A 57216-nucleotide genomic window follows, 5' to 3' on the forward strand; every position below is an offset into this window, starting at 1 on the left:
GGGTCTGCTTCGCGTAGTTGCTGTGGGGCGAGGCGTAGTGCTCGCCGTCGGGGGTCTCGATGTCGCCGTAGTACGCCTCGATCTTCGTCTTCACCTGGTCGAGGTTGGGGATCTCCTTGTCGGTCCTGGGCACGGCGTGCTCGGCCGTGGCCTGGCCGACGCCGAAGAAGGCCGTACCCGCGACGGCGGCGACGGCCACGAGCGGCAGAACGGAACGGAGAGGTCGGGGCATTGCACGGCTCCTCGCGGCGAGTTGGCAGGGGCATGAGAACTCGGGGAACGTAGCAGTGCGCCCGGCCCCTCATCTACGCGCGAAGATTCAATGCTTCGCAAAAACCTGCCGCGGCACCGGCGCAGCAGCCCGGCAGCGGACCGCTCCGGCGAGGGCGCCGGTCCGGGCCCGCGAGGCACTATGGTCGGGGTCGAACCGCACAGCCCGGTCCGGCGTACCGGGCGTCCCCGCAGTCCGGGGGCAGCGGCAACACTCGACGGGCATCGACGGGCATCGACGGGGAAGGCACGGTGAGCACGGTGAGCACGCGCGGGAGCCCCGGGGCCGGTCCGCCCCTGCCCGGCCGGCCGGGACGCGGCCTCGTCCACCCGGTCCATCCGGTCCGTCCGCACCCCTCGCACGGGCACCCCCGGCAGCCGCACCGCGCCGCCCTCTCCCGTCCGCTCTTCGACCCGCTGGCGGCCGTCCGCCCGTCCGACGCACCGCGCTGGGACGTCTATCTGACGGGCACCGTCTTCCTGGACATCATCTTCACCGGGCTCGACTCCGCGCCGGTGCGCGGCACCGAATCCTGGGCCCGCGGCATGGGCTCCTCCCCCGGCGGCATCGCCAACATGGCGACCGCGCTCGCCCGGCTGGGGCTGCGCACCTCGCTGGCCGCCGCGTTCGGCGACGACATGTACGGCGACTACTGCCGCGAAGAACTGGAGGCGGGCGAGGGCATCGACCTGTCGCTGTCGCACACCGTCCCCGGCTGGCACTCGCCCGTCACCGTCTCGATGGCGTACGAGGGCGAGCGCACGATGATCTCGCACGGCCACGAGGCACCGCCGAAGAACGCCGCGACCGCCTACGATCCGGACGCGCCCGAGTGCCCGCCCCCGGCCACCGCGTGCGTCTCCTCGCTGGTGCCGGGCCGCCCCCAGGAGTGGATCGGGACCGCCGCGCGGCGCGGCAGCCGCATCTTCGCCGATGTCGGCTGGGACGAGACCGGCCGCTGGGACCCGGCGGCGCTGGCCGAACTGCCCGACTGCGAGGCGTTCCTGCCCAACGCGGCCGAGGCGATGCGCTACACCCGCACCGAGACCCCGCAGGCCGCCGCGCACGCCCTGGCCGAGTACGTGCCGGTGGCCGTGGTGACCATGGGGGCGGACGGCGCCTACGCGGTGGACGCGCGCAGCGGAGAGACGGCGACGGTGCCGGCGATCACCGTGGAGGCACTGGACACCACCGGCGCCGGAGACGTGTTCGTCGCCGGGTTCGTCACCGGCAGCCTCGCCGGCTGGCCGCTGGCCGACCGGCTTGCCTTCGCCGGGCTGACCGCGGCGCTGTCCGTCCAGGAGTTCGGCGGCTCGCTGTCGGCACCCGGCTGGCCCGAGATCGCCGCGTGGTGGCGCAGGGTGGGCTGCCAGGAGGCCGACTGCGGCCACTACGCCTTCCTGGACCGCATCCTCACCGACTGTGCGGCCTCGGCGCCTCCCCGGCGTGCCGTCCCCACCCTCGGATTCCGCCGCACCGGCGACGACGACTGAGACCGCCCCCGGCACACCGACGGGGCGGCGCCTGCGGCATGTCGCCGGTGGGCGCCGCCCCGGGTGGGACGCGGTGCGGAATGTTCGGAGGGTGGCGCGCGGCTGCACGCCGGCTACTTGGGGTCCCGCCTGAAGGCCGAGGTCGACCAGCGGTAGCCGAGTGCGCCGAGCACCAGGCACCAGGCGAGCGCCAGCCACCCGTTGTGGCCGATCTCGGTGCCGAGCAGCAGTCCGCGCAGCGTTTCGATGGCCGGGGTGAAGGGCTGGTACTCGGCGATCGGCTGGAACCAGCCCGGCATCGCGTCGATCGGTGTGAAGGCGCTGGAGATGAGCGGCAGCAGGAACAGCGGCACCGCCATGTTGCTGGCGGCCTCGGCGTTCGGGCTGGCCGTTCCCATCCCGACCGCGATCCAGGTGACGGCCGCGGCGAAGAGCGTCAGGAAGCCGAACGCGGCCAGCCATTCCAGGACGGTGGCGTCCGTGGAGCGGAAGCCGATGGCCACGCCGACGGCACCGACGAGCACGACGCTGGCGACCGACTGGATCACGCTGCCGACGACGTGCCCGATGAGCACGGATCCGCGGTGGATGGCCATGGTGCGGAAGCGGGCCATGATGCCCTCGGACATGTCGGTGGCCACGGAGACCGCGGCGCCGACGACGGTGCTGCCGATGGTCATCAGCAGGATGCCCGGGACGACATAGGCGAGGTAGGCGGAGCGGTCCGCTCCGCCGCCCGCGATCCCCGCGCTCATCGTGTCCCCGAAGATGTAGACGAACAGGAGCAGCAGCATCACCGGGGTGAGCAGCAGGTTCAGCGTCAGCGACGGGTAGCGGCGCACGTGCAGCAGGTTGCGGCGCAGCATCGTGGACGAGTCGCGTACGGCGAGGGTGAGTGCGCTCATCGCGCGGCCTCCTCGGTCTGGTGGTGCTGGGCGGGCACGGTGGTGGAGCCGGTCAGGGCGAAGAACACGTCGTCGAGGTCGGGGGTGTGCACGGTCAGCTCGTCGGCCTCGACACCGGCGGAGTCCAGCCAGTCGAGGAGGGAGCGCAGTTCGCGCTGGCTGCCGTCGCTGGGGATCTGCAGCGCCAGCGCCTCGTCGTCCCGGACCGTCTCGCGCAGCGCGGAGGCCGCCGAGCGGTAGGCCGCCGGGTCGGAGAAGCGGAGCCGGACGTGTCCGCCGGGAATGAGCCGCTTGAGTTCCTCCGCGCTCCCTTCGGCGGCGAGCGTGCCGTTGTCGAGCACCGCGATCCGGTCGGCGAGTTCGTCGGCCTCCTCCAGGTACTGGGTGGTGAGGAAGACGGTCACCCCGTCGGAGACGAGTTCGCGGATGATCTGCCACATGGTGTGGCGGCTGCGCGGGTCGAGGCCGGTGGTCGGCTCGTCGAGGAAGATGATGCGCGGGCCGCCCACGAGTGTCATGGCGATGTCCAGCCGGCGCTTCATACCGCCCGAATAGCCGGCCGCGGGCTTCTTCGCGGCCTCCACCAGGTCGAACCGCTCCAGCAGCGCCGCGACGGTGCGGCGGCCCTCGCGCTTGGGGAGGCGGTGCAGGTCCGCCATCAGGAGCATGTTCTCCTCGCCGGTGATCAGCCCGTCGACCGCGGAGAACTGCCCGGTGACCCCGATCGCGGCCCGTACCGCCTGCGGTTCGGCGGCCAGGTCGTGGCCGCCGACGCGCAGGTCACCGCCGTCGGGAGCGACGAGGGTGGAGAGGATCTTGACGGCGGTGGTCTTGCCGGCGCCGTTCGGGCCGAGCAGGGAGAAGATCGTTCCGGCGGGCACCGACAGGTCGATGCCGTCGAGCACGACCTTGTCGCCGTAGGACTTGCGCAGCCCCTTCGCCGCGATGGCCAAGCTGGTCATGACAGGTGCTCCTTCGAAGCTGCGGGTCAGAGGCTGCGGGCGGTGATGTCGCCCTTGGTGGTGGCCGCGTGGATGTCGAGTTCGGTGGTGCCGTCGTTCTTGAGGGAGTTGCTGACACTGCCCCAGGAGGTGGCCTCCAGCGCGGCCGAGACGCCGGTGGCGGCGCCGACCGAGATGTCGCCCTGCTGGGTGCGGAGCACGACCGTGCCGCGCACGGCCTCGGCGATCCGGATGTCGCCTCTGGCGGTGCTGATCTCCGCGGAGCCGCCCAGCCGGCCGATCTCGACGTCGCCGTCGACCGCGGTGAGGCGGACCGCCGCCGCTTCGTCGACCTTGATCCGGCGGTACGCGCCGTCGAAGTCGATGTCGCCCAGCCGGCCGACGGCGCGGAACTCGGTGCTCGCCGCCTTCGCCTGGACACGGGATCCGGCGGGCAGTCGGACGGTCACCTCGACGGATCCGGAGGGGCCGAGGTGCTTCTTCCCGTCCGGGAGCCCGATCCGCAGGACGCCGTCGGCGTACCCGGTCGTGGCCCGCTCCGCGGCCTGCACGTCGCGGGTCTTCGAGGCGTTCGAGGGGCGGATCTCGACCACGGTGTCGACGCGGTCGGCGGCGATGATCTGGACGCGGCCGGCGGGGATGTCCAGGACGGCGGCGATCGGGGCGGGGGTGTCGAAGGTCTGCATCGTGTTCTCCTTGGTGGACCGCTGTTTCGAACAATGGAAAAGCTACGTTGCGTTCATGGAACGCGCAACGCTCTTTTCTTTCAGAAAACACGAATTAGCAGCTCAGAGGCGGTAAATCGTTGCGCCGAGCATGAACGGTAACGCAACGAGCACCAGGAGAGCGTTGCAATGAATTGAAGGTGAACGCTATCCTGGGAGCCGCGGACGACGAACACGGAGGAGACAGCGATGCCAGGAGGCAGGCTCACCCGCAAGGACCGCCAGCAGATCGCGCAGGGACTGGCCGACGGCCTCCCCTACGCCGAGATCGCCCGGCAGCTCGAGCGCCCGACCTCGACGATCACGCGGGAGGTGCTGCGCAACGGCGGCCCCTCGGACTACCGCGCGGAGCCCGCGCACCGGGCCACCGAGCGCCGCGCCCAGCGGCGCAGGACCGGCACCTCCCGGCAGCCGGAACCGGTGGCCCTGCCGCACGGGCGCGATCCCGAGGCCGTGGCCGCGTACGAGGAGCAGTTCACCGACGTCCTGATGCAGTCGGGGCTGTCCAACCGGATGATGGCGCGGACCCTGGTCTGCCTCCTGACCGCCGATTCCGGCAGCATGACCGCGGCCGAGCTCGTCCGGCGCCTCCAGGTCAGCCCGGCCTCCGTCTCCAAGTCCATCGCCTTCCTGGAGAGCCAGTCCCTGATCCGCAGGGAGCGCGACGAGCGCCGCCGCGAGCGCTACATCGTCGACGAGAGCCTCTGGTACCAGTCGATGGCCGCCAGCGTCCGGGCCCTGGACCAGCAGGTCGAGATCTCACGGCGGGGCGTCGACGTCCTGGGCCCCGGCACCCCGGCCGCCGCCCGCCTGGAGAACACCGCCCGCTTCCTCGACTTCGTCTCCGAGAGCCTCGCCCGCGCCATGGAGCAGGCCCGCGACGTGCTGCACACGGACACCGCGCCCGCGGATCCCGCATCGCACCCGGCCCCCTCCCCCGAGGGCGCCGCCGAGCGGCCCGCGGCCCGCGGTTAGGGTCGGGCGCCGGGTCCTGCCCGGGCCCGCGGCACCCGGCCGGGCCCGCGGGCTCCGCGGACCGCGCCGGAGGGCTCCGGCGCCGCCGCACACGGGGGGCTCTCACCTGCGCGCGGGAAAACCGGCCGCCCCCGCCCGCGGGGGCGTCGTACCCTGGAGCCGTAGTGGAAGAACGCCGCAGCGAGGGAGATGAGCAGGCCCAGAGGCCGCCCATGACGCAGACAACCCCATCCCAGGCCGGACCCGGGCAGGAGACAGCCCGCTTCACCGTGCCGCCCACGCACCCCATGGTGACGGTGCTGGGTTCAGGCGATTCCCTGCTGCGCGTGATCGAGAACGCGTTCCCCGGTACGGACATCCACGTCCGGGGCAACGAGATCAGCGCGACCGGCAATGCCGCGGAGGTCGCCCTTGTCCAGCGCCTTTTCGACGAGATGATGCTGGTGCTGCGCACCGGTCAGCCGATGACGGAGGACGCCGTGGAGCGCTCGATCTCCATGCTGCGCGCGCAGGAGAACGGCACAGGTGCCGTCGACGAGACACCCGCCGAGGTGCTCACCCAGAACATCCTCTCCAACCGGGGCCGCACGATCCGTCCCAAGACGCTCAACCAGAAGCGCTACGTGGACGCCATCGACTCGCACACCGTCGTCTTCGGCATCGGCCCGGCCGGCACCGGCAAGACCTATCTGGCCATGGCCAAGGCGGTGCAGGCGCTCCAGGCCAAGCAGGTCACCCGGATCATCCTGACCCGGCCCGCGGTCGAGGCGGGCGAGCGGCTCGGCTTCCTGCCCGGCACGCTCTACGAGAAGATCGACCCGTATCTGCGGCCGCTCTACGACGCGCTGCACGACATGCTCGACCCCGACTCGATCCCCCGCCTGATGGCGGCCGGGACGATCGAGGTGGCGCCGCTGGCGTACATGCGGGGTAGAACGCTGAACGACGCGTTCATCATTCTGGACGAGGCGCAGAACACCAACCCCGAGCAGATGAAGATGTTCCTCACCCGGCTCGGCTTCGACTCGAAGATCGTGATCACGGGTGACGTCACCCAGATCGACCTGCCCGGCGGGACCCGGAGCGGGCTGCGCCAGGTGCGGGACATCCTGCAGGGCGTCGAAGACGTCCACTTCTCACAGTTGACCAGCACCGACGTGGTCCGGCACAAGCTGGTGGGCCGTATCGTCGACGCGTACGAGCGCTACGACGACGCCCAGCAGCGGGCCGGTCAGGCCCCGGCAGAGGGCGACACCGCGGCCCCGCAGCCGAACGCGAACCGCGGCCACCGCAAGAGGAAGTAACCGGCACCCACCATGTCGATCGACGTCAACAACGAGTCCGGCCGCCGGGTCGACGAGGAGGCGGTGCTCGACATCGCCCGCTACGCCCTGACCCGGATGCGCATCCATCCGCTCTCGGAACTGTCGGTGATCGCCGTCGACGCGGGCACCATCGAGCAGTTGCACCGGCAGTGGATGGACCTGCCGGGGCCCACGGACGTGATGTCCTTCCCGATGGACGAGCTGCGTCCGCCCGCCCGGGACGAGGAGGAACCCCCGCAGGGCCTCCTCGGCGACATCGTGCTGTGCCCGGAGGTCGCCGAGAAGCAGGGCGCCGACGCGCCGACGCGGCACTCCATGGACGAGGAGCTGCAACTGCTCACCGTCCACGGGGTGCTGCACCTGCTGGGCTACGACCACGAGGAGCCCGGGGAGCGGGCCGAGATGTTCGGCCTGCAGTCCGCGATCGTCGACGGCTGGCGCGCCGAGCGCGGCCTGTCCGGGCCCTCACCGGCCCCGACGACGACCTCGTGAGCACGCCCCTGGTCGCCGCCGCCGTCCTGCTGGTCGTCGTGGCCTGGCTGGCGGCGTGCGCCGAAGCGGGACTGGCCCGTACCACCAGCTACCGGGCCGAGGAGGCGGTGCGCCAGGGCAGGCGCGGCGGCGCGAAGCTGGCCGCGGTGGCCGCCGACCCGACGCGCTACCTCAACCTGGCCCTGCTGCTGCGGGTGGCCTGCGAGGTGGCCGCCGGCGCCCTGGTGACCTACGCGTGCCTGCAGGCCGTCGAGGGGACCTGGCAGGCGCTGGCCGTCGCCATCGGGGTGATGGTCTTCGTCAGCTACGTCGCCATCGGCGTCTCGCCGCGCACCATCGGCCGCCAGCATCCGCTGAACACGGCGACGGCCGCGTCGTATGTGCTGCTGCCGCTCGCGCGCATCCTGGGCCCGGTACCGCAGTTGCTGATCGTGCTGGGCAACGCGCTCACCCCGGGCAAGGGCTTCCGCAAGGGGCCGTTCGCCAGCGAGGCGGAGCTGCGCGCGATGGTGGACCTCGCCGAGCAGGAGTCGCTGATCGAGGCCGAGGAGCGGAAGATGGTGCACTCCGTCTTCCAGCTCGGCGACCGGCTGGTGCGCGAGGTGATGGTGCCGCGCACCGACCTGATCACGATCGAGCGGTTCAAGACCATCCGGCAGGCGCTCACCCTGGCGCTGCGTTCGGGCTTCTCGCGGATCCCGGTGGTCGGCGAGAGCGAGGACGACGTGGTGGGCATCGTCTACCTCAAGGACCTGGCGCGGAAGGTGCACATCAGCCGGGACGCGGAGACCGAACTGGTCTCCACGGCGATGCGGCCCGCGACCTTCGTCCCCGACACCAAGAACGCGGGCGATCTGCTGCGGGAGATGCAGCAGGACCGGATCCACGTCTCCGTGGTGATCGACGAGTACGGCGGCACGGCCGGGATCGTCACCATCGAGGACATCCTGGAGGAGATCGTCGGGGAGATCGCCGACGAGTACGACCGCGAACTGCCGCCGGTCGAGGAGCTGGGCGAGGGCCGCTACCGGGTCACCGCCCGGCTGGACATCGGTGACCTGGGGGAACTGTACGGGCTGACGGGCCTGGACGACGAGGACGTGGAGACGGTGGGCGGGCTGCTGGCCAAGTCGCTGGGCCGGGTGCCGATCGCCGGTGCGGCCAGCACGGTCGACGTCACCGAGGACCACTCCGACCCCACCCTGACGGGCCTTCGGCTGACGGCAGAGTCCCCGGCCGGACGCCGCAACAAGATCGTGACGGTGCTCGTGGAGCCGGTCCGCGAACCGGTGCACACGGACGCCGAGGAGAGCACCGCGCTCAGCGAGGGCTGACGGCCGCACCCGGGCGGCGCGCCCCCGCGCCGCAGTCATGACGCCTACGCTGAGCACATGACGCCGGACCAGCTCAGAGCCTGCTGCCTGGAGCAGAACGGGGCATGGGAGGACCGCCCCTTCCCCGCGAACCCGGGCCTGTCCGCCTTCAAGGTCGGCGCGAAGGTCTTCGCCTTCAGCGGGCTGGACGAGCTCCCGCTCCGGGTGAGCCTCAAGTGCGAGCCGGAGATCGCGGTGCGGCTGCGCGCCTCCACTCCGGCGGTTCGGCCGGGCGTGCACCTCGACAAGCGGCACTGGAACACCGTCGAGCTGGACGGGAGCCTGCCGGACCGGACCGTGCGGGAGATGGTCGAGGACTCCTACGACCTGGTGGTGGCCGGACTCCCGCGCCGGGAGCGGCTGCGGCTGGGCCGGGACTGACGCGCCCCGGAGGCAGGCCCGCGGTCACCTGTTCGGCGGCCGCCGGATCGCGGCCGGGGGCCGGTACTGGTGGTTTGGAGGGCAGGCCGTCCCGAAAGGCGCTCCCATGCCCGCTGCCCGCTGCTCACGCCTCGCCGCCACCGCCGTCGTCGTCGCCGTGCTGTCCCTGGCGGGCTGCGGCGAGGACGGCGCGGAGTCGGCCGAGACCTCCTCGCCCTCGCCGCCGCCGTCGAAGTCCGGCGCCACCCCGACCGGTTCGCCCTCGGAGGTGGCCGGGCCGCTCAGCGAGCAGCAGGCCCGTGCCGCGCTGCTGGCCGAGGGCAACCTGCCCGCCGGTTGGCGGCACGCGGACCTGGCCGACGCCGCACCCGCGGGAGCCGCCCCCGAGGAGCTGCGGACCGACGACCGCGACTGCCGGCGGCTGTTCGACGTGCTGCGCGGCGACGCGGACGAGCACGAGGCGCGGACCGCCGCGTCCCGCGGCTACCGCGGGGGCGCGGACGGCCCGTACCTCTCCAGCCAGGTCGCCTCCTACGACAGCGAGGACGGCGACGGTTCGAAGCGGGCGCTGAGCACCTTCCGGAGTGTGCGCGCGAACTGCCGGACGTTCACCGCCGAGAACGGCGCGGTGACCGTCGCCTTCACCGTCTCCCGGCTGAAGGCCGGGCCGGGCGGCGACAGCGCGTGCGCCCGGCTGCGCGGCACCGCCCGGGGCGGCCCGGCCGACGGGGAGCAGCTCACCCTGGACCTGGTGCTGTCGCGGGTGCGGCAGTCCACGACCGGCGTGGCCCTGCTCTCCGTCGGCGACGGCGACACCGGGCTCGCCCGCCGCGCTGCCGAGGCGGCCGCCGAGCGGCTGACGGAGGTGACGGCCGGGCGCACGCCCAGCCCGACCGTCCCGCCCGAGCAGGGCGACTGAGCGTTCACAGCGGGCAGGCACGGTCAGGCCGTCTCCCGCCCGGCGCGCGAGGCCCGTGTGCGGCCCAGCACGAGAGCCACCAGTGCTCCCACGGCCAGCAGGACGGCGGCGTCGGCGGCGAGGCCCAGCTTGATGCCGCCCAGCGCGGCCTCGGCAGCGGGCGTACCCGCGTCCCGCAGCACCGCGGCCCGGCCGACCGACAGCGCGCTCAGCAGCGGGATACCGAGTGCCAGCCCGAGCTGCATGGCGCTGGTGACCAGGGAGGTGGCCCGGCCCTGGTCCGCGTCGTCGAGGCCCGAGGTGGCGGTGACGCCGTAGGTGACGACGGCCACCAGATGCAGTCCGCTGGCCAGCGAGATGGCGACCACCACCAGCCACAGCCCGCCCTCGGTGCCCAGGCCCAGCAGCGCGGCCGTCAGCACGCCCTGGCCGAGCAGCCCGAGCGCGAGGGTGCGCGGCGCGCCGAGCCGGCGGGCCAGCCGGGGCGCGAGCGCGCCGCCCGCGACGGAGGCGAGGCCCTGCACGCCGAAGACGAGCCCGGACACCAGCGGAGAGACGTCCAGCAGCTCCTGCAGGTAGAGCGTCATCAGGAAGACCACGGCGGTCATCATGGACACGGTGGCGAGCCCGGCCAGGTTGCCGAAGGCGACTGTGGGACGCCGCAGCAGCGACAGCGGCAGCAGCGGCTCGGCGCTGCGCGCCTCCACCCGGACGAACAGCACGAGCAGCAGCAGTCCGGCGACGATCGCGCCCAGCACGTCCGGTCGGCCGAAGCCCTCCTCGGCGGCGGTGGAGAGCCCGTAGACGACGCCGAACAGCCCGCCGGTCACGGTCAGCGCACCGGGCACGTCCAGCCGGGTGCGCGCCCCCCGGCTCTCGGTCAGCAGCCGGGGCGCCACCAGCAGCACCAGGAGGCCGCCGACGCCGAGCAGGCCCATGGTGGAGCGCCAGCCGAGGGTGTCGGTCAGCACACCGCCGACGACCATGCCGACGGTGAAGCCCAGCGCCATCAGCGAACCGTTGATGCTCAGCGCCTTGGTGCGCTTGGGCCCCTCGGCGAACGAGGTGGTGATCAGCGCCATCCCGGTGGGGACCAGCGCGGCGGCGCCGAGCCCCTGCAGCGCGCGGCCCGCCAGGAACAGCGGCGCGGCGGGCGCGAGGGCCGCCAGCACCGAGGCCCCGGTGAAGAGCACCAGGCCGGTCAGGAAGGTCCGGCGGCGGCCGAGCTGGTCGCCCAGCCGCCCGAAGAGCAGCAGGAAGCTGCCGGTGGGCAGCGCGAAAGCGGTCACGGCCCACTGCAGTCCCGCCTCCCCCAGCCCCAGGTCGGGCCCGAGGACGGGCAGGGCGACGTTCAGGACGGAGAAGTCGAGCGCGACGAGGAACTGCGAGGCGCACAGCACCACCAGCAGCATGATCTCGCGCGGGGTGAAGCGGTGGGCGGAGGGGGAGACCGGTGCGGACGCGGGTGCGGCCGTCTCCGGTGCAGAAGCGGTCGTTGGCATGATCACAGCCTGCTGGCGCGGAACAGACCGTGGGGAGCTGCTGTTTATGGTGGTGCCCGCACCACCACTCAGGGAGGGGAACAGGTGGCCAGTGCTGGAGAGAGCCGGCCGGAGAGACACCGGCGCGGACAGGAGCTGCGCACGTTCCTGCGCTCGCGCAGGGCACGGGTCTCGCCCGCCGAGTCGGGGCTGCCCGACGGCGGTGCCCGGCGCCGGACACCGGGACTGCGCCGGGAGGAGGTGGCGGTGCTCGCCGGGGTGGGCGCCTCCTGGTACCAGTGGCTGGAGCAGGGCCGGGACATCACCGTCTCGCCGCAGGTCCTCGACGCGGTGGCGCGGGTGCTGCGGATGAGCTCCGCCGAGCGGCGGCACCTGTACGTGCTGGCCGGACTCAACCCGCCGCTGCCCGAGTCGGAGTACGACCCCGACTACCTGTGCGCCGGGATGCAGCGGCTGATGGACAGCTGGATGCCCTACCCCGCGCACATCATGGACCCCTACTTCAGCGCAGTCGGGCTCAACGCGTCGGCGCAACTGGTGATGGGCATGAACGCGCAGGAGAACTGCATCATCAACTTCTTCTGCGACGAGCGGTACCGGGCCCGCGCGGTGAGCTGGGAGCAGAACGCGCCGGGTGTGGTGGCCGAACTGCGCGCCTCGCTGGCGGAGTGGCCCGCGGACGAGGGCTTCCAACTGCTGCTGGAGGATCTGCTGGCGGGCAGCGCGGAGTTCCGCGAGCTGTGGGAGCTGGGCGATGTGTGCCGGCCCGGTCAGCGGGTCAAGGAGCTGGACCATCCGGTCGTGGGCGCGCTGCACTTCGAGTCGACGACGCTCCAGGTGCCGGCCCGCCCCGACCTGCGGCTCATCCTGCACAACCCGATCCCCGGCACCGGCACGGCCGAGAAGCTGCAGCGGCTGGCCGAGCCGGAGGCCCGCCGCGCGGCCCTCCGGCAGGTCGCCGGATGAGGCGGCCGTCGGGGCACCGCGGGCAGCGCATATGCTCGCCGTCATGAGCGACCAGAGCACCGCGGGGCCGAACCCGGAGGACCGCAAGATCGTCACCCTGGCGCGCAGCGCCCGCGCCCGCAACGCCGTCCCGGAGGGTGCCGCCGTCCGGGACGAGACGGGCCGCACCTACGTCGCCGGGTCGGTGGCGCTGCCCTCGCTGCGGCTGTCGGCACTGCGTACTGCCGTGGCCATGGCGGTGGCCTCGGGCGCCACGTCCCTGGAGGCCGCGGCCGTGGTCTCGGAGGCCGCGCAGGTCCCGGCCGAGGACCTGGCGACCGTGCGCGACCTGGGCGGACCGGCCACCCCGGTGCTGCTCGCGGGCCCCGACGGCGAGGTGCACTCGACGGTACCGGCGGGCTGAGCCGCCGGACGGCCCCCGCTGCCGCCGGTCCCGGGACGGGACCTCGGCGGCCGGGGCCACCCCGTCCATCAGGGACAATGGTCGTCATGAACGCATCCTCCGCCACCACCGGCGCCCCCGAAGGCCGCACCCAGGGCGAGGCGCCGCACCGCTCGGGCTTCGCCTGCTTCGTCGGCCGCCCGAACGCGGGCAAGTCGACGCTGACCAACGCGCTGGTGGGCACGAAGGTCGCGATCACCTCCACCCGCCCGCAGACGACCCGGCACACAGTGCGCGGCATCGTGCACCGCCCGGAGGCACAGCTCGTCCTGGTGGACACCCCCGGCCTGCACAAGCCCCGCACCCTGCTCGGCGAGCGGCTGAACGACGTGGTGCGCACCACCTGGGCGGAGGTCGACGTCATCGGCTTCTGCGTACCGGCCGACCAGAAGATCGGCCCCGGCGACCGGTTCATCGCGGGCGAGCTGGCCGAGCTGAAGAAGCGCACCCCGAAGGTCGCGGTGGTCACCAAGACCGACCTGGTCTCCCCGGAGGCACTCGCCCAGCAGCTTCTCGCCGTGGACCGGCTCGGACAGGAGCTGGGCATCGAGTGGGCGGAGATCGTCCCGGTCTCCGGCACCGAGGGCTCCCAGGTGGACCTGCTGGCCGACCTGCTGGTGCCGCTGCTGCCCGAGGGACCGCCGCTCTACCCGGACGGCGACCTGACGGACGAACCCGAGCAGGTCATGGTCGCCGAGCTGATCCGGGAGGCGGCGCTGGAGGGGGTGCGGGACGAGCTGCCGCACTCGATCGCGGTGGTGGTCGAGGAGATGGTGCCGCGCGAGGACCGGCCCGCCGACCGGCCGCTGCTGGACGTCCACGCCAACATCTTCCTGGAGCGCCCCAGCCAGAAGGGCATCGTCATCGGCCCCAAGGGCAAGCGCCTCAAGGAGGTCGGCAGCGCCTCGCGCCGGCACATCGAGGCCCTGCTGGGCACGCCCGTCTACCTCGATCTGCACGTCAAGGTCGCCAAGGACTGGCAGCGCGACCCCAAGCAACTGCGCCGGCTCGGCTTCTGACACCGCGCTTCCGACACCGCTTCCGGCATCGGCTCCGACACCGCGTCGCCATCCCCCCGGCACCGCCCCGGCCCGGGGCCGCGGCGCCCGCGCTTCTCAGCCGCGCGGGGGCACGGGGATGCGCATCAGGTCCCGCGCCGCGGTCAGTTCGCCCCGGAACCCGGCGTCGCGGGCCTCGGCGGCGAAGAGCGCGGTGTCCTGGTAGCGCTGCGAGAAGTGCGTGAGCACCAGGTGGCGTACGCCCGCCTCGGCCGCCACCCGGCCCGCCTGGAAGGCCGTCAGATGGCCGGAGACCTCGGCCAGTTCCGTCTCGGCCCGCAGGAAGGTCGACTCGATGACGAGCAGGTCGCAGCCCTCGGCCAGTTCCTGCACCCCGTCGCAGAGCCGGGTGTCCATGACGAAGGCGAAGCGCTGCCCGCGGCGCGGCGCGCTGACCTCCTCCAGCCGCACCCCCCGCAGCTCCCCCTCCCGCTGGAGGCGGCCCACGTCCGGGCCGCGGATCCCCCGCTCGGCCAGCCGCTCGGGCAGCATCCGGCGCGTGTCGGGCTCCGTCAGCCGGTAGCCGAAGGTCTCGATGCGGTGCGAGAGCAGGTGCGCCTCCAGGGTGAAGGGCGCCTCCGGCCGCTGCGCGCCGCCCTCTTCCGGGATCCGCTCCCGGCCTGCGGTGGTCAGATGCGTCCCGGAAGCCGCCACCAGGACCCCGGGCTCCTCCACGGGTGCCTCCCGCAGCCGGAGGGTGTCGTGGAACGGAGTGGCGTGCCGCAGCCGCTCGAAGTACCGCTGCCCGCTCGCCGGGTAATGGGCCGTCACCTCGTGCGGCACCCCGTCGAGACTCATGTGCTGGATGACGCCGGGCAGGCCGAGGGTGTGGTCGCCGTGGAAGTGCGTCAGGCAGATCCGGGTCAGATCGTGCGCCGCGACGCTGGTGTGCAGCATCTGCCGCTGGGTGCCCTCACCCGGGTCGAACAGGATGCCCTCGCCGTCCCACAGCAGGACGTACCCGTTGTGGTTGCGCTGCCGGGTGGGAACCTGGCTGGCGGTGCCCAGGACGACCAGTTCGCGCGCCGACACCGCGCCTCAGCACCTCATCCGGGGGGCCATTCGAGACCGCGGCCGCCGAGGACGTGCGCATGCGCGTGGAAGACCGTCTGACCGGCGCCGGACCCGGTGTTGAAGACCACCCGGTACCCGGTGCCGGGCCCGCCGTCCGGCACGGCGATCCGCTCCAGCGCCGCCACTTCGCCGGCCTCCCGCACCACGTCGGCGATCAGCTCGGGAGAGGCTGCCGCGAGGGACGCCGCGTCCGGATAGTGCGCCTTCGGGATCACCAGCACATGGGTGGGCGCCTGGGGGTTGATGTCGCGGAAGGCGACGGTCGTGTCGGTCTCCCGCACCAGCGTCGCGGGCACCTCACCCGCGACGATCTTGCAGAACAGGCAGTCCTGCTGCGGTTCTCCGTTGGAAGCCATGCCGGGATGCTACCCGAGGGACAGCGCTGCCCCGGGTGTCCGGACGGGGGCCCTCACCCCCAGCGCCCGCTCCGGGCGAGCAGCACGGCGGTGGCCGCCGTACCGGCCGTGGAGGTCCGCAGCACGCTCGGCCCGAGCCGCAGCGGCGCGGCCCCGGCCCGCGCGAAGAGCTCCAGCTCCTCCGGCGCGACCCCGCCCTCGGGGCCGACGACCAGCACGATCTCCCCCGTCTCCGGCAGGGCCGCCGAGGCCAGCGGGGTGCTGCCCTCCTCGTGCAGCACGGCGGCGAAGTCGGCGGACTCCAGCAGCGCGGCGACCTCCCGGGTGGCAGCGAGCTCGGCCACCTCGGGGAACCGCAGCCGCCTGGCCTGCTTACCCGCCTCCCGCGCCGTGCTCCGCCACTTGGCGAGCGACTTGGCCGCCCGCTCCCCCTTCCACCGGGTCACCGCGCGGGACGCCGCCCACGGCACCACGGCGTCCACGCCCGTCTCCGTCATCGTCTCCACGGCCAGCTCCCCGCGGTCCCCCTTGGGCAGCGCCTGGACGACGGTGATCCGGGGGCGGGGCGCGGGCTCGGTGCGCACCTCGCGGACGGCGACCTCCAGCCGGTCCTTGCCCTCGGCCGCGGTCACGCTCCCGTACGCGCCGGTGCCCGCACCGTCCGTGAGGACGACCTCCTCGCCCGGCCGCAGCCGGCGGACCGAGACGGCATGCCGCCCCTCCGGACCGTCCAGCACCACCGTGCCGGGCCGCAGCAGCCCGGCCTCGGCCAGGAACACCGGCGCGCTCACGATCCCGCCTCCCGCAGCTCGGCACGTGCCGCGTCGCACTCCGCCACCAGCACCTCCACGAGCTGCCCGGCGGGCAACTCCCGGGCCAGCCGGTGCCCCTGGCCCGCCCACAGCGCCATCGCCTGCGCGTCGCCCGCCTTCGCCGCCGCCCGGCGCAGCCCGGCCGTCAGATAGTGGAGCTGCGGATAGGCGGTGGGCGCGTACGGGCCGTGCTCGCGCACGAAGCGGTTGACCAGCCCCCGGGCCGGGCGCCCCGAGAAGGCGCGGGTCAGCTCGGTGCGGGTGAAGAGCGGGTCGGTCAGCGCCCGCTTGTGCAGCGGGTGGGCGCCGGACTCCTCGGTGGCCAGGAACGCGGTGCCCAACTGGGCCGCGACGGCACCCGCCGCGCGCACGGCGGCGATCTGCCGGCCGCGCATCAGCCCGCCCGCGGCCACGAGGGGAAGCTGCACCGCTTCCCTGACCTGCGCGATCAAGGACAGCAGCCCGATGCCGGCACTCCCCCGGTCCCCCTGCGGATCGTCCCGGTGCGTGCCCTGGTGGCCGCCCGCCTCGATGCCCTGCACGCACACGGCCTGTGCACCGGCCGCCTGCGCCACCCGCGCCTCGGCGACGGAGGTCGCGGTGACGACCGTGCAGGTGCCCAGCGCCGCGAACCGCTCCAGCACCCGGCGGGCGGGGCAGCCGAAGTGGAAGGAGACGACCGGCACCGGATCGTCGTGGAGGATCGCGAGCTTCGCCTCGTAGGCGTCGTCCGTCTTGCCTTCCGGGTCGCCCAGCTCCGTCTCGTACCAGGCGGCCTCGCCCGCGAGCTGCTCGCGGTAGACATCGACCGCGGCGGGATCGGCGGTGCGGGGCTGCGGCATGAACAGGTTGACGCCGAAGGGGCGCCCGGTGAGCTGCCGGAGCTGCCGGATCTCCTCGTACATCGCCTCCGGCGTCTTGTACCCGGCGGCCAGGAAGCCCAGCCCCCCGGCCTCGCACACCGCCGCCACCAGCTCGGGGCGGGAGACCCCGCCCGCCATCGGCGCCTGGACGAGGGGATGCGCAGTCAGCTCCGAGAGCGAAGGCGGCGAGGTGGACATGAACACATCCTGTCACGTCCCCTGTACGGCCCCGGCACACCGTCCCCGGTCCCCCGGCCCGGGGGACCCGCGGTCCGGCGCACCGGCCCGCCGCGCGCGCTCAGCGGCCGTTGAAGGCGTCCTTCAGGCGTGAGAAGAGCCCCTGCTGCCCCGGCTGGAACTGCCCGGTGGGCCGCTCCTCGCCGCGGAGCTTGGCCAGCCGCCGCAGCAGCTCCTCCTCCTCCGCCTCCAGCTTGGTCGGGGTCGTCACCTCGACGTGCACGATGAGCTGGCCCCGGCCCCCGCCGCGCAGATGGGTGACGCCGCGCTCGTGCAGCGGGACCGACTGGCCGGACTGGGTACCGGGACGGATGTCGATCTCCTCCATGCCGTCCAGCGTCTCCAGCGGCACCTTCGTGCCCAGCGCCGCCGCCGTCATCGGGATGGTGACGGTGCAGTGCAGATCGTCGCCGCGGCGCTGGAAGGTCGGGTGGGAGTTCTCGTGGATCTCCACATACAGGTCGCCGGCCGGGCCGCCGCCCGGGCCGACCTCGCCCTCGCCCGCGAGCTGGATGCGGGTGCCGTTGTCGACACCGGCGGGGATCTTCACGGTGAGGCTGCGCCGCGAGCGCACCCGGCCGTCCCCGGCGCACTCCGGGCACGGGGTGGGCACCACGGTGCCGAAGCCCTGGCACTGCGGACACGGCCTGGACGTCATGACCTGGCCCAGGAAGGACCGGGTGACCTGGGAGACCTCGCCCCGGCCGCGGCACATGTCACAGGTCTGCGCCGAGGTGCCGGGCGCGGCACCGTCGCCGCTGCAGGAGTTGCAGACGACGGCCGTGTCGACCTGGATCTCCTTGGTGGTGCCGAACGTCGCCTCATCCAGGTCGATGTCCAGCCGGATCATGGCGTCCTGGCCCCGGCGGGTGCGGGAGCGCGGGCCGCGCTGCGCCGCCGTGCCGAAGAAGGCGTCCATGATGTCGCTGAAGTTGCCGAAGCCCCCGCCGAACCCGCCGGCTCCGCCGCCCGCGGCGCCCGAGGCCGGGTCCCCGCCCAGGTCGTAGACCTGCTTCTTCTGCGGGTCCGAGAGCACCTCGTAAGCGGTGTTGATCTCCTTGAACCGCTCCTGGGTCTTCGGATCCGGGTTGACGTCCGGGTGCAGCTCGCGCGCGAGCCTGCGGAACGCCTTCTTGATCTCGTCCTGCGAGGCGTCGCGCTGCACGCCGAGGACCGCGTAGTAGTCCGTCGCCACCTTATGACTCCGCCAGGATCTGTCCGACGTACCGTGCCACTGCGCGTACAGCTCCCATCGTTCCGGGGTAGTCCATGCGGGTCGGTCCGACCACGCCGAGTTTGGCGACTGCTTCGTCGCCCGAACCGTAACCGACCGAGACGACCGATGTGGAACTCAGCCCCTCGTGCTGGTTCTCATGCCCGATTCGTACGGTCATACCCGGATCCTTGGCCTCTCCGAGCAACTTCAGCAGCACGACCTGCTCCTCCAGCGCCTCCAGAACGGGCCGGATGGTGAGCGGGAAGTCGTGCCCGAAGCGGGTGAGATTGGCGGTTCCGCCGATCATCAGCCGCTCCTCGGTCTCCTCGACCAGGGTCTCCAGCAGGGTGGCCAGCACGGTCTGGATCGTGCCCCTGTCGTCGGCGTCGAACGCCTCCGGCAGGTCCTGCACCAGGGAGGGGACCTCGGTGAACCGCTCGCCGACCACCCGGCTGTTGAGCCGGGCACGCAGGTCGGCCAGCACCGCCTCGCCGATCGGCGCCGGGCAGTCGATCAGCCGCTGCTCGACCCGGCCGGTGTCGGTGATCAGCACCAGCATCAGCCGCGCGGGAGCCAGCCCGAGCAGCTCCACGTGCCGCACCGTCGACCGGGTCAGCGAGGGGTACTGCACCACGGCCACCTGCCGGGTGAGCTGCGCCAGCAGCCGCACCGTGCGGCCGACGACGTCGTCGAGGTCGACGGCGCCCTCCAGGAAGTTCTGGATGGCCCGGCGCTCGGGCGAGGAGAGCGGCTTGACCCCGGCGAGCTTGTCGACGAAGAGGCGGTACCCCTTGTCGGTGGGGATGCGGCCCGCGCTGGTGTGCGGCTGGGCGATGAACCCGTCGTCCTCCAGCGCCGCCATGTCGTTGCGGACCGTGGCCGGGGACACCTTGAGATTGTGCCGCTCGGTCAGGGCCTTGGAGCCGACCGGCTCCTCCGTGCCGACGTAGTCCTGGACGATGGCGCGGAGCACTTCAAGTCGACGCTCGCTGAGCACGGCGCACACCTCCCGTCCGGCCGCTGGTCCGAGGTCCCGATTCCGGCGGCTGATCCTCTGGCACTCTTCGTGCCGGAGTGCCAAGCCCCTGGGCCAGTGTACGGCCGGTCACCACAGCCGGGGCAAGGGCCGCCTGCCCGCGGGCCCGACGGTACCCCGCACCCGCTCCCGGCCGCGGCTTCCGGAGCGGCCGAGAGCGCCGCGCCCGGGCTGCGGTTAGCGTCGTCCCATGCAGCCGTTCGCAGAAGACGCCAGGCAGGACCCGTCGGCCGCCGACAGCCGCTGGGAGCAGCTCGCCCCCGGGGTGCTGCGGCGCAGGCTGCCGCAGTGGGACGCGACGGTCGGCGCCGTCGCCGGGGACAGCGGCGCACTGCTCGTCGACACCGGGTCCAGCCTGCGGGAGGGCGCCGCGATCCGCGCGGACGTGGCCGCACTGCTGGGGTGCCGGGTGACGCGGATCGTCCTCACCCACCCGCACTTCGACCACGTCTTCGGCACCGCCGTCTTCTCCGGCGCCCAGGTGTACGCGGCCGTCGGCGTCCGCGAGCTGCTGGCCCGCAGTACCGACGTGCTCCGGGACGACGCCGTCGCGCACGGCCTGCTGGAGGACGAGGCGGGCGAGGCGGCCGACGTGCTGGTGCGCCCGCACCATCCGGTCAGCGGGCAGCTCACCCTCGACCTGGGCGGACGGGAGGCCGTGCTGGTGAACGTCGGCCCCGCGCACACCGAACACGACCTGGCCGTCCTGGTGCCCGGCTCCCCCGACGTCGTCTTCTGCGGCGACCTGGTGGAGGAGTCCGGTGCGCCGCAGGCCGGCACGGACGCCCACCTCGCCCGCTGGCCCGCCGCGCTGGACCGGCTGCTGGCCCTGGGCGGCGAGGACGCGGTGTACGTGCCGGGGCACGGAGCGCTGGTCGACGCGGCGTTCGTACGGACGCAGCGGGACGAGCTGGCGCGCCGCTCCGCGCCGTAGAGCGGGCCGCGGGCCGCGGGGCACGTAGCAGAATGAGCGGCATGCGCAGCCGTTACGACAATCCGGACCTGACCCCTCCGTGGAAGCGGCCCCGAGCCGTGCCGGAGGTGGCCGCCGAGCCGGACCTGGTGGTGGAGGAGGTCAGCACCGGGTTCTGCGGGGCGGTCGTGCGGTGCGAGAAGACCGCCGAGGGCCCGACCGTCACGCTCGAGGACCGCTTCGGCAAGCACCGGGTCTTCCCGATGGCGGTGGCGGGCTTCCTGCTGGAGGGGCGGACGGTGACGCTGGTGCGGCCGGCGCCCGGTGGCGGGCGGGGCCCGGGCACCCCGGCCGGGCGGCCGCGGACGGCCTCCGGCTCGCTGGCCGTACCGGGGGCGCGGGCCCGGGTGGCACGCGCCGGGCGGATCTACGTCGAAGGGCGGCACGACGCCGAACTGGTCGAGCAGGTGTGGGGCGACGACCTGCGCATCGAGGGGGTGGTCGTGGAGTACCTGGAGGGCGTCGACGACCTGCCCGCCGTCGTGGAGGCGTTCTCGCCCGGCCCCGGAGCCCGCCTCGGAGTGCTGGTGGACCACCTGGTGCCCGGCTCGAAGGAGTCCAGGATCGCGGCGGAGGTCTGCGGAGACCATGTGCTGGTGGTGGGGCACCCGTACATCGACATCTGGGAGGCCGTGAAGCCCGCGTCGGCCGGCATCCGGGCCTGGCCGCGCGTTCCGCACGGCCAGGACTGGAAGACCGGGGTCTGCCGCGCCCTCGGCTGGCCGGAGCACACCGGTGCCGCCTGGCAGCAGCTCCTGGGCCGGGTGCGCAGCTACAAGGACCTGGAGCCGGCGCTGCTGGGCCGCGTGGAGGAACTGATCGACTTCGTGACGGCCCCGGACGGCGCCTGACCGGTCCGGACAGCACCTGCCCGGTCCGGACCGGGCCCGGGTCGGTCAGGACCGGGTCCGGGTCGGTCAGGGCCGGGTCCGGGTCGGTCAGGACCGGGTCCGGGTCCGGGTCGGTCCGGGGCGGCGGAGGTGCGGGCGCCCGGGCTCCGGCCGCCCGTGCGGGGCTCCGGACCGGCGGCTGTCCGGTCCGGACGCGGACCGGGGACAATGGACGGATGCCCTCCGCACTGCCCGACGGCGAGCCCGTGCCGCACGACGGTTCGCTCCCCCCGCACACGCTGACCCGCGGCGCCGACGGCGCCCGCCCGCTCGGCGTCTACATCCACGTCCCGTACTGCGCCACCCGCTGCGGCTACTGCGACTTCAACACCTACACCGCCACCGAGCTGCGCGGCGCCGACGGCGCGGTGGCCGCCTCCCAGGAGAACTACGCGCACAGCCTCATCGAGGAGATCCGGCTGGCCCGCCGGGTGCTGGGCGAGGATCCGCGCCGGGTCGGGACGGTGTTCGTCGGCGGCGGCACCCCCACCCTGCTGCCCGCCGCCGACCTGGCCCGCATGCTGGCGGCCGTCCGGGAGGAGTTCGGACTGGCCGAGGACGCCGAGATCACCACCGAGGCGAACCCGGACTCGGTGGACCCGGGCTACCTGGCCGAGCTGCGGGAGGCGGGGTTCAACCGGATCTCCTTCGGCATGCAGAGCGCACGCGAGCACGTGCTGCGGGTGCTGGAGCGCACCCACACGCCCGGCCGGCCGGAGGAGTGCGTCGCGGAGGCCCGCAAGGCGGGCTTCGCGCACGTGAACCTGGATCTGATCTACGGGACGCCGGGCGAGACGGACGAGGACTGGCGCGCCTCCCTGGACGCCGCGCTGGCCGCGGGCCCGGACCACATCTCGGCGTACGCGCTCATCGTGGAGGAGGGCACCCGGCTCGCCCGGCGTGTGCGGCGCGGGGAGGTGCCGATGACCGACGACGACGTGCACGCCGACCGCTATCTGATCGCCGAGGAGCGGCTGACCGCCGCAGGTATGGAGTGGTACGAGGTCTCCAACTGGGCGGTGGCGGGCGATCCGGCCGCCCGGTGCCGGCACAACGAGCTGTACTGGACGGGCGCCGACTGGTGGGGCGCGGGGCCGGGCGCCCACAGCCATGTCGGCGGGGTGCGCTGGTGGAACGTCAAGCATCCGGCAGGCTACGCGCGGGCGCTGGCCGAGGGCCGCTCACCCGGTGCGGGCCGGGAGCTGCTCGGCGACGAGGACCGGCGGGTCGAGCGGATCCTGCTGGAGCTGCGGCTCCGCCGGGGCTGCCCCCTCTCGCTGCTGGCCCCCGAAGGCGCCCGGGCGGCCGCCCGGGCCCGCGCCGACGGACTGCTGGAACCGGGCCCGTACGAGGCGGGCCGGGCCGTGCTCACGCTGCGCGGACGCCTGCTGGCCGACGCGGTCGTCCGGGACCTGGTGGACTGAGCCGACGCGCCGCGTGCCGTGCGAGGCGGCGCCGCGCGCACGGGATGGGCGGCACCGCAGTGCGTGCGCTGCGCTGCCCGGCCGCGCCGTGCCCGGCCTCGCCATGCGGTGTCGGCCTCGCCATGCGGTGTCGGCCTCGCCATGCGGTGCGGTCGGTCAGCCGGTACGCGCGACGGCGGCGGCGCCGGTGGTCTCCGGCAGCCGCAGCACCAGCATCGCCAGATCGTCGGCGGGCAGATCCGGCGCGAAGGCGTACACGGCCCGGCGCAGCCGCTCGGCCGTCTCGCCCGCGTCCAGCCCCGCGGAGTCGGCGAAGCAGGCCGCCAGTCCGTCGCTGTCGTCGAACAACCGGCGGCCGCAGCGCCGTTCGGTCACCCCGTCGGTGACGCACAGCAGCGTGTCGCCGGGGTGCAGCGTGAAGGACTGGCACTCGTAGCTGACCTGCTGGGCGACCCCGAGGAGTAACTGGGGCAGCGCGGCGGTCCGCACCTGCCCCGCGGCATCCCGGACGAGCGGCAGCGGATGCCCCGCGCAGGTGAGCGTGCAGTCCACCAGGCCGTCGCGGAAAGCGAGTTCCCCGTAGACGACGGACAGGAACCGGGCCTGCTCACCGACCTCCCGGTTGAGCCGGTCCAGGGTCTCGGGCACGGAGTGGCCCTCGCGGGCCAGCAGCCGCAGCACCGGGCGGGCCAGTCCGGTGACCACAGCGGCCTCGGGGCCGTTGCCGCAGACGTCACCGAGTGCGAACCGCCAGCGGCCGTCGGGCAACCGCAGCAGGTCGTAGAAGTCGCCGCCCGCCCAAGTGCCCTCACCGACCGGTTCGTAGACCAGCGCGGTGTCCAGGCCGGGGACGTGCATCTCCTCGCTGGGCAGCAGCCCGCGCTGGAGGATCCGGCTGATGTTCTCCTGGAGCGCGTAGCGGCGGGCCGAGAGCACCGCGAGCGCCACCCGGCGGGCGAAATCCTCCACCAGGCCCAGCACTTCGTCCGGTATCCGCAGCAGCCCGGCGCGCCCGATCACCAGCGTGCCGACCGGGCGGCCGCCGACGACCAGATCGCACCGGGCCGAGGCGCCGCTGCCGCCGCCCGCCGCGGCGCCCGCCGGCCAGCGCCACGGGGTCGCCTGTCCCGGCAGCACACGGAGTGCGGGGACGGGCGGTTCATCGGCGAGCCGGGCGCGCAACTGCTCGATCCGGCCCTCCTGCGCGTGCCAGACCCGGGCCAGCCGGGGCAGCCGGGAGCGTTCGTCGTCCCGCAGCCACACGGCGCACCAGTCGGCGAAGCGGGGCACCATCAACTGCCCGGCGAGCGAGGCGACCTTGTCCTCGTCCGTGTGCCCGGCCAGCAGGTCGGACGCCTCGGCGAGGAAGGAGAGCGCGCCGTTGCACATCCAGTCCCGGTGCGGGAGCCGGGGTGCCGGGCACTGCGCGGCGGGCGCGGCGCCGCCCGGCCCCTCAGGGCCCGGGTGCGGGCACGAGTGCGGACTCCGCGACAGGCTGTCGCCGGACGCCTCGCGCGGACCGTCCCGTACGGCGTCCTTCCGCGGTGCGGCGCCCGGATTCCTCACGGCGTCCGCGACCGCTGGCGTGTCCGTGTCCGTGTCCGTGTCCGTGTCCGTGTCCGTGTCCGCCTGAGCGTCAGTGTCAGTGTCCGCGTCTGGGTCGGCGTCGGCGTCGGTGTCGGCGTCTGGAGGGTGGACGGCCGTGCCGAGCTGGAACCACACCGACTTGCGGTCCCTGCGGTAGCTGAAACCCCACTCCTTGGCGAGCGCGCCGACCAGCCGCAGGCCATGCCCCTCCTCACCGTGCGCGGCCACCCGGCGGGCGGGGTGAAGGTCGGCCACCTCCGCGTAGACGACCCCCGCCGCATAGCGGCACTCCAGGCCGACCGATGTGCCCGCGTGCACCACCGCGTTGGTCACCAGTTCGCTGACCAACAGCACCGTGTCGTCCGCCGGGGTGCCGTGCACCCCCCAGCGGTCCAGTGCCACCCGGGCGAAGCGGCGGGCCGCACCGGCGGCGAGCGTGTTCCCCGGCAGTTCCGTCCGCACGGCATGCGGCATCCCGCCCCCACCGCGTGCCGCGACCGGTGGCCCCGCGACCGCCGTGTCCGCCCCCGCGCTGCCCTTCGTCTCCACCATCTGCGCCATCCGCGCCTCGTCCACGCTCTTCATCGCACACCCTCCCCGGGCCTTTCCCGGGCACACACCCCCCGGCCGTTCCCTCACCGCGCTCGGCGCGGTAGAGCAAGGGTGACAGAAGGGGCCCGCTCATATGCGCCGAGTCACGGAAATGGTGGCCGAAGACCGCCGCTCGCGCCCGTGTGCGGTTGACATCGCCCGGCCGCCGGATACTCTGCTTCTTCTCCGCGCTCGGCCGTTGGCGCTCAGCGCTCAGCGCTCAGCGCTCGGCCCGCGACCGGCCGGAACCACGACAGCCGACAGGGCAGCGAGGACCACATCGACGGGCGCTGCTGCGGCAGGAGTTCGCGCCGGCGCTGCTGGACGCGGTGACGCCCGGGGTGGACGGTTTCGAGACAGCACACAGCGCATCAGGCGCGGCGAGCACACCGGTCACGCCCCGAGCTTCTTGCCGACCGGGCCCGGGACCACGGCACGGGCCCGGGATACGCCGGCCGCCCGGTGCGCGGCGGGGGCGGCGGATTGTGTGCCCGAACCGTTCGGCGCCTGGGTGGCACGCGCCACGGTGTCCGTGATGTCCCTCTTCCGCGATCCGCACCGCGAAGGCGGCCGGTCGCACCGCTTCCCTGACGGCTTCACCGGCCGACTGCCGACGGTGGGGCTCCGTCCGGCGGCAGGCGGATGCGCCCACAGCACGCGGCCGGCCCGGCCCACAGCACGCGGCCGGCCCGCGACGTGGCCGCCCCGGCCGCGTCCTCGTACGGGGGACGCGGATCCTGACGGCCACCGCTCCGCGGACCCGGCCGCTGCCGAGGGGCGGGCGGCTGCCGCGCCGCCCGGCGGGCTGCGGGGCGCGGCATGCGGCCCGGGGGGCCTCAGCGTTCGCGCGTGCCCTCGTACATCTCCTCGATCAGCTCGCCGTACTCCCGCTCCACCACCGGGCGCTTCATCTTCAGGCTGGGCGTCAGCTCACCGTGCTCGATGTCCAGGTCGCGCGGCAGGACCCGGAACTTCTTGACCGTCTGCCAGCGCTGGAGTCCTGCGTTGAGCTGCTCGACATAGCCGTCCACCAGGGCGCGCACCTGCTCGGAGGCGACCACCTCGGCGTAGGGCTTGCCCTTGAGGTCCTCGTGGTCCGCCGCCCACGCCGTGATCGCCGGTTCGTCCAGTGTGATCAGGGCGGTGCAGTAGTTCCGGCCCGCGCCGTGCACCAGGATGTTGGAGACGTACGGGCAGATCGCCTTGAACTGGCCCTCCACCTCGGCGGGCGCGATGTACTTGCCCCCGGAGGTCTTGATCAGGTCCTTCTTGCGGTCGGTGATCCGCAGGTAGCCGTCGTCCGACAGCTCGCCGATGTCGCCGGTGTGGAACCAGCCGTCCTCCTCCAGCACTTCGGCGGTCTTGTCCGCCAGCCCGTGGTACCCCTGCATGATGCCGGGGCCGCGCAGCAGGATCTCGCCGTCGTCCGCGATCCGCACCTCGGTGCCGGGCATCGGCTTGCCGACGGTGCCGGTGCGGAAGTTGTCGGTGCGGTTGCAGAAGCTGGCGGCGGACGACTCGGTGAGCCCGTAGCCCTCCAGGACCGGGATGCCCGCACCCGCGAAGAAGTAGCCCAGGTCGGGTGCGAGCGCGGCCGAACCGGAGACGCAGCCGACCATCCGGCCGCCGAACGCGTCCCGCAGCTTGCTGTAGACGAGCCGGTCGGCCAGCGCGTGCTTGACCTTGAGCCCGGTCGGCGCGTCCGGCACCCCGGTGCGGCGCTGGTTGTCCTGCGTCGTCCGCGCGTACTCGCGGGCCACCTCGGCCGCCCACTGGAAGATCTTGTACTTGGCGCCGCCGCCGGCCCGCGCCTTCTGCGCGACGCCGTTGTAGACCTTCTCGAAGATCCGCGGCACCGCGCACATCTTCGTCGGCTGGACGACCGGCAGATTGTCGATGATCTTGTCGACCCGGCCGTCCACCGCGATGACGTGTCCGGAGTCGATCTGCACGGAGATCAGCATCTTGCCGAACACGTGCGCCAGCGGCAGCCACAGGTACTGCACGTCGTCACTGTTCAGCAGGCCCGTCTGCGGCACCGCGCGGGCCATGTACGACCAGGCGTCCTGCGCCAGCCGGACGCCCTTCGGCTTTCCGGTCGTACCGGAGGTGTAGATGAGGGTGGCCAACTGGTCCGAGCGCAGTCCCTGCACCGTCTCGGTGATGGCGTCGGGGTGCTTCTCCCGGTAGGCGGCGCCCCGCCGCTCCAGCTCCGCGAAGCTCAGCGCCCAGTCCCCCGCCGCGTCCTCCGCCCCGGGCTCGCCGTCGACGAGCACCACATGCGCCAGGTTCGGCAACTCGTCCCGGTGCGCACGGACCTTGGCGAGCTGGTCGGCGTCCTCGGCGATCAGCACCTTGCTGTCGGAGTCGGCGAGGATGTAGGCCGTCTCGGAGTCGTTGGTGCTGGGGTAGACGGTGGTGGTGGCGGCGCCCGCGCACAGGATGCCCAGGTCGGAGAGGATCCACTCGATCCGGGTGCTGGAGGCGATGCCGACCCGTTCCTCGGGGCGCACCCCCAGGTCCATGAGCCCCGCCGCGATCGAGAACACCCGCTCGGCCGCCTCGCGCCAACTGTAGGAGCGCCACTCGTCCGGGCCCTCGCCGTCGCCCGCGGGCCGGATCACCGGATAACGGTACGCCTCCGCGTCGGGTGTGGCCTCGACCCGCTCCAGGAAGAGCGTGGCCACGGAAGGCGGCCGGTTCTCGATCAGGGACTGTGTGTCGCTCACGACATCCTCCGGGACCCGCGTCCTGCTTCGTCGTCCTGCTTCTCGTCCTGCTGCGTGTCGGCTCGCGCTTATTGACTCACGAGTAACTACTGAGCAGTGATCAGAGTAAAGGCAGCAGCCCCCTTACGTAAGGGGTCTACCGCTACGTAAGGGGGCTGCTGCGGAGCGCACACGGACACCGCCGACCGAGCCGCCGACAGGACCGTCGGCGGGGCTCTCGACGGGGCCCCTCGGCGAGGCTCTCGGCGGCAGTGCGGCGGGCCCGAGGCGGCCGGTGTGCGGACCGGCCGCCTCCGCCCGCCGTCTCCGCCCGCCGGGCTACTTCTTGGCCTTGGCCTTGGCGTCGCCGCCGGAGTCGTCGCTGGAGAGCGCCGCGATGAACGCCTCCTGCGGCACCTCCACCCGCCCGACGACCTTCATCCGCTTCTTGCCTTCCTTCTGCTTCTCCAGCAGCTTCCGCTTCCGCGAGATGTCACCGCCGTAGCACTTGGCCAGGACGTCCTTGCGGATCGCGCGGATCGTCTCGCGGGCGATGATGCGGGCGCCGACAGCCGCCTGGATGGGCACCTCGAACTGCTGCCGGGGAATCAGCTCCCGCAGCTTGTTCGCCATCCGGGTGCCGTAGGAGTACGCCTTCTCCTTGTGCACGATCGCGGAGAACGCGTCCACCTTGTCGCCCTGGAGGAGGATGTCGACCTTGACCAGGTCGGCTGTCTGCTCGCCGGTCGGCTCGTAGTCCAGCGAGGCGTAGCCGCGGGTCTTGGACTTCAGGGCGTCGAAGAAGTCGAAGACGATCTCCGCGAGCGGCAGCGTGTACCGCAGCTCCACCCGGTCCTCGGACAGGTAGTCCATGCCCTGCAGGGAGCCGCGCCGCGACTGGCACAGCTCCATGATCGCGCCGATGAACTCGCTGGGCGCGATGAGCGTCGCCCGCACCACCGGCTCGTGCACCGTGGCGGTCTTCCCGGTGGGGAACTCGCTGGGGTTGGTCACCACGTGCTCGGTGCCGTCCTCCATCTCCACGCGGTAGATCACGTTGGGCGCCGTGGCGATCAGATCGAGGCCGAACTCCCGCTCCAGCCGCTCCCGGATCACCTCCAGGTGCAGCAGCCCCAGGAAGCCCACCCGGAAGCCGAAGCCCAGCGCCGCGGACGTCTCCGGCTCGTAGGTCAGCGCGGCGTCGTTGAGCAGCAGCTTGTCCAGGGCGTCGCGCAGCTCGGGGTAGTCGGAGCCGTCCAGCGGGTACAGCCCCGAGAACACCATCGGCTTGGGGTCCTTGTAGCCGGGCAGCGGCTCCTCGGCGCCCTTGGCCAGCAGCGTGACGGTGTCCCCCACCTTGGACTGGCGGACATCCTTCACGCCGGTGATCAGATAGCCGACCTCGCCCACGCCCAGCCCGTCGGCAGGCGTCATCTCCGGCGAGTTCGCGCCGATCTCCAGCAGCTCGTGAGTGGCCCCGGTGGACATCATCCGGATCCGCTCGCGCCTGCCGAGCATCCCGTCGACGACCTTGATGTAGGTGACCACACCGCGGTACGCGTCGTAGACCGAGTCGAAGATCATCGCGCGGGCCGGCGCTTGCGCGTTCCCGGTCGGCGGGGTGACCTGGCGCACGACCTGGTCCAGCAGCTCCTCGACGCCCTCGCCGGTCTTGGCCGAGACGCGCAGCACGTCAGTGGGCTCGCAGCCGATGAGGTGCGCCAGCTCGGCGGCGAACTTCTCCGGCTGCGCCGCGGGCAGGTCGATCTTGTTCAGCACGGGGATGATCGTGAGGTCGTGCTCCATCGCCAGGTAGAGGTTGGCGAGGGTCTGCGCCTCGATCCCCTGCGCGGCGTCCACCAGCAGGATGCACCCCTCGCAGGCCGCGAGCGAGCGGGAGACCTCGTAGGTGAAGTCCACGTGCCCGGGGGTGTCGATCATGTTCAGGACGTGCGGGGTGGACGCGTCGTGCGTCGGGGCCCAGGGCATCCGCACGGCCTGGGACTTGATCGTGATGCCCCGCTCGCGCTCGATGTCCATACGGTCGAGGTACTGCGCACGCATCTGCCTCTTGTCCACGACGCCGGTGAGCTGGAGCATCCGGTCGGCAAGCGTGGACTTGCCGTGGTCGATGTGCGCGATGATGCAGAAGTTACGGATCAGCGCCGGGTCGGTACGGCTCGGCTCCGGCGCGTTCGTTGGGGTCGCGGGCACGCAGTGTCCTGTCGGTTCTGGCCTGTCGGTTTCGGGCTGTCGGAATCTTTCGGCGAGGTCTCGAACACCTTCGGCGGCCCGGTGCGGGCCCGTCGAGACGGATGTGTCGCATCCCATGGTCCCATGCGCACGGGGCACGGACCGGATTGGGAGGGGTGCTGCCCCGGCTGGTAGCCTGACCGACTGTGCCTTGTGGCACTGAAGGGTGCCTGCTCGGCACCAGCGTTTGAAAACTCCGAACCGCAAAGGCTCATTCGTGGCGAACATCAAGTCCCAGATCAAGCGGATCAAGACCAACGAGAAGGCCCGGCAGCGCAACAAGGCCGTGAAGTCCGAGCTGAAGACCGCGATCCGTCGCACCCGCGAGGCCGTCTCCGCCGGTGACGCCGCCAAGGCGGCCGAGGCGCAGCAGGTCGCCGCCCGGAAGCTCGACAAGGCCGCCAGCAAGGGTGTCCTGCACAAGAACAACGCGGCCAACAAGAAGGCCGCGCTGGCCAAGCACGTGGCCACCCTGAAGGGCTGACCGCCCTCTCGCAGCACTCTGCAGCTCGTCGGTCTCCCTGACCGCTCGGACTGACCGCTCGGACGACATGTGGCGGGCCCTCTCATCCGCCGTCCGCCCGAGCAACCGCTTGAGACAGGGCGCCGCACGCGGCCTGCGTTCGCCACGCGGGTGCGGCGCACCGGACAGACAGCGAAGGCCCCGCCCCAGCCCCTCCCCAGGGCTCGGGCGGGGCCTTTGTCCTGTCGGCTGTCCTGTCGGCCTTCGCGGTGTGCGGACGACGGCACATGCCGGATCCGGGCCGCCCGTCCCGTAGCGCCGGGAGGTGCAGGGCGGACGCGCGCAAGCCCTCGGGAACGGCGACGACGGACCCCGGGTGCGGTTCAGCGGGAGCGGGCGGCGCTCGCGATGGTGACGACGGCCTTCTCCAGCGCGTACTCCGGATCCATCCCGCCGCCCTTGACGGCCGCGTCCGCCGCGGCGACGGCGCGCAGCGCGGCGGCCACGCCGTCCGGCGTCCAGCCTCGGGTCTGCTGACGCACCCGGTCGATCTTCCACGGAGGCATGCCCAGCTCCCGCGCGAGGTCGCCCGGCCGCGCCCCGCGCGGCGCCCCGGCCAGCTTGCCGATGGCCCGCACCCCCTGTGCCAGCGCGCTGGTGATCAGCACCGGTGCCACTCCCGTGGCGACCGCCCAGCGCAACGTCTCCAGTGCCTCGGCGGCCCTCCCCTCGACCGCCCGGTCGGCGACGGTGAAACTGGACGCCTCGGCCCGGCCGGTGTAGTAGCGGCCGACCACCGCCTCGTCGACGGTGCCCTCGACATCGGCGGTGAGCTGCCGGCAGGCCGAGGCCAGCTCACGCAGATCGCTGCCGATGGCGTCCACCAGCGCCTGGCACGCCTCGGACGTCGCCGACCGCCCCAGGGCACGGAACTCGCCCCGGACGAACGCGAGCCGGTCCGCGGGCTTGGTCATCTTCGGGCACTCGACCTCGCGCGCACCCGCCTTCCGCGCCGCGTCCAGCAGCCCCTTGCCCTTGGCACCGCCCGGGTGCACCAACACCAGGGTGATCTCCTCCACCGGCGCCGTCAGATACGCCTTCACGTCCTTGACCGTCTCCGCGGCGAGGTCCTGCGCAGCGCGCACCACGACGACCTTCCGCTCGGCGAAGAGCGAGGGGCTGGTCAGCTCGGCCAGCGTGCCGGGCTGGAGCTCGCCGGGCGCCAGATCCCGCACGTCCGTGTCCGCGTCCGCGGCCCGTGCGGCATCGATCACCGCCCGCACGGCTCGCTCGATGAGCAGCTCTTCCTGCCCCACCGCCACGGTCACGGGCGCGAGCGGATCGTCCGAGGTCTTCTTACGCGTACCAGCCATCGCGGACAGCATCCCACGCCGCACCGACACAACGGCCCGAAGATCCCCCACCGTCCACTTCTCCGACCCGGTGCACGCGCGCCTCCGGGGACAGCGGGGCCCGCCTGGCGGTGGCCGGACAGCCGGGGCCTGGAACCGGCGCCACCGGCTCACGGGAACGCGGCTCCGAGCCCGGGACCGGGACATCCGCGACCCGGATCCGGGTCGCGGATGCGGATGCGGATGCGGATGCGAGCGGGACCGGTACAGGGCCCGGGAAGCCGGAGCGCCGGTGGCGGACCGAAGGCGACCGAAGGCGACCGAAGGCCGGGACAGTGCCGAAGAAGGGACCGGGACCGGGGGCGTACCGGGTCCTGGAGACGGATCAGGCATCGGAAAACCGACTCGGAGAACGGGTGCCGGGGCCGGAGGACGGGGGACGGTGGACGGCAGGCGGAGTCTGCGGTCGGCTGCCAGGGCGGGGCCGGAGCCGACCGTCGGGCACGGTTGAGAGAATGCCCCGGTGAACGACGTACGGCATGTGCTGGTGCTGCCCGACCGGGAGGCGGCCGAAGAGGTCGCCGCGACGCTGGAGGAGCGCCTCGGACTCGCCGAGGAGCCCGAACTCGTCCGCGACGCCCTCGCCGGAGAGGACGACGCCGAGGACGCCCAGTGGCTGGTGGTGCTCGAAGATCCGCCCGCCGTCTGCGATCCCGCCCTGCTGGAAGAGGTCGCGGCAGCGCACGAGGGCTGGCTGGAGCGGGACTGACCCGCCCGCCGGGGGCCGCCGCAGGACGCCCGGGGGCATCGGCGGAGCCCGGGGTGCCCCGCCGGGTCACCACGGCGGGAGTGCCGTCCGGGCGCCGGGTCAGCGCCAGCGCCCCGTGCCGGTCCGTGCGCGCCACGAGGGCACCCGCGGCGGACAGTGCGGCCAGCGTCTCGGGCGCGGGGTGCCCGTACGGGTTCTCCCGGCCCGCCGAGACCAGCGCCACCCGGGGACGGAGCCGCCGCAGCAAGGCCGGGGCCTGGAAGCGCGAACCGTGGTGTGCGACCTTGAGCACGTCCACCCGCGGCAGATCGGGCCGCGCGGCCAGCAGCGCCTGCTGCGCCTCGGGTTCGAGGTCGCCGGGGAGGAAGAGGCGGAGGCCCGCCGTGCGGACGAGCAGGGTGACGCTGGCGTCGTTGGCCCCGTCCCCATCGGTTCCGCCGCCACCGGCAGCGCTTCCGGCAGCACCCCCGTCCGCGGGGTCCGGCGGAGGCCACACCACCTCCCACCGCAGGTCTCCGGCACGCTGCCGCTCCCCGGCGTGCGAGAGGCGTACCGGCACTCCCGCACCCCGGGCGACGCCGCGCACGAACGCCGCCTGGCCGGGCGGCTCCGCCAGCGCGGTCGTGCGGATCTCCCCGACGCTCCGCCCGCGCAGCACTCCGGGGAGCCCGGCCACATGGTCGGCATGGAAGTGGGTCAGGACGACCAGCGGAACGCTGCGCACCCCGAGAGCACGCAAGCACCGGTCCACAGCGGCGGGTTCGGGCCCCGCGTCCACCACGACCGCCCCACCGGTGCCGCCCCGCTCGCCGTCCAGCGCGAGCACCAGCGCGTCTCCCTGTCCGACATCGCAGGCCACCATCCGCCAGCCCGTCGGGGGCCACCCGGTGAACGGCCGCACCAGCGGAACCGGCCGCAGCACCGCCACCAGCACCCCCAGCACGCAGGCGACCCCGAGCCAGGGGCGGCACGCGGCGGAGATGCGCAGCACCGCCAGCGCCCCGGCCAGCACGGCCGCCAGCCCCAGCGCGCCCGTCCAGCTTCCCGGCCAGCCGATCTCCGCGCCCGGCAGGCCGGCGCCCGTGCGCGCGACACCGGCGACGGCACTCGCCGGCCACCCCGCCAGCCAGGCGAGCCCCTCCGCCGCGGGCATGGCCACCGGGGCCGCCGCGAGCGCGGCGAATCCCAGCACCGTGGCCGGTGCGACCGCGAACTCGGCCAGCAGATTGCACGGCACCGCGACCAGACTCACATGCGCCGCCAGCACCACCACCACGGGCGCGCAGGCGGCCTGCGCCGCGGCCGCGGCGGCCAGTGCCTCCGCCGCCCTGCCGGGCCAGCCGCGCCGCCGCAGCGCCGCCGACCAGCGCGGCGCCACCGTCAGCAGGGACGCCGTGGCCAGCACGGAGAGCAGGAACCCGAAGTCCCGGGCCAGCCAAGGGTCGTAGCACACCAGCAGCAGTACGGCCGCTGCCAGTGCGGGCAGCAGCGAGCGCCGCCGCCCGGTGCCGATCGCCCACACCGTGATCAGCCCGCAGGCCGCCGCCCGCAGCACGCTCGGGTCCGGTCGGCACACCACGACGAAACCCAGTGTCAGCAGCCCGGCCGCGACCGCCGTGGCCCGCAGCGGCAGGCCGAGCCGGGGTGCGAGACCCCGCCGCTCCGCCCGGTGGGCGAGGCCGGGCGGACCGATGAGAAGAGCCAACATGAGCGAGAGGTTGCTTCCACTCACCGCGAGCAGGTGTGTCATGTCCACCGCCCGGAAGGCGTCCGCCAGCTCCCGGCTCAGCCGGGAGGTGTCCCCGACCACCAGCCCGGGCAGCAGCCCTCGTGCGTCCCCGTCCAGTCCCTCGCTCGCCTCCCGGAGCCCGGCGCGCAGCCCGCCCGCTGCCCGTTGGACCGCGGTGGGGCCCGCCACGATCCGCGGCGGACCGGACCGCACCCGCAGCACCGCCGCGATGTCCTGACCGCCCCGCCCACCCGGCGCAGGGGGCATCAGATCGGCCTCCACCCGCAGCCGGGTGGAGGGCAGCAGCCGCAGCCACGCGCTGCGCGCCGCGCTGTCCGCGTCCCGGCCACCGCCGGATTCCCGGGCGCCTGCCGCCCCGGTCCGCCGCCGGCCGGCCGGACCGCCGTCCCGCTCGGGGCGGACCAGCAGCAGCACCGGCGTCCGCAGACGGGTCCGGCCGCCGGAGGCGCCCGCCACCGCGACCGCGTCGGCGCGGACCACCACCCTCCCGGCAAGCTGCCGCGCACCGTGCGTCCTGGGCCGCGTGGGACGCGGGTCCTCGGTGACGGTGACCTCGACCGTCGCCCGCGCGTGGTCGGCGGCGAGTCCGGGCAACGGGCCCCGATGCAGATCGGCCGCGTGCAGTGCCGCCGTTCCGCCCGCCGCCGCGGCGCACAGCAGGGCCACGGCAGCGCTCACCGAGAGCGCAGGGCCCACCGCCCCCTTCCGCCCTGGACCGCGTCCGGCGGCGCCCCGCACCGCGGGCGAGCCGCACTCGCCGGACCCGCGTCCCGGCCCGGCGTCCGACGGGGTCGCGGAGCCGCGGCGCCGGAGGGCCCCGGCCAGCAGGGCCAGCCCGGCGGCAGCGCAGAGGACGGCGCCGACCACCGCTTGCTCCGCCGAGGCGCCCAGAGCCAAGGCCGCCGCCGCCCACGCCGCTCCGGCGGGCAGCACCAGCCGCAGATCCGGGGGCTCTCCCCCTTCCCGCACCGGCCGGCCGGCAGCCGCACGATCCGGGGCGGGCGCCCCGTCGGCGGCGCTCCGGGGACCGGGCGGTGGCGCGCCCGGAGACGGACCGCCCTGCGTTCCGGCGGCCGCTCGGCATCGGCTCACGGCGTCACCTGCGGCTGGATGTCCGCGAACCGCTTCTCCCCGATGCCGTTGACCTCCTTGAGCTGATCGACCGAGCGGAACCCGCCGTGCTGCGTGCGGTAGTCCACGATGTGCTGTGCCAGGACCGGCCCGACGCCCGGCAACGTCTCCAACTGCTCCCGGGTGGCCGAGTTGAGGCTGACCATGGCACCCGAGGGGCCGCCCGCGCCTGCGGGCCCCGGGGCACCACCGCCCGGGGCGGCGCTCCCGGCGGTTCGGGACCGGCCCGGCTCGCCCACGACGATCTGCTCGCCGTCGACCAGCAGCCGGGCCTGGTTCAGTCCCTCGGTGTCCGCACCCTTGCGCAACCCCCCGGCGGCCTCGAGCGCATCGGCCACGCGCGAGCCGCCGGGCAGCCGTTGGAGCCCGGGCTCGCGCACCTTCCCGGACACATCCACCACCAGCCCGCCGCTGGGTGCCGCACCACCGGCGACAGGAGCCGTCGAGGGCCCACCGCTCTCCCCAGGACGTGCGGCGGCCGCGTCAGGCGCACCGGACGGGCCGGACACGCCGGGGACGGGGACGCCCTGCGGCCGGCCCGTCCAGAAGTGGTGGACCGCGAAGCCGAGTCCGACCAGCAGCACCAGACAGAGCGCGACCAGCGTCTTCGGCTCCATACCGCAGCGCACCCGCAGCCAGACCGGCATACGCTCCGCCAGCGCAAGCCTCCAGCGCTCGCGCGCGGGCAGGGCCGGGGCGGGGTCCGGGGGCGGGACGGGGCCCGAGGCCGGAGCGGCGGGCGGGGGCGGGGGCGGGTCGGGAGACGCGGACGGGCCCGGAGAACCGCTCGGGGAAGGAGACGGGCCCGGGGAAGGGCGCGGGAACGAGACCAGCGGATCCGTTCCCGGCCGGTCCCGCCGCTCGGTGACGGGGTTGTCGCGGAAGGAGGTGTCGCGGCGCTCGATGCCTTCGCCCGGTCCGAGTCCGGGCTGCGGCGCGAGCTCCCGCGGACTCTGCGAACCGGCCGGGTCCTCCGGGACTTCACGTCGGGACCTGTGCTCCCTGCTGCGCCGCACGGCCGAACGCGCCATGGCAACGGCCTCGGCACGCGGCATGACAGCGGCGTCGGGTTCGGTGACGCACGGGTCGCCGGTGCCCGGTTCGACGGCGGGTCCGCGGAGATCCGGGGGAGCGGCGCCGTGACTGTCGGCGGGGTGCCGCCCGCTCGGCGGCCGGTCCCCGGGGTCGGGACCGGGAGGCTCGGTACTGGCGTGGGGCTGCTCGGTCAGCAGCGACCGGGCGCGGGCCGCCGCGCGGGGCCCCGCGCCCGATGGGCGCACCCGGCGCCGCGGCAGCCGGTGCGTACCCCGCCGGGTCGGACGGGGGCCGGGAGCGGCCCCTGGACCCCGGGGCGGTCGGCGCCGCGACGGGCGCCGGGGGCGACCACCCGTGCGCGGTGGCTCGGCCGCGGCGCCGGCCGCGTGCGGCTCCCGCGGCGCGTCCCGTCCACCGTCCTGGTCTCCGTGTGGTCCGGCCTCCCCCCGACCGTCCGGGGGCGCATCGCCCCGCTCTTCGCGGCATCCGCCGCCCCCTCCACCGTCCGGGGGCGCACCGTCCCGCTCTCCGCGGCGACTCCGGACGCTTCCGCCTTCCTCCGGCAGTTCCCACGGCAGTTCCCCCGGCGATTGCCACGGCGATTGCCACGGCGTTTCCCCCGACGCCTCCCACGGCTCCCGCGGTGCTGCTCGACGGGGCCGGGTGGTGACTGTTCGCACTGCTCGTTCGCTCATGCCCACTGACGGTAGGCAGCCCCGGCAGCTTTCGATGATCTTGCCCAGTTCCGGTGGACAACCCGCGAGTTGTGGACAACTCGCTCACTCATCCGAGGGAAAGCACGGCTCCCAGCAGGCCCGGACCGGTGTGGGCGCCGATGACCGCGCCGACCTCGCTCACATGCAGCTCACGCAGGCCGGGCACCCGGGCCCGGAAGCGCTCGGCGAGCTGTTCGGCGCGCTCGGCGGCGGCGAGGTGGTGCACCGCGACGTCCACTCGCGCGTCCCCGGCGCGCTCCACGACGATCTCCTCCAGCCGTGCGATGGCCTTGGAGGCCGTCCGCACCTTCTCCAGCATCCCGATCCGGCCGTCCGCGACCTCCAGCAGCGGTTTGACGGCGAGCGCGGAGCCCAGCAGCGCCTGGGCGGCGCCGATCCGGCCGCCCCTGCGCAGATAGTCCAGGGTGTCGACGTAGAAGACCGCGGAGATGCCCTCGGCACGCTTCTCGGCGGCTGCCACCGCCTCGTCCAGCGAGGCACCGGCCTCGGCGGCCTCCGCGGCGGCCAGCGCACAGAACCCCAGTGCCATGGCCACGACTCCGGTGTCGACCACCCGCACCGGAACCGGTGCCTGCGCGGCGGCCAGCACCGCGGCGTCGTAGGTGCCGGAGAACTCGGCGGACAGGTGCAGCGAGACGACGCCCGCCGCGCCGGCCTCGGCGGCGGCCCGGTAGGTACGGGCGAACGTCTCGGGGCTGGGCCGCGAGGTGGTGACCGGGCGCCGCTCGCGCAGCGCGGTGGCCAGTGACCGCGCGGAGATCTCCGTCCCCTCCTCCAGGGCCCGGTCGCCGAGGACGACGGTCAGCGGCACGGCTTCGATCCCGTGCCTGCTCAGCGCCTCCGGAGGCAGGTAGGCGGTGGAATCCGTGACGATCGCGAGGGGGCCGTGCATGGAACGGAGGGTATCGGGCGGGCGAACGGAGTGCCTCAGGAGGCGTTCCGCGGCCGCCGCTTCTCGAAGACCCCGGTCGAGTCCCTGCGGCCGGCCGCCCGGCCGGTCGGCTCGGAGGCGGTCAGGCCGGAGCCGGTCAGGTCGGCGGCCGAGAGGCCGGAGCCCTGCCCGGGCGGTCCGAGTTCGGGCCGGGCGGACTGTGCGGGCTTCTGCCGCCCCTCCTGTGCCTCCTGCTGCTCCGCGTGGGCATCCGGCGCGGAAGGTCCCGCGTGGCGGTCGGCCGCGGCCTCCCCGGCGGAGGAGCCCTCGGCAGCGGCGTCGGCGGCCGACCGCGGACCGGAGGGGCTCGGCGTCCAGTGGCGCAGCGCACCGGACTCGATGTCGATGCGGTCCCGCAGAGCGCCCAGCTCCTCGGCGTCGAACCGGCGCGCCCGGTCCTGGGCGGCGTAGCGCAGCGAGTCCGCGGACTCCTTGATGTGCCGCATGCGTTCGCGCGCCTCCGGCAACCGGGCGGCGATGCGGGAGTGGTCCGGCTCGCGCTCCATCAGCGCGCGCAGTTCCCGGTCCAGGTGGCGCGCGTGCTCGTGCAGGCTGTCGAGGAGGTCGACGGCTTCGCGGAGGCCCGGGTCGCGCTGAGCGTCGGCCTCCAGGGCCGCCCGTGTGCTGTCGATCGAGGAGCGCAACTCCAGCCGGATGCGGGCCGCTTGGCCGACCGGACCGGGCTGTGCCGAGCGGGCCTTGAGCAGGGTCTCCTCCGTCGTGCGCCGCACCTGCGCCCCGGTGCGCTCCACCCCGCGCTTGACGGCTCGCACGACACGCAGCGTGATGATCGTGCCGAAGATGAAAACGGCGAGCACGAACATCAAGCCGATGACGACTCCCACGTCCACAGGTCGCTCCTTAGTCGTCCGTCGTCCGTCGCCCCTTCTCTGTTCAGCGTAAACGGGCGCGGGCGGATCCGGGTTCCGCGGAACCCGGATCCGCCCCCATGACGTCCCGTAGGGGTCGCTCGCCCGGCCGTGACCGGCCGACCGCGCCGCGGCCCGGCCGTTCCCAGTCGGCCGCCGTTCCCAGTCGGCCGCCGTTCCCAGTCGGCCGCCGTTCCCGGTCGTTCCGGCCGGCCGACGCTACGCCGGAACGATGTTGACCAGCTTGGGCGCCCGGACGATCACCTTGCGGACCTCGGCACCGCCCAGCGCCTTCACGATCACCGGCTCGGCCAGTGCCAGCGCCTCCAGTTCGGACTCGGAGACGGACGGCGCCACCTCCAGCCGGGCCTTGACCTTGCCCTTGACCTGCACCACGCAGGTGACGGTCTCGTCCACCAGGTAGGCGGGGTCGGGCACGGGGAAGTCCTCGTGGACGACGGACTCCTCGTGGCCCAGCCGGCGCCACATCTCCTCGGCGATGTGCGGAGCCAGCGGCGCCACCAGCAGCACCATGGTCTCGGCGACGCCGCGCGGGACCTCGGGCAGCTTCGTGACGTGGTTGTTCAGCTCGGTGAGCTTGGCGATCGCGGTGTTGAAGCGCAGGGCGGCCATGTCCTGGCCGATGCCGTCGATCGCCTTGTGCAGGGCACGCAGGGTCGCCTCGTCCGGTGCGGAGTCGACCACGGTCGGCTCGCCCGTCGTCTCGTCCACGGCGTTCCGCCACAGCCGCTGCAGCAGCCGGAACTGGCCGACGACCGCGCGGGTGTCCCAGGGCCGGGAGACGTCCAGCGGCCCCATCGCCATCTCGTACAGCCGCAGGGTGTCGGCGCCGTACTCGCCGCAGATCTCGTCCGGGGTGACGGCGTTCTTCAGGGACTTGCCCATCTTGCCCAGCAGCCGGCTGACCTTCTCGCCCTGGTAGTAGTACGCGCCGTCGCGCTCCTCCACCTCCGCCGCGGGTACGGCGATGCCGCGCGCGTCCCGGTAGACGAACGCCTGGATCATGCCCTGGTTGTACAGCTTGTGGAACGGCTCGACGGAGGAGATGTGCCCCAGGTCGTGCAGCACCTTCGACCAGAAGCGGGCGTAGAGCAGGTGCAGCACGGCGTGCTCGGCACCGCCCACGTACAGGTCGACACCGCCCTTGGGCTGCCCCTCCCGCGGGCCCATCCAGTAGTTCTCGATCTGCGGGTCGACCAGCTTCTCGTCGTTCTGCGGGTCCAGGTAGCGCAGCTCGTACCAGCAGGAACCGGCCCAGTTGGGCATGGTGTTGGTCTCCCGCCGGAAGCGGCGCGGACCCTTGCCGTCGCCCAGGTCCAGGGTGACGCGAGTCCACTCCTCGTTCCGGGACAGCGGGGTCTCCGGGGAGGTGTCCGCGTCGTCCGGGTCGAAGGTGCGCGGGGAGTAGTCCTCGACCTCCGGCAGCTCCAGCGGCAGCATCGACTCGGGCAGCCCGTGGGCGATGCCGTCCTCGTCGTAGACGATCGGGAAGGGCTCGCCCCAGTACCGCTGCCTGCTGAACAGCCAGTCGCGCAGCCGGTAGTTGACCGTGCCCTCGCCCAGACCGTGCTGCTCCAGCCAGCGGCGCATCCGCTCCTTGGCCTCGCCGACGCCCAGGCCGTCCAGGCTGACGCCCTCGGCACGGGAGTTGACGAGCACCGCCTCGTAGGAGCTGAACGCCTCCTGCCAGTCGGCCGGGTCCGTCCCGCGGCCGTCAGTGGGCTCGACGACACAGCGCATCGGCAGCTCGAAGGCGCGGGCGAACTCGAAGTCGCGCTGGTCGTGCGCGGGGACGGCCATGATGGCGCCGGTGCCGTACCCCATCAGCACATAGTCGGCGATGAAGACCGGCACGGGCTCCCGGGTGACCGGGTGGGTGGCGTAGGCGCCGGTGAAGACACCGGTCTTGTCCTTGGCCTCCGCCTGGCGCTCGACGTCGGACTTGGCCTCCGCCTGCGCCCGGTAGGCGGCCACGGCCTCGGCAGGAGTCGCGTGTCCGCCCGTCCACACCTGGTGGGTGCCCTCGGGCCAGGCTTCCGGCACGACGGTCCCGACCAGCGGGTGCTCGGGCGCCAGCACCAGGTAGGTGGCGCCGAACAGGGTGTCCTGGCGGGTGGTGAAGACGTCGACGGCCGCGTCCCCCAGGGGGAAACCGATCCGGGCGCCCTCGCTGCGGCCGATCCAGTTGCGCTGCTGCAGCTTGATCGCCTCGGGCCAGTCCAGGTCCTCCAGGTCCTCCAGCAGCCGGTCGGCGTAGGCGGTGATCCGCATGTTCCACTGCCGCAGCTCGGCCTTGAAGACGGGGAAGTTGCCGCGCTCGGAGCGGCCGTCGGCGGTGACCTCCTCGTTGGCCAGCACGGTGCCCAGGCCGGGGCTCCAGTTGACGGGCGCGTCGGAGGCGTAGGCCAGCCGGTACTCCCCCAGCAGGTCGGCCCGCTCCCGCTCGCTCAGCTCCTGCCACGCCCCCCAGCCCTCGGGGGTCTCCCGGGTGCCGGAGGCGAACTGCTCGACCAGCTCCTCGATGGGCCGCGCTGTGCGCGCCTCGGCGTCGTACCAGGAGTTGAAGATCTGCAGGAAGATCCACTGGGTCCAGCGGTAGTACGAGGGGTCGATCGTCGCGAACGACCTGCGCTGGTCGTGCCCCAGGCCCAGACGGCGGAGCTGCGCCGTCATCTGGGAGATGTTGGCCTCGGTCGAGGTGCGCGGGTGGGTGCCGGTCTGGACGGCGTACTGCTCGGCGGGCAGCCCGAAGGCGTCGAAGCCCAGCGTGTGCAGCACGTTGTGCCCGGTCATCCGCGCGTAGCGGGCGTAGACGTCCGTCGCGATGTAGCCGAGGGGGTGTCCGACGTGCAGTCCCGCACCCGAGGGGTACGGGAACATGTCCATGATGAACTTTTTGGGCTTGGCGGCCTGCTCGGCGTCGCCGCCCAGCGGGCCGTCCCCGGGGTTGGGCGCCTCGTAGGTGCCGTGCTTCTCCCAGAAATCCTGCCAGCGTGCCTCGATGTCGGCGGCCAGGGCCGCCGTGTAGCGATGGGGGGCCGCGCTCTCGGCGGCGGTGGTCGTCTCGCTCATCGTCCTCAAAGCTCCATCGGTCGTCTCTGCCCAGCGCTCCTGAAACGAAAAAACCCCTCGCACAGGAGGGGGAGCCGCGCCGATGCCGGTCCGCGGAGGGGGACCGGCGGTGATTCAGCGCGGCTCGCTAAGCAGAAGGCGTACGGCACGCATAGCGCTCAGGGTACCGCACGCGGCAGGACCCCGGCCGGAGACCGTCGACCCGCCCGTCCGCGCGGAGCCCGGGACGCGCGCCCCGACCAGCGGAGGGAGCGGCACCCGGCGGCAGGAGAACACCCTCGCAGGGAAGAACGCGGCATCTCGTACGGAAAACGCGGCATGCAGGATGCGGCATGCGGCATGCCTCGCACGAGACGGCATACGAAAGAGGTGGGGTGCACCCGCGGACTCCGCGGGTGCACCCCACCTGTTGCTTCTGTGGAGCTAAGGAGAATCGAACTCCTGACCTCTTGCATGCCATGCAAGCGCTCTACCAACTGAGCTATAGCCCCAGATTTCTGGTCCGCCGGGGCTTCCCCTCGGCGGCTTCGCCAGCTTACACGGGGTACACCGCCTTCTGCCAAATCGCTTCCCGCGACACCGGGGCCCGGTGGCGGCTCCGCCGTACCCGGCTCCGGTGGCGGCGGTCGGTACTGTCGGCCCGTGAGCACCTCGCGCCGGGCCGCCGGGAGCACGGCACCGCCGGCGCTCCGGGGGTACCGCGGCCTCAAGGAGTGCCTGCTGCGGCGGCCGGTGTCCCTGGTCTCCCTGGCGCTCGCGGCGTCACTGCTCTCCTTCGCCGCCTTCTGGTCCGCGCAGCGCGCCATGGACGCCTCGATGATCGACCTGCTGGTCTACCGGGCCGAGGGCCGTGCCGTGCGCGACGGCCACGACCTGTACGCGATGCGCGCCACCTACGCGGACCTGCCCGCCACCTACCCGCCCTTCGCGGCGCTGTTGTTCCTCCCCCTGACGGTGCCGGACCTGCCCGCCCTGCGCGCGGCGGCGACCGTCGCCGGCCTCGGACTGCTGGTGGCCCTGGCGCACCTGTCGCTGCGCCTGCTCGGCCGCCCGCTGCACGTCCCGCGGTCGGCCGCGGCCCTGGGAGTCGCCGCGGTGGCGGTGTGGTGCGAACCGGTGTGGACCACACTGCGCTACGGGCAGATCAACCTGCTGGTGGCCACCCTGGTGCTGTGGGATCTGACCCGGCGTCCCGGACAGCGCTGGGCGGGAGCGGGCATCGGCGTCGCGGCAGGCATCAAGCTCACACCCGCGCTGTTCGCCGTCTTCCTCGCTCTGCACGGGCTGGCCCGGAGCGGACTGCGGCATCGGCACCCGGACCGCCGGGACGGGCTCGGAGTTCCGGACCGCCGGGAAGGGCCGTGGAACCCGTGGCTGCGGCAGGCCGCCGTCGCGGCAGCGGCCTTCCTGGGAACCGCACTGCTGTCCGCGCTGCTCCTCCCCCACGACTCCCTGCGCTTCTGGGGCGGAGCCGTCCTGCGATCCGACCGGGTGGGGCGTGCGGAGCTCACCGACAACCAGTCGCTGAACGGGGTGGCAGCGCGTCTGCTGCACACCGGGGACCCGGGCGGGCTGTGGCTGGTCCTGGCCCTCCTGGCGGCCGCGCTCGGCCTCGGAGCGGCCGTGGCGGCGGCCCTCGCGGGGCGGTGCGGCCTGCCGAACGCGTCCGCCTGGTCCGCCGCGGCCTGTGCCGTCACCATGCTGCTGATCAGTCCGATCTCCTGGTCGCACCACTGGGTGTGGTGTCTGCCGCTGACGCTCCTGCTGGCTGTGGAGGCGCAGCGGCGCCGCAGTCTCCGCTGGTCGGCCGGAGCACTGCTGGCGGTCCTGGTGTTCTGCTCCTACGTGCCGTGGTGGGTCCCCCGGGACCCGGACGCGCCACACGCTCCCGAACTCCGCCAGAGCGGCGCCGAGATACTGCTGTCGGCCTGCTATCCGCTCGCGGGCGCGGTGTTCCTCGTCGTCACGGCGGTGGTGGCGCTGCGGACGCTGCGCGGACGGGGACCCGGGCACCGGCCCGGCGGCGGGGCGGGGACGGCGGACGCGGCGGGGAGGGCCGGCGCGGCGGGGGCGGCAGGGACGGCGGGCGCGGCAGGGGACACCGGCGCCGCGGCCCGGGCTCAGGCCGTGGCGAAGGAGTAGAAGCGCTTCAGCGTGCAGTGCGCCTCCAGCAGACGGCCGTAGATCGGCTCGCCGTCCAACTCCCGGTACGTCTCGATCGGGTCGCCCTTTATGATCAGCGCCCGCGCGCAGTCCTCGCACCAGTACTGGTAGGCGCTGTTGACCGGTTCCATGTCACGGACGATCGGGGTGCCGCTGCCGCACCAGTCGCACTTCCTGCTGTGGGCGCCCATCGCTCAGTCAGCTCCAGATGTGGCCGCATGCCGTGCACACGTAGGAAACTCCTCCGTTGTCGCCGAGCACTTGGGCGACGTTCGCCGAACCGCAGGCCGGACACTGCAGATTGCCCGGAACACCCGGCCGGTGCTCCACGCGGGGCGGGGGACGTACGGGCGCGGGTCCGGTGCCGTCCTCACCGAGGACCGTCGCCGACATCGCACTCGCCCCTCCCCTTCCCCCTGGGCTCCCCCTTCCAGCCGCCCCGATTCTGCCACGTTCCGGCGTCCGGGCTAAGAGCCGGTCAACCTTCCCCCGTCCATCCTCCTACCCTGCGCACCGCTCCGCTCAACGCTCCTGCTGCCGCCGCGGCGAGCGACACGGCGGCCAGGGCCGCGCAGGTGAGCGCCAGCGCGTGCGCCGAGTGCGCAGGGGTGACCGGGGCGCTCTCGGCCTGCTCCAGGAAGACGGCGCCGAACAGTGCCACCCCGCTCAGCAGTCCGAGCTGCGCGGTGGTCACCAACAGTCCGCTCGCGTCGGCCGCTTCGCTCTGCCGCACCCGCGCCAGGGCGCCGGAGAGCACCGGGTTGTAGGCCAGGGACAGGCCCATTCCGCTGACGCTCAGGCAGACGTAGAGCCACGGGCCGCCGTCCCCGCCGCCGGACAGGAGCGTCCCGAGCCACCCGAACGAGGCCGCGGCGGCCAGGAACCCGGTGGCCGACAGCCGGGGGTGCCACGACTGCGGCAGACGCCGCCAGACCATCCCGACCAGTGCGAACAGCCCGGCGGTCGGCACCATCGAGACCCCGGCGAACAGCGCGCTCTTCCCCAGACCGGTCTGCAGATGCAGCATCACGACCAGGACGAAACCGGCGTTGACCGCCATCATGCAGAAGATGCGCACCACGGCCAGCGGCACACCGGGAGCCCGCAGCACCAGCGGGGAGACCAGCGGCCGCCCGCCGCGGCGGGACAGCAGCAGCTCGTAGCGCCCGAAGACCGGCACGAGCGCGGCACACAGCGCGAGGGACACCCATCCCCACAGCGGCCAGCCCTGCTCTCTCCCGAGCACCACCGGAACGGTGAACAGCAGCAGCAGCGCACCGAGCAGGACCAGCCCCGGCAGGTCCAGCGCCCGCCGCTCCTCGGAGCCGCCCCTGGCCTCGGTGCGCACCCGCAGCAGCCGGGGACCCGCGACGAGCAGCGCGGCACCCACCGGGACGTTGATCAGGAAGACCGGGCGCCAGCCCCAGCCGAACAGGTCGGCGCTGACCAGCACCCCGCCCAGCAACTGGCCCGCTGCGGCACCGACACCGAGCACGGCGGCGTAGCCGCCCAGCGCGCGGCTGCGGGCGGCTCCGGTGAAGGTCCGCTGGATCAGGCTGAGCACCTGCGGCAGCATCACGGCCCCGCCCGCACCCTGTGCCAGCCGGAAGGCGATGAGCCAGCCGGTTCCGGTCGCCAGGCCGCAGGCGAGCGAGGCGCCGGTGAAGAGGGCGAGGCCGCACAGGAACATCCTGGCGTGGCCCAGCAGGGCGCCCAGCCGGGCTCCGGTGATCAGCAGCACCGCGTAGGCGAGGGTGTAGCCGGCGATCACCAGTTGCAGTCCGGCGCCCGAGGCGTGCAGGTCCGCGCGCAGGTCGGGGGCCGCGACGTTGACGATGAAGGTGTCCAGCAGGGCCATGAACTGGCCGGTGAGCACGATCGCGAGGAGCCAGCCGGGGCGCGGGCCGCGGCGCACCGGGGCGGGGCCGCTGCCGGGGCCCGAGGCGCTGCCGGGAACGGGGCCGCCGCCGGGAACGGAGCCGCTGTCGGTGGCGTGAGCTTTACTGAGGCTGCGGGCAGCGGCTCCGCGGCTCCGCGGTGCGGGTTCCGTCACCGGTGCGGGTGCCGCCGTCCGTGCGGGTTCCGCGACCGGCACGGAGGGCCGCTCGGCCGGCGCCGGGACGGGCGAGGAGGACGAGGTGGATGTCATGCGGGAAGCCTGGCCGGACGGCCACGGGGCTCACGAGAGCCCGCCGATGCTGGTACTGACAGCACCTGGCAGCCGGTGCGGTCTGCCGCCACGATGGAGGATGTGACAGTCATCGCCGAGACACGAACGCCGCGAGCGGCCGGCGGTGCCACCGGAACGGCCCGGCCGACCGCCCAGCGCCGCAGATCCGAACTGGCCGCTTTCCTGCGCAGCCGCCGCGCCCGGGTCTCCCCCGCGGACGTCGGGATGCCCGCGGGGCTCCGCCGCCGCACCCCGGGGCTGCGCCGCGAGGAGGTGGCCCAGCTCTCCGGAGTGGGGGTGACCTGGTACACGTGGCTGGAGCAGGGCCGTCCGATCAACGCCAGTGCGCAGGTCCTGGACGCGGTGGCCCGCACGCTGCGGCTCGACGAGGCCGAGCGGGACCATCTGTACCACCTGGCGGAGGTGCCGCGTCCGCCGTCTCCGGAGCAGCTCGCCGAGGCCGTCGACCCGGAGGTCCACCGCGTCCTGGACGCGATGGACCCGATGCCCGCGGTGGTCTACAACGGCCGCTACGACGTGCTCGCCGCCAATGCCGGGTACCGGCAGCTGTTCCCGATGGTGGATCTGGTGGGACAGCCCGAACGCAATGTGCTGTGGCAGCAGTTCGTGGCCATGCCGCCGTGCTGCTGCGCACTGCTCAACCGCGAGGCGGAGCTGTCGCTGATGGTGGCGACGCTGCGCGGCAGCTACGGGCGGCACGTCGGTGAGGCCGCCTGGGAGGAGTTCCTGGCGCGGATGTGCGAGGCGAGCGAGGAATTCTCGAAGCTGTGGCGCAGCGGCGATGTGGCGCCGCCGGGTGCGCGGGTGAAGATGGTGCAGCACGCCTCGGTCGGCCGGTTGCGGCTCAGCTCGACGTCGCTCCAGATCAGCGGCGCGTCCGAGGCCCGGATCGTGGCCTATGTGCCGCACGACGACGAGACGGAGCGGCTCCTGGGGCTGCTGCGGACGACGGACGATCCGATGATCGGCTGCCAGGAGCACGCCGAGCCGCTGTCCCGGATCCGGGAGCGGATGCTGCGCACGGGCAGCAGCAGGTGCGATGACGCCGGGAGTGCGAAGGGGCGGTGATCCGGCGTCCGCGAGGGTCGCGCCCGGCGCGTGCACCCCGGCGCATGAACCGGAGCCGCACGGCAAAGATCCCGCCCTCCGTACCGGAGGGCGGGATCCTGGACTGTGGAGCTAAGGAGAATCGAACTCCTGACCTCTTGCATGCCATGCAAGCGCTCTACCAACTGAGCTATAGCCCCGGGGCTCCGGCACCGGAGCGCCGCGAACGATCTGAAGCTTAGCGGGTGGCCGGGCCGAATGAGAAATCCGGTGGCACATCGCTGCCCTCCGGCCGCACTGCCGCCCCGGCGGACCCGGCGTTCCCGTCCTCGGCGATGTCAGTCGTCGTCGCCGAGCACCGGCTCCGGCAGGCTGCCCGCGTTGTGCTCCATCAGCCGCCAGCCGCGCACCGTCTCGCCCAGGACGGACCAACTGCAGTTGGACAACCCGCCCAGCGCCTCCCAGGTGTGCGGCGGCAGCCCGATGAGGCGGCCGATGGTGGTGCGGATCGTGCCGCCGTGGCTGACGACGACGAGCGTGCCGCTGTCCGGGAGCTTGTCGACACCGCGCTCCACCACGGGCGCCGCCCGCTCGGCGACCTCGGTCTCCAGCTCACCGCCGCCCCGGCGCACCGGCTCGCCCTGCTTCCAGGCGGCGTACTGCTCCGCGTAGCGGGCGACGATCTCCTCGTGCGTGAGCCCCTGCCACGCGCCCGCATAGGTCTCGCGCAGGCCCTCGTCGTAGGTGACGTCGAGCCCGGTGAGCGCGGCCAGCTCCGCCGCGGTGGCCGTGGTGCGCTGCAGGTCCGAGGAGAGGATGGCGTCCGGGCGCAGCGCTGCGAGCAGCCGTGCCGCCCGGCGGGCCTGATCGAGTCCGGATTCGGTGAGCGGGATGTCCGTCGTCCCCTGGAACCGGCGTTCGAGGTTCCAGGCCGTCTGGCCGTGCCGCCACAGGACGATCCTGCGGTCCCGCACCGCCCCCGTGCCGTTCAGCGCAGCTCTCCGTCCAGTTCGTCCGCGGTCCCGGCGCCGGCTCCCGTCGCCTCGGCGTGCTCGGCGCCCTTGCCGCGGGTCGCCACGGCGTCCTCGGGCAGCTCCAGCTCCGGACAGTCCTTCCACAGCCGCTCCAGAGCGTAGAAGACCCGCTCCTCGCTGTGCTGGACATGGACGACGATGTCGACGTAGTCGAGGAGCACCCAGCGGCCGTCCCGCTCGCCCTCGCGGCGGGCGGGCTTGGCGCCCAGCTCCTTGTTCAGCCGCTCCTCGATCTCGTCGACGATGCCCTTGACCTGCCGGTCGTTGGGCGCCGAGGCGAGCAGGAAGGCGTCGGTGATGGCGAGCACGTCGCTGACGTCGTAGGCGACGATGTCGTGTGCGAGCTTGTCGGCCGCCGCCTGGGCGGCGGTGCTGATCAGCTCTAGGGAACGGTCCGTGGCGGTCACAGGTGAGGCTTTCGGGTCGGAAACATCTCGTGTTCCAGGGTCTCACGGCCGCGCGACCGGATTTCGGCCCAGTCGCCCCGGGCGGGGACCGCCCGTGCGACCGGCGTCCACGGCCGAGGACGCCGCGCGCGGCCGCCGTCACCCGCGGTAGTCGGCACCCAGCACCACCGTGACGTCGGCGTTCGCAGCCCCCTCGGCCTTGCGCACCGCGCTGCCGGGCAGGTCCAGCGTCTTGGCGATCCCCTCGGCCTCGGCCTTCTGCGCGGACTCGGCGTAGGTCACCAGCGACGTGGCGCGGGTGGCGCCCGTACCGCCCTCGACCACGGTGTAGCCGCCGTTGACCAGCGCCGCGGAAGCAGTGCTGTCCAGGCCGCGCCTGCCGCTGGCGTTCTTCAGGCTGACCCGGGGCACGGCGTCCGGATCGGAGTTCTTGACACTGCCGCCGAGCACCTTCTTCACGATCCGGTCGCCGGCCTGTCTGCCGAGCGTCCCGTCGGCGCGCACCGGAAGCGTCCGGGTGCGGTAGTCGCCCTGCTTGGCGCGGTCCGCCAGCGCGGCCAGTGCGGAGCCGAGCTGGGACTCGGACAGCGAGGGATCGGGAATCTGGCCGAGGGACTCGACGGTCTCGGTGGCCGCCGAGGCGTCGCCGGAGACCTTCTTCAGCAGTGCCTGGACCACCTGCCCGAACCGGGCGAGCTGCGCGGTCTGGGGTTCGCTCCGGGCACGGTAGGTGGCGTAGGCGACCGCGGCGCGGCCGTCCAGGTCCTGGTCGCTGCCCTTCTCGACCTGCGGTTCCGCGCCCCGCTTCGCGCCGGGCACGGCGGTGTCGGTGTCCAGGGTGATACCGCCGACCAGCTCGACGAAGTTCTCCAGGAACGGGGTGTCCAGCCGCCAGGTGCCCTTGATGTCCGAGCCGAGCAGGGTGTTCAGCGCGTCGCGGGTGGGTCCGGCGCCGCGGTCCTGCACGGACTTGCCGAGAGTGGTCGTGCTGCCGTTCTCCGCGGCGACGGCGAGCGTGTTCGGCAGCAGGAGGGTGGAGCCCTCGCCCGCGCCCGCGTTGTCCACGAGCAGGGCGGTCGAGCTGGCCCCGCCCTGCTCCCGCAGGTGCAGCACGATCACGTCCCGCCGCTCGCCCGCCGCGGCGCCGCCCTCGCCCCCGTCGTCCCCGGTGCCCGGCAGCAGGCCCGTGTACCAGGCCCAGCCTGTGCCGCCCACCAGCAGCAGGGCGAGCACGACGACGAGTGCCACGGTCCGGTTCCGGCCCCGGCGCTTGGCCTCCTCGCGGCGCTCGGTGCGGCTCTCGGTGAACTTGAGCCAGTCGATGACGTCCTCGGAGTCGTCGCTGGTCTCCTCGACGAACGAGAACTGCTCGGTGCGGTAGGCGTCGTCCCCGCCGGAGGACGACGCTTCCTCCTGGCCCCGGCCGTCGCCCCCGCCGTCCGGGTACTGCTCCTGCCGGGTCCGGCCGCCCTGCGCGGGAACCCGGTCGGCCTGCTGGGAGTGCGCTTCGGCGTACGGCGCGGCCTGCTGCGCGTCCGCTTCCGGGTACGGCGCGGCCTGCTGGGAGTGCGCTTCGGCGTACGGCGCGGCCTGCTGCGCGTAGGGAGCCTGGTCCCCCGGGTGGCCGCCCTGCTGCTGCGGGTAGCCCGCATAGGGGTCGTACCCGGCCTGCTGCTGCCCGGGCGCCTGGGCATAGGGGTCGTACGCCGGCGGGTCGTACGCCGGATACGGTTCCTGCCCCGCGAGAGCGCCTTCGTGCGGCGCTTCCTGCGTGCGGTACACGGGCCTGCCGTACTCGTCGTAGCCGATGATCCCGGGCTGCCGGCCGTAGGGGTCGTATCCGTAGCCGTCGCTCACGCTCGCGCGTCCCCCTCCGCGTCCCGCCGGTACAGCGCGCGCTTGTTGATGTACCGCACGACCCCGTCGGGGACCAGGTACCAGACCGGGTCACCGCGCTCCACCCGGGCGCGGCAGCCGGTGGAGGAGATGGCCAGCGCGGGGACCTCCACCAGCGAGACGCCGCCCTGCGGCAGGCCGGGGTCGGCCAGCGCGTGGCCGGGTCGGGTGACGCCGATGAAGTGGGCCAGCGAGAACAGCTCTTCGGTGTTGCGCCAGCTCAGGATCTGCGAGAGCGCGTCGGCGCCGGTGATGAAGAACAGGTCGGTGTCCGGATTGGCCTCGGCGAGCTCGCGCAGCGTGTCGATCGTGTACGTCTTGCCGCCGCGGTCGATGTCGATCCTGCTCACCGAGAACTGCGGGTTCGACGCCGTGGCGATGACCGTCATCAGATAGCGGTCCTCGGCGGGCGACACCTGCTTGTGGCTCTTCTGCCACGGCTGCCCGGCGGGTACGAACACCACTTCGTCGAGGTGGAAGCGGGCCGCCACCTCGCTCGCGGCCACCAGATGGCCGTGGTGGACGGGGTCGAAGGTCCCGCCCATCACACCGAGTCGCCGCTTACCGGTTCCGGGCACTATGTCCTCTCCCATGCGGGGCGACTCTACGCTCAGCGGTCCCGGTTGAAGCGGGTGGTGATCCACAGCAGCAGGATCAGCGCGAGGAGCGCGCCGCCGCCGGTCAGATAGGGGCTCAGGCTCTCGTGCTGACCGCCCTCGCCGTGCTCGCCCCCCGAGGCGAGGGACAGCAGGGCGTCGTGTGCGGTGCTGGACAGAGTCATCGTCGGCGGAACCTATCCCGTGAGGCGCGGACAGTTGGCGTGCGGTCGCCCCGCTGCCGCACACGGGTGCGGGAGCGGAACTGCGCAGCCACATCGTAAGCGCGGACTCTCCTGGCGCTCACCCCGACTCATCCGGACGCAACGGGAGCGCCCCGCTCCGCGTCCCACCTTCCAGGGCCCAGCGGTTCGGATCGGGCCGGTACAGGCCGGATCGGCGAGCCGGATCCGATGCGTGCAGGGCCCACGGGCCCAGCAGGATCCGGACGAGAGGCTCTAGTGTGGACAGCCCAGTCGACGAGGGGGAAACACCATGACAGACGGCACAGGCGGCACGGAGCGCCTGCCGAGCCGTGAGCGGCGGCGCTTCGAGGGGATCTCCTCGCGTGCGTACGAACACCCGACCGACCGCTCGGCGCTGGTCGCGCTGCGCAAGCTGAGCGGCTTCGACACCGCGGTCAAGGCGCTGAGCGGCCTGCTTCCCGAGCGCAGCATGCGGCTGCTGTTCCTCTCCGACTCGGTGCGGGTCAGCGACCAGCAGTTCGCCCACCTCAACGCCATGCTGCGGGACGCCTGCTACATCCTGGATCTGGAGAAGATCCCGCCGATGTACGTGACCCAGGACCCGAAGCCCAACGCGATGTGCGTCGGCATGGACGAGCCGATCATCGTGCTCTCCACCGGGCTGGTCGAGCTGCTGGACGAGGAGGAGATGCGCGCCGTGATCGGCCACGAGGTCGGGCACGCGCTCTCCGGCCACGCGGTCTACCGGACGATACTGCTCTTCCTGTCCAACCTCGCCTTCAAGGTCGCCTGGATCCCGCTGGGGAACGTCGCGGTCATGGCGCTGGTGACGGCGCTGCGCGAGTGGTTCCGCAAGTCCGAGCTGTCCGCAGACCGGGCCGGGCTGCTGGTGGGCCAGGACCTGCAGGCGTCGATGCGCGGCCTGATGAAACTGGCCGGCGGCAACCACCTGCACGAGATGAACGTCGACGCCTTCCTGGCGCAGGCCGAGGAGTACGAGGCGGGCGGGGATCTGCGCGACTCCGTGCTGAAGATCATGAATGTGCTGCCCCGCTCGCATCCCTTCACCACGGTGCGCGCCGCCGAGCTGAAGAAGTGGGAGGCCAGCCGCGACTTCCAGCGGATCATGGACGGCCACTACCCGAAGCGCGCCGACGACAAGGACACCTCGGTGCGGGAGTCGTTCCGGGAGTCGGCGAACCACTACTCCGAGACGGTGCGCAACAGCAAGGACCCGCTGATGGGCTTCGTCCGCGATCTGGCGGGCGGCGTGGGCGACGTCGGCGGCCGGTTGCGCGACACCTTCACCGGCCGCGGCGGCTCCGAGGGCCAGGACGGCGGCAGCGGGTCGGCTAACGGCTCGACCGGTAAGGATGATCCGGGCTCGGGCGAGCGCTAGCCGACAGCAGCCCGCACACCGAGGCGGCGGACCGGCCCCGTGCATACGGGTCGGTCCCTGCCTTGCCCGCGTCCTCGGCCCGCTCGCCTGCCAGCAGCGGCGCCAGCGCGTCGGAGGGGTCCTCGCCGCAGTTCATCGGCCCCGCCCGCATGGCGACCTGGCGCACGGTGACCTGATGCTCGCGCAGGTCCTGCCGCTCGAAGCGGAAGCGCACCTCCCGCCGTACGGAGAAGAGGGAGGCGTTCCGCGCGGGCTTCCCGGCCGATCCGCTGCCCGCGTTCTTCCCCTCGCCCCCGTCGGCGGGCCGTACCGCGTAGACGAAGACATGGTCGGCGGTGACCTCCAGCCCGTCGCCGACCTCCTCGACGGCGAGGGTGCCGTCGACCCGCACCTTCGAGCTGGCCAGCGTCGCCTTGCCGCGGTCGAGGCGCACCATCCACGCCGTGGCGCTGCGCCGTCCGTCGTCCCGCGGGTGCTCCACGCTGCGGTCGAACTGGCGCTGCTGGCGGGGGTTGAGCAGCAGGCGCACCGGCCGCACCGCGCCGCCGGTGAGCACCTCCGGGTCGAGGGAGCTCTCCACGACGTAGTCCTTGGCGACGGTCAGCGCCGAGAGCACCTGGCTCTCCGAGAAGTGGTCGCTGCTCCGAACGGGTGGCAGCGCCACTCCGTCGGCCCCGGTCGCGAACCGCGCCGCGGGGCTGTTCTCGAACAGGTCGCCCGGGGTGCCGCCCGGGACCCGGCCGGTCGGTGCCAGCGGCAGCACATCGCTGCGCAGGGGCTCGGCACCGGTCCGTACCGAGGAGGGATACGGGTTCCGTATGCCCATGTAGATGGCGGTGCCGAAGGCCAGCACGATCAGCGCCACCAGGAGCAGTCCCTGCCGGGAGAAGCCCAGGCCGGTCCGGCCCCGGCGCTCGGCGTGCGAGCGGGCGCGGACCGCGGCGTGCTCCTCGTCCTGCATGCGCTCCTGCGCGGAGAACTCCTGGAGTCGCGCAGCCTTGATGAACGACTCGTCGAACACCAGGGATCGGTACTCGTCGTCGCCGTCGGGACCGCCGTCGGGCGTCCCGTCCGGAGGATCCACTCGCCCGGCCATAGCACCAGGGTAGGACCGACCGCGCGGACGTGAACGGCGTGGCTCCGGCCAACTTGCGGGACCCCGGAAGGTCTGCTCCGGGGCTCCGCCGGGACACCGGGACACCGGGACACCGGGACACCGGGACACCGGGACACCGGGACACCGGGACACCGGGACGCCCGGAAGCCGGGTCGGCCGGGTCTTCGAGCGGGCCCCGCGGGCGCGGGGCGGGGCGGCCCCGTCAGCCGCCGGGCGGTTCGACGGCCGGGACGGGGGAGGCCGCGCCCGGGCCGTCCCGGTCCACGCCCGTGGTGGCGGGGGGCGGGGTCGGATCCTGCCGCTGGTCGGAGGTGCCCCGGTAGACGGCGGAGAAGGCGAGCGCCACCATCCCGATGCCCATCACCACGGCGAGCACCCAGGCGACCGGCCGCTGCCAGTCGCGGTGGCCGCGGTAGGGGCGCGGCCCCTGGTGCGGCTCCGGGCGGCGGTGGGCCCGGTATCCGAAGTCGGAGCCGTGTTCGGGGCCCGGCTCCAGCTCTGGTGGACAGCCCTCGGAGCGCTCGTACTCCACCCGGTAGTCGGAGCGGTCGAAGCGGCCCTCGTCGTCCGGGTCGTCCTCGAAGTCGCCGTCGAAGGGGTCGTCCGCCTCCGCGAACTCCCCGTGCGGCATCTCGCCCTCGCCGCGCGGGCGGCCGAAGCCCTCCTCGGCGGCGCGGAAGGGCTCGCTCTCCGCGCGCGACCGGTCGGAGGCGAGTATCCGTTCGGCCGCGCTTGGTTCGTGCACCTCAGCGGCGCGTACGAAGTCCTCGTCGAGCACCACGGAGGCGAACTCGTCGTCCGCTGCCCCGCGGTCGCGGTACTCGGGCTCCTCGCCGTCCGGGAACGGCCCGCCCCCCACGTCGTCCGGCACGCCTTCCAGCGTAGACCTATGCGGTCAATTTGGGCAGGGCCGCCGGGAACCGGGCGGAAAATCGGTGCCGTTCAGCCGCGGACATGCCCGTCCCCGGTGACCACGTACTTGGTCGAGGTGAGCTCGGGCAGGCCCATGGGGCCCCGCGCGTGCAGCTTCTGCGTGGAGATCCCGATCTCGGCGCCGAAGCCGAACTGGGCCCCGTCGGTGAACCGCGTGGAGGCGTTCACCATCACCGCGGCGGAGTCCACCAGCGCGGTGAAGCGGCGGGCGGCCGCGGTGTCGGCCGTGACGATCGCCTCGGTGTGCCCGGAGGACCAGGCGCGGATGTGCTCGACGGCGGCGTCCAGGGAGGGCACCACGGCCGCCGCGATGTCGTACGACAGGTACTCGCTCGCCCAGTCCTCGTCGGTCGCAGGCAGCACCGTCTGCGCGGCGGCGTCGGCCGCCGCCTGCCAGGCGGTGTCGCCGTGCACGGTGACGCCTGCCTCGGCGAGCGCTTCGAGGGCGCGCGGGAGGAAGGTGTCGGCGATCCCGGCGTGCACCAGAACGGTCTCGGCGGCGTTGCAGACACTGGGGCGCTGGGCCTTGGAGTTGACGAGGATCGCGAGCGCGGTGTCGAGGTCGGCGCGCTCGTCGACGTAGACATGGCAGTTGCCGGTGCCGGTCTCGATGACGGGCACGGTCGACTGCTCCACCACGGTCTTGATCAGCGAGGCGCCGCCGCGCGGGATCAGCACGTCCACCAGCCCCCGGGCGCGCATCAGCTCGGTGACGCTCTCCCTGCTCTCGCCCGGCACCAACTGCACCACGTCGGCGGGGAGTCCGGCCTCGGCCACCGCGTCCCGGGCGACCGCGACCAGCGCCGAGTTCGAGGCGTGCGCGGACGAGGAGCCTCGCAGCAGCACGGCGTTGCCGGACTTGAGGCAGAGCGCCGCGGCGTCCACGGTGACGTTGGGGCGGGCCTCGTAGATGATCCCGACCACGCCCAGCGGCACCCGCACCTGGCGCAGTTCCAGTCCGTTGGGCAGCGTCGAGCCGCGCTGCACCTGGCCCACCGGGTCGGGCAGCGCGACGACGTCACGCACGTCGGAGGCGATGGCCGCGATCCGCTCCGGGGTGAGCGTGAGCCGGTCGACGACGGACTCCGCCGTGCCCGCGGCGCGCGCCTCGGCGACGTCGTCGGCGTTGGCGGCCACGATCTCCGGGGTACGGGCCGTGAGCGCGTCGGCGATCGCCAGCAGCGCGCGGTCACGGGTGGTACGGGGGGCCGGGGCGAGGTCGGCCGCCGCTGCCCGCGCACGGCGGGCCGCCTGGCGGACGGGGGTGTCCGGGGTCTCGGATGCGCTCATGGCGCGCATCGTAGCCGGGGCCGGTACGGGGCTGCGCCGGTGTCTCGGCAACGGCCGTACGCGCGGCACCGCGCCCCGGGCACCCGGGCAGGGGTCAGAACGGGTGCACCCCCACCGTGCTGACGGGCGGCGGACCGCAGCCCTCGGCGACGCGCCGGCGGTAGGTCTCGCGTCCGATCACCTCGAGCCCCACGATCTCCCAGGGCGGCAGCCCGGCCGAGGACCGGTGCTCGCCCCACAGCCGCAGCGCCACGGCGGCGGCGTCGTGCAGGTCCTGGGCCTCCTCCCAGTAGCGGATCTCGGCGTGGTCGTCGGCGTAGCGGCTGGTGAGCAGGAACGGGTGGTCGTGCGCGAGCCGTTCGAGCGCGCGCCGGACGTCGCCCAGCGGCGCCTCGCGTCCGGCGACGCTGAGCGTGACGTGCCAGAGCCGGGAGCCGACTCGTTCCTCGGGCTGGGGGGAGGGCGCCGTTCCGACGCCGGCCAGTCGTCCCACCGGTGGCCTCCTGGAGTGGTGCTGGTGCTGCCCTGGTGTCTTCCGTGAGTGCTGCTGATCTCTTTCCGTACTGCATTCCGTACTGCCTTCGGTACGCTGCGTGCACGTGCGGGTGCACGTGCCGCTCACACCGCCCGCGTCAAAGTTGACCAGTCCGAGGGCGCGCGCGGGACCGTTTTGCGGAAGGTGTCCGTGGAAAGGCTGGACTTTTTCCCCACCGCCCGAATGTGCCGCCCGATTCGGAGCCCGGCGGACAGCCCCGGTCAGCCGCGCAGCAGCACGAGGTCGTCCCGGTGCACGACCTCGCGCTCATAGGCCGGCCCCAGCTCGCGGGCCAGCTCATGGGTGGTGCGGCCCAGCAGCCGCGGCAGCTCCTTCGCGTCGAAGTTGACCAGCCCGCGCGCGACGGCCCGTCCCTGCCCGTCGCGCAGCTCGACCGGATCGCCCGCCGAGAAGTCGCCCTCCACCCCGGCGATCCCGGCGGGCAGCAGCGAGGTGCGGCGGT

General features: G+C 73.4%; 50 protein-coding genes, 2 tRNA genes and 1 pseudogene (2 of these 53 running past the window's edge). 18 read left to right on the forward strand and 35 right to left on the reverse strand.

Annotated elements, in window-relative coordinates:
• Positions 1-232 carry the start of an HAD family acid phosphatase gene (locus BMX65_RS04020; protein ID WP_074998656.1) on the reverse strand. 569 nt of this gene lie to the left of the window's left edge, so the window shows 232 of its 801 coding nt (coding positions 1-232); its start codon is at positions 230-232; the stop codon falls past the left edge of the window.
• 290 nt (positions 233-522) lie between these two features.
• On the opposite strand from BMX65_RS04020, the gene BMX65_RS04025 reads away from it, so the two are divergent.
• Positions 523-1764 carry a carbohydrate kinase family protein gene (locus BMX65_RS04025; protein ID WP_074998657.1) on the forward strand — a complete coding sequence of 414 codons (1242 nt, stop codon included), beginning with the start codon at positions 523-525 and terminating at the stop codon, positions 1762-1764.
• Positions 1765-1877: 113 nt separating this feature from the next.
• Here BMX65_RS04025 and BMX65_RS04030 read toward each other — a convergent pair whose 3' ends face one another.
• From BMX65_RS04030 to BMX65_RS04040, 3 genes are read right to left on the reverse strand one after another with little or no spacing between them, the layout of a single operon-like run.
• On the reverse strand, positions 1878-2669 hold the full coding sequence (locus BMX65_RS04030) for an ABC transporter permease (protein WP_074998658.1): 792 nt from the start codon (positions 2667-2669) through the stop codon (positions 1878-1880).
• Positions 2666-3631 carry an ATP-binding cassette domain-containing protein gene (locus tag BMX65_RS04035; protein WP_074998659.1) on the reverse strand — a complete coding sequence of 322 codons (966 nt, stop codon included), beginning with the start codon at positions 3629-3631 and terminating at the stop codon, positions 2666-2668. Before BMX65_RS04035 ends, BMX65_RS04030 begins: the two co-directional genes overlap by 4 nt.
• 26 nt (positions 3632-3657) lie before the next feature.
• Positions 3658-4317 carry a DUF4097 family beta strand repeat-containing protein gene (locus BMX65_RS04040; protein WP_074998660.1) on the reverse strand — a complete coding sequence of 220 codons (660 nt, stop codon included), beginning with the start codon at positions 4315-4317 and terminating at the stop codon, positions 3658-3660.
• A gap of 228 nt (positions 4318-4545) precedes the next feature.
• Between BMX65_RS04040 and BMX65_RS04045 the strand changes: the two genes are divergently transcribed.
• The 6 genes from BMX65_RS04045 to BMX65_RS04070 all read left to right on the forward strand — a co-directional run bounded on the left by BMX65_RS04045 (position 4546) and on the right by BMX65_RS04070 (position 9821).
• Positions 4546-5331, forward strand: coding sequence for a helix-turn-helix domain-containing protein (locus BMX65_RS04045; RefSeq protein ID WP_074998661.1), 786 nt, complete (start codon positions 4546-4548; stop codon positions 5329-5331).
• Between the two features lie 212 nt (positions 5332-5543).
• Entirely contained in the window at positions 5544-6635 is a 1092-nt protein-coding gene (locus BMX65_RS04050; protein WP_074998662.1) for a PhoH family protein, read from the forward strand.
• Positions 6636-6647: 12 nt separating this feature from the next.
• Positions 6648-7148 carry an rRNA maturation RNase YbeY gene (gene ybeY, locus BMX65_RS04055; protein WP_019356128.1) on the forward strand — a complete coding sequence of 167 codons (501 nt, stop codon included), beginning with the start codon at positions 6648-6650 and terminating at the stop codon, positions 7146-7148.
• Positions 7145-8482, forward strand: coding sequence for a hemolysin family protein (locus BMX65_RS04060; RefSeq protein ID WP_074998663.1), 1338 nt, complete (start codon positions 7145-7147; stop codon positions 8480-8482). Before ybeY ends, BMX65_RS04060 begins: the two co-directional genes overlap by 4 nt.
• Before the next feature lie 57 nt (positions 8483-8539).
• Positions 8540-8902, forward strand: coding sequence for an MmcQ/YjbR family DNA-binding protein (locus tag BMX65_RS04065; RefSeq protein WP_074998664.1), 363 nt, complete (start codon positions 8540-8542; stop codon positions 8900-8902).
• Between the two features lie 106 nt (positions 8903-9008).
• The gene (locus tag BMX65_RS04070) at positions 9009-9821 is read left to right on the forward strand and encodes a hypothetical protein (protein WP_074998665.1); all 813 of its coding nucleotides are present in this window, start codon (positions 9009-9011) and stop codon (positions 9819-9821) included.
• Between the two features lie 23 nt (positions 9822-9844).
• Here the strand turns inward: BMX65_RS04070 and BMX65_RS04075 are convergent, their stop codons facing one another.
• A complete protein-coding gene (locus tag BMX65_RS04075; protein ID WP_074998666.1) occupies positions 9845-11323 on the reverse strand; it encodes an MFS transporter in 1479 nt (492 codons plus the stop codon).
• An 84-nt stretch (positions 11324-11407) separates the two neighbouring features.
• Here BMX65_RS04075 and BMX65_RS04080 point away from each other — a divergent pair, with 84 nt between their 5' ends.
• The 3 genes from BMX65_RS04080 (at position 11408) to era (ending at position 13750) form a co-directional block, all read left to right on the forward strand.
• Positions 11408-12289, forward strand: coding sequence for a helix-turn-helix transcriptional regulator (locus tag BMX65_RS04080; RefSeq protein WP_074998667.1), 882 nt, complete (start codon positions 11408-11410; stop codon positions 12287-12289).
• A gap of 31 nt (positions 12290-12320) precedes the next feature.
• The gene (locus BMX65_RS04085; RefSeq protein WP_107437378.1) at positions 12321-12692 is read left to right on the forward strand and encodes a cytidine deaminase; all 372 of its coding nucleotides are present in this window, start codon (positions 12321-12323) and stop codon (positions 12690-12692) included.
• A gap of 86 nt (positions 12693-12778) precedes the next feature.
• Positions 12779-13750 (forward strand): GTPase Era, encoded by a 972-nt coding sequence (gene era, locus BMX65_RS04090; protein ID WP_107437388.1) that lies wholly within the window; start codon positions 12779-12781, stop codon positions 13748-13750.
• 96 nt (positions 13751-13846) lie between these two features.
• Here the strand turns inward: era and BMX65_RS04095 are convergent, their stop codons facing one another.
• The 6 genes from BMX65_RS04095 to hrcA form a co-directional block, all read right to left on the reverse strand.
• Positions 13847-14821, reverse strand: coding sequence for a ribonuclease Z (locus BMX65_RS04095; protein WP_074998669.1), 975 nt, complete (start codon positions 14819-14821; stop codon positions 13847-13849).
• A 14-nt stretch (positions 14822-14835) separates the two neighbouring features.
• Positions 14836-15219 (reverse strand): histidine triad nucleotide-binding protein, encoded by a 384-nt coding sequence (locus tag BMX65_RS04100; RefSeq protein ID WP_074998670.1) that lies wholly within the window; start codon positions 15217-15219, stop codon positions 14836-14838.
• Positions 15220-15272: 53 nt separating this feature from the next.
• The gene (locus BMX65_RS04105; RefSeq protein WP_074998671.1) at positions 15273-16010 is read right to left on the reverse strand and encodes a 16S rRNA (uracil(1498)-N(3))-methyltransferase; all 738 of its coding nucleotides are present in this window, start codon (positions 16008-16010) and stop codon (positions 15273-15275) included.
• A complete protein-coding gene (locus BMX65_RS04110) occupies positions 16007-17092 on the reverse strand; it encodes a nitronate monooxygenase (RefSeq protein ID WP_074998672.1) in 1086 nt (361 codons plus the stop codon). The genes BMX65_RS04105 and BMX65_RS04110 overlap by 4 nt, the downstream gene beginning before the upstream one ends.
• Positions 17093-17192: 100 nt before the next feature.
• Complete coding sequence (gene dnaJ / locus BMX65_RS04115; protein WP_074998673.1) at positions 17193-18326, reverse strand: molecular chaperone DnaJ; 1134 nt, start codon at positions 18324-18326, stop codon at positions 17193-17195.
• A 1-nt stretch (position 18327) separates the two neighbouring features.
• Positions 18328-19344, reverse strand: coding sequence for a heat-inducible transcriptional repressor HrcA (gene hrcA / locus BMX65_RS04120; protein WP_026004907.1), 1017 nt, complete (start codon positions 19342-19344; stop codon positions 18328-18330).
• Positions 19345-19573: 229 nt separating this feature from the next.
• Between hrcA and BMX65_RS04125 the strand changes: the two genes are divergently transcribed.
• The 3 genes from BMX65_RS04125 to hemW all read left to right on the forward strand — a co-directional run bounded on the left by BMX65_RS04125 (position 19574) and on the right by hemW (position 22670).
• On the forward strand, positions 19574-20317 hold the full coding sequence (locus tag BMX65_RS04125) for an MBL fold metallo-hydrolase (protein ID WP_074998674.1): 744 nt from the start codon (positions 19574-19576) through the stop codon (positions 20315-20317).
• 41 nt (positions 20318-20358) lie between these two features.
• Positions 20359-21207, forward strand: a complete 849-nt coding sequence (locus BMX65_RS04130; protein ID WP_074998675.1) for a DUF3097 domain-containing protein — start codon at positions 20359-20361, stop codon at positions 21205-21207.
• Positions 21208-21422: 215 nt separating this feature from the next.
• Complete coding sequence (gene hemW, locus BMX65_RS04135) at positions 21423-22670, forward strand: radical SAM family heme chaperone HemW (protein WP_074998676.1); 1248 nt, start codon at positions 21423-21425, stop codon at positions 22668-22670.
• 156 nt (positions 22671-22826) lie between these two features.
• On the opposite strand, the gene BMX65_RS04140 is transcribed toward hemW, so the two are convergent.
• The 3 genes from BMX65_RS04140 to lepA form a co-directional block, all read right to left on the reverse strand.
• A complete protein-coding gene (locus tag BMX65_RS04140) occupies positions 22827-24842 on the reverse strand; it encodes a SpoIIE family protein phosphatase (RefSeq protein ID WP_074998677.1) in 2016 nt (671 codons plus the stop codon).
• 842 nt (positions 24843-25684) lie between these two features.
• Positions 25685-27577: an AMP-dependent synthetase/ligase gene (locus BMX65_RS04145; RefSeq protein WP_074998678.1), complete on the reverse strand. Its 1893-nt coding sequence runs from the start codon at positions 27575-27577 to the stop codon at positions 25685-25687.
• A 318-nt stretch (positions 27578-27895) separates the two neighbouring features.
• Complete coding sequence (gene lepA / locus BMX65_RS04150; RefSeq protein ID WP_074998679.1) at positions 27896-29770, reverse strand: translation elongation factor 4; 1875 nt, start codon at positions 29768-29770, stop codon at positions 27896-27898.
• Between the two features lie 256 nt (positions 29771-30026).
• On the opposite strand from lepA, the gene rpsT reads away from it, so the two are divergent.
• Positions 30027-30293: a 30S ribosomal protein S20 gene (gene rpsT / locus BMX65_RS04155; protein ID WP_074998680.1), complete on the forward strand. Its 267-nt coding sequence runs from the start codon at positions 30027-30029 to the stop codon at positions 30291-30293.
• Positions 30294-30655: 362 nt separating this feature from the next.
• Here the strand turns inward: rpsT and holA are convergent, their stop codons facing one another.
• Positions 30656-31645, reverse strand: coding sequence for a DNA polymerase III subunit delta (holA, locus tag BMX65_RS04160; RefSeq protein WP_218158009.1), 990 nt, complete (start codon positions 31643-31645; stop codon positions 30656-30658).
• A 502-nt stretch (positions 31646-32147) separates the two neighbouring features.
• Between holA and BMX65_RS33265 the strand changes: the two genes are divergently transcribed.
• A complete protein-coding gene (locus tag BMX65_RS33265; RefSeq protein ID WP_162637622.1) occupies positions 32148-32393 on the forward strand; it encodes a hypothetical protein in 246 nt (81 codons plus the stop codon).
• Positions 32394-32472: 79 nt separating this feature from the next.
• Here the strand turns inward: BMX65_RS33265 and BMX65_RS04165 are convergent.
• The 6 genes and pseudogenes from BMX65_RS04165 to BMX65_RS04190 form a co-directional block, all read right to left on the reverse strand.
• Positions 32473-34881: pseudogene (locus tag BMX65_RS04165) on the reverse strand (ComEC/Rec2 family competence protein); the annotation flags it as partial.
• Positions 34882-35231: 350 nt separating this feature from the next.
• Entirely contained in the window at positions 35232-35921 is a 690-nt protein-coding gene (locus tag BMX65_RS33270; protein WP_074998815.1) for a ComEA family DNA-binding protein, read from the reverse strand.
• A gap of 1171 nt (positions 35922-37092) precedes the next feature.
• Entirely contained in the window at positions 37093-37938 is an 846-nt protein-coding gene (locus BMX65_RS04175) for a DegV family protein (protein WP_074998682.1), read from the reverse strand.
• Positions 37939-37973: 35 nt separating this feature from the next.
• Positions 37974-38828, reverse strand: a complete 855-nt coding sequence (locus tag BMX65_RS32690; protein WP_074998683.1) for an FUSC family protein — start codon at positions 38826-38828, stop codon at positions 37974-37976.
• Between the two features lie 237 nt (positions 38829-39065).
• Complete coding sequence (leuS, locus tag BMX65_RS04185) at positions 39066-41939, reverse strand: leucine--tRNA ligase (RefSeq protein WP_074998684.1); 2874 nt, start codon at positions 41937-41939, stop codon at positions 39066-39068.
• Positions 41940-42357: 418 nt separating this feature from the next.
• Positions 42358-42430 (reverse strand) — tRNA-Ala (locus BMX65_RS04190).
• Between the two features lie 151 nt (positions 42431-42581).
• On the opposite strand from BMX65_RS04190, the gene BMX65_RS04195 reads away from it, so the two are divergent.
• Positions 42582-44081 (forward strand): glycosyltransferase 87 family protein, encoded by a 1500-nt coding sequence (locus tag BMX65_RS04195; protein ID WP_079171674.1) that lies wholly within the window; start codon positions 42582-42584, stop codon positions 44079-44081.
• On the opposite strand, the gene BMX65_RS04200 is transcribed toward BMX65_RS04195, so the two are convergent.
• From BMX65_RS04200 to BMX65_RS04210, 3 genes are all read right to left on the reverse strand, one after another.
• Positions 44060-44293, reverse strand: a complete 234-nt coding sequence (locus tag BMX65_RS04200; RefSeq protein ID WP_019358162.1) for a hypothetical protein — start codon at positions 44291-44293, stop codon at positions 44060-44062. The genes BMX65_RS04195 and BMX65_RS04200 overlap by 22 nt on opposite strands.
• Positions 44294-44300: 7 nt before the next feature.
• Positions 44301-44495: a hypothetical protein gene (locus BMX65_RS34235; protein WP_074998685.1), complete on the reverse strand. Its 195-nt coding sequence runs from the start codon at positions 44493-44495 to the stop codon at positions 44301-44303.
• A gap of 85 nt (positions 44496-44580) precedes the next feature.
• Positions 44581-46251 carry an MFS transporter gene (locus tag BMX65_RS04210; RefSeq protein WP_239501818.1) on the reverse strand — a complete coding sequence of 557 codons (1671 nt, stop codon included), beginning with the start codon at positions 46249-46251 and terminating at the stop codon, positions 44581-44583.
• 93 nt (positions 46252-46344) lie between these two features.
• Here BMX65_RS04210 and BMX65_RS04215 point away from each other — a divergent pair, with 93 nt between their 5' ends.
• On the forward strand, positions 46345-47361 hold the full coding sequence (locus BMX65_RS04215; RefSeq protein ID WP_177214180.1) for a helix-turn-helix transcriptional regulator: 1017 nt from the start codon (positions 46345-46347) through the stop codon (positions 47359-47361).
• Between the two features lie 106 nt (positions 47362-47467).
• Here BMX65_RS04215 and BMX65_RS04220 read toward each other — a convergent pair.
• From BMX65_RS04220 to BMX65_RS32695, 6 genes are all read right to left on the reverse strand, one after another.
• Positions 47468-47540 (reverse strand) — tRNA-Ala (locus BMX65_RS04220).
• Positions 47541-47678: 138 nt separating this feature from the next.
• A complete protein-coding gene (locus tag BMX65_RS04225; protein WP_177214181.1) occupies positions 47679-48314 on the reverse strand; it encodes a histidine phosphatase family protein in 636 nt (211 codons plus the stop codon).
• Positions 48315-48328: 14 nt separating this feature from the next.
• On the reverse strand, positions 48329-48781 hold the full coding sequence (rsfS, locus tag BMX65_RS04230) for a ribosome silencing factor (protein WP_074998686.1): 453 nt from the start codon (positions 48779-48781) through the stop codon (positions 48329-48331).
• 138 nt (positions 48782-48919) lie between these two features.
• Entirely contained in the window at positions 48920-50638 is a 1719-nt protein-coding gene (locus BMX65_RS04235; protein WP_074998687.1) for an LCP family protein, read from the reverse strand.
• Positions 50635-51270 carry a nicotinate-nucleotide adenylyltransferase gene (gene nadD / locus BMX65_RS04240; RefSeq protein ID WP_026004905.1) on the reverse strand — a complete coding sequence of 212 codons (636 nt, stop codon included), beginning with the start codon at positions 51268-51270 and terminating at the stop codon, positions 50635-50637. Before nadD ends, BMX65_RS04235 begins: the two co-directional genes overlap by 4 nt.
• 17 nt (positions 51271-51287) lie before the next feature.
• Entirely contained in the window at positions 51288-51458 is a 171-nt protein-coding gene (locus tag BMX65_RS32695) for a hypothetical protein (RefSeq protein WP_175488449.1), read from the reverse strand.
• A gap of 310 nt (positions 51459-51768) precedes the next feature.
• Between BMX65_RS32695 and BMX65_RS04245 the strand changes: the two genes are divergently transcribed.
• Positions 51769-52878: a M48 family metallopeptidase gene (locus tag BMX65_RS04245; protein ID WP_074998688.1), complete on the forward strand. Its 1110-nt coding sequence runs from the start codon at positions 51769-51771 to the stop codon at positions 52876-52878.
• Here BMX65_RS04245 and BMX65_RS04250 read toward each other — a convergent pair.
• The 5 genes from BMX65_RS04250 to proB form a co-directional block, all read right to left on the reverse strand.
• On the reverse strand, positions 52832-53974 hold the full coding sequence (locus BMX65_RS04250) for an SCO2583 family membrane protein (RefSeq protein ID WP_074998689.1): 1143 nt from the start codon (positions 53972-53974) through the stop codon (positions 52832-52834). The two genes, BMX65_RS04245 and BMX65_RS04250, sit on opposite strands and share 47 nt — an antisense overlap.
• Before the next feature lie 223 nt (positions 53975-54197).
• Positions 54198-54866, reverse strand: coding sequence for an SCO2584 family spore wall biosynthesis protein (locus BMX65_RS04255; RefSeq protein WP_074998690.1), 669 nt, complete (start codon positions 54864-54866; stop codon positions 54198-54200).
• A 71-nt stretch (positions 54867-54937) separates the two neighbouring features.
• Complete coding sequence (locus BMX65_RS04260) at positions 54938-56227, reverse strand: glutamate-5-semialdehyde dehydrogenase (RefSeq protein ID WP_420856790.1); 1290 nt, start codon at positions 56225-56227, stop codon at positions 54938-54940.
• A gap of 85 nt (positions 56228-56312) precedes the next feature.
• Positions 56313-56711: a hypothetical protein gene (locus BMX65_RS04265; RefSeq protein ID WP_074998692.1), complete on the reverse strand. Its 399-nt coding sequence runs from the start codon at positions 56709-56711 to the stop codon at positions 56313-56315.
• A gap of 263 nt (positions 56712-56974) precedes the next feature.
• Positions 56975-57216 carry the final stretch of a glutamate 5-kinase gene (proB, locus tag BMX65_RS04270; protein ID WP_074998819.1) on the reverse strand. 886 nt of this gene lie beyond the right edge of the window, so only the last 242 of its 1128 coding nucleotides appear in the window; its start codon lies beyond the right edge, outside the window — the gene reads right to left on this strand; its stop codon occupies positions 56975-56977.

It is taken from the genome of Streptomyces qinglanensis (assembly GCF_900111245.1).
Classification (GTDB): domain Bacteria; phylum Actinomycetota; class Actinomycetes; order Streptomycetales; family Streptomycetaceae; genus Streptomyces; species Streptomyces qinglanensis.

Coding starts and splice junctions, on each gene's coding strand:
- BMX65_RS04030 (WP_074998658.1), bottom strand. CDS start 2,669: ATGAGCGCACTCACCCTCGCCGTACGCGACTCGTCCACGATGCTGCGC.
- BMX65_RS04035 (WP_074998659.1), bottom strand. CDS start 3,631: ATGACCAGCTTGGCCATCGCGGCGAAGGGGCTGCGCAAGTCCTACGGC.
- BMX65_RS04040 (WP_074998660.1), bottom strand. CDS start 4,317: ATGCAGACCTTCGACACCCCCGCCCCGATCGCCGCCGTCCTGGACATC.
- BMX65_RS04045 (WP_074998661.1), top strand. CDS start 4,546: ATGCCAGGAGGCAGGCTCACCCGCAAGGACCGCCAGCAGATCGCGCAG.
- BMX65_RS04050 (WP_074998662.1), top strand. CDS start 5,544: ATGACGCAGACAACCCCATCCCAGGCCGGACCCGGGCAGGAGACAGCC.
- ybeY (WP_019356128.1), top strand. CDS start 6,648: ATGTCGATCGACGTCAACAACGAGTCCGGCCGCCGGGTCGACGAGGAG.
- BMX65_RS04065 (WP_074998664.1), top strand. CDS start 8,540: ATGACGCCGGACCAGCTCAGAGCCTGCTGCCTGGAGCAGAACGGGGCA.
- BMX65_RS04070 (WP_074998665.1), top strand. CDS start 9,009: ATGCCCGCTGCCCGCTGCTCACGCCTCGCCGCCACCGCCGTCGTCGTC.
- BMX65_RS04075 (WP_074998666.1), bottom strand. CDS start 11,323: ATGCCAACGACCGCTTCTGCACCGGAGACGGCCGCACCCGCGTCCGCA.
- BMX65_RS04085 (WP_107437378.1), top strand. CDS start 12,321: ATGCTCGCCGTCATGAGCGACCAGAGCACCGCGGGGCCGAACCCGGAG.
- era (WP_107437388.1), top strand. CDS start 12,779: ATGAACGCATCCTCCGCCACCACCGGCGCCCCCGAAGGCCGCACCCAG.
- BMX65_RS04100 (WP_074998670.1), bottom strand. CDS start 15,219: ATGGCTTCCAACGGAGAACCGCAGCAGGACTGCCTGTTCTGCAAGATC.
- BMX65_RS04110 (WP_074998672.1), bottom strand. CDS start 17,092: ATGTCCACCTCGCCGCCTTCGCTCTCGGAGCTGACTGCGCATCCCCTC.
- BMX65_RS04125 (WP_074998674.1), top strand. CDS start 19,574: ATGCAGCCGTTCGCAGAAGACGCCAGGCAGGACCCGTCGGCCGCCGAC.
- BMX65_RS04130 (WP_074998675.1), top strand. CDS start 20,359: ATGCGCAGCCGTTACGACAATCCGGACCTGACCCCTCCGTGGAAGCGG.
- hemW (WP_074998676.1), top strand. CDS start 21,423: ATGCCCTCCGCACTGCCCGACGGCGAGCCCGTGCCGCACGACGGTTCG.
- BMX65_RS04140 (WP_074998677.1), bottom strand. CDS start 24,842: ATGAAGAGCGTGGACGAGGCGCGGATGGCGCAGATGGTGGAGACGAAG.
- holA (WP_218158009.1), bottom strand. CDS start 31,645: ATGGCTGGTACGCGTAAGAAGACCTCGGACGATCCGCTCGCGCCCGTG.
- BMX65_RS33270 (WP_074998815.1), bottom strand. CDS start 35,921: ATGCCGGTCTGGCTGCGGGTGCGCTGCGGTATGGAGCCGAAGACGCTG.
- BMX65_RS04175 (WP_074998682.1), bottom strand. CDS start 37,938: ATGCACGGCCCCCTCGCGATCGTCACGGATTCCACCGCCTACCTGCCT.
- leuS (WP_074998684.1), bottom strand. CDS start 41,939: ATGAGCGAGACGACCACCGCCGCCGAGAGCGCGGCCCCCCATCGCTAC.
- BMX65_RS04200 (WP_019358162.1), bottom strand. CDS start 44,293: ATGGGCGCCCACAGCAGGAAGTGCGACTGGTGCGGCAGCGGCACCCCG.
- BMX65_RS34235 (WP_074998685.1), bottom strand. CDS start 44,495: ATGTCGGCGACGGTCCTCGGTGAGGACGGCACCGGACCCGCGCCCGTA.
- BMX65_RS04210 (WP_239501818.1), bottom strand. CDS start 46,251: ATGACATCCACCTCGTCCTCCTCGCCCGTCCCGGCGCCGGCCGAGCGG.
- BMX65_RS04215 (WP_177214180.1), top strand. CDS start 46,345: ATGGAGGATGTGACAGTCATCGCCGAGACACGAACGCCGCGAGCGGCC.
- nadD (WP_026004905.1), bottom strand. CDS start 51,270: ATGGGAGAGGACATAGTGCCCGGAACCGGTAAGCGGCGACTCGGTGTG.
- BMX65_RS32695 (WP_175488449.1), bottom strand. CDS start 51,458: ATGACTCTGTCCAGCACCGCACACGACGCCCTGCTGTCCCTCGCCTCG.
- BMX65_RS04245 (WP_074998688.1), top strand. CDS start 51,769: ATGACAGACGGCACAGGCGGCACGGAGCGCCTGCCGAGCCGTGAGCGG.
- BMX65_RS04250 (WP_074998689.1), bottom strand. CDS start 53,974: ATGGCCGGGCGAGTGGATCCTCCGGACGGGACGCCCGACGGCGGTCCC.
- BMX65_RS04260 (WP_420856790.1), bottom strand. CDS start 56,227: ATGCGCGCCATGAGCGCATCCGAGACCCCGGACACCCCCGTCCGCCAG.